The sequence below is a fragment of the Meridianimarinicoccus zhengii genome (assembly GCF_003254465.1).
Lineage (GTDB): Bacteria > Pseudomonadota > Alphaproteobacteria > Rhodobacterales > Rhodobacteraceae > Meridianimarinicoccus > Meridianimarinicoccus zhengii.
In genome coordinates, this window is record NZ_QDFI01000036.1 from 1 (window position 1) to 42,651 (window position 42,651).

General features: G+C 64.9%; 41 protein-coding genes and 1 pseudogene. 17 read left to right on the forward strand and 25 right to left on the reverse strand.

Features of this window, described 5'->3' with window-relative positions; all coding sequences use genetic code 11:
* Nucleotides 1-58: 58 nt before the first annotated feature.
* Both DDE13_RS12540 and DDE13_RS12545 read right to left on the reverse strand, forming a co-directional pair.
* Entirely contained in the window at nucleotides 59-304 is a 246-nt protein-coding gene (locus DDE13_RS12540) for a hypothetical protein (protein WP_111404635.1), read from the reverse strand.
* 9 nt (nucleotides 305-313) lie between these two features.
* On the reverse strand, nucleotides 314-1,696 hold the full coding sequence (locus DDE13_RS12545; protein WP_111404636.1) for a type II and III secretion system protein family protein: 1,383 nt from the start codon (nucleotides 1,694-1,696) through the stop codon (nucleotides 314-316).
* 274 nt (nucleotides 1,697-1,970) lie between these two features.
* Between DDE13_RS12545 and DDE13_RS12550 the strand changes: the two genes are divergently transcribed.
* From DDE13_RS12550 to DDE13_RS12570, 5 genes are all read left to right on the forward strand, one after another.
* Complete coding sequence (locus DDE13_RS12550; protein ID WP_162630988.1) at nucleotides 1,971-2,447, forward strand: tetratricopeptide repeat protein; 477 nt, start codon at nucleotides 1,971-1,973, stop codon at nucleotides 2,445-2,447.
* 281 nt (nucleotides 2,448-2,728) lie between these two features.
* Nucleotides 2,729-3,646, forward strand: a complete 918-nt coding sequence (gene cpaB, locus DDE13_RS12555) for a Flp pilus assembly protein CpaB (RefSeq protein ID WP_111404638.1) — start codon at nucleotides 2,729-2,731, stop codon at nucleotides 3,644-3,646.
* 15 nt (nucleotides 3,647-3,661) lie between these two features.
* Nucleotides 3,662-4,939 carry an AAA family ATPase gene (locus tag DDE13_RS12560; protein ID WP_111404639.1) on the forward strand — a complete coding sequence of 426 codons (1,278 nt, stop codon included), beginning with the start codon at nucleotides 3,662-3,664 and terminating at the stop codon, nucleotides 4,937-4,939.
* Nucleotides 4,936-5,379, forward strand: a complete 444-nt coding sequence (locus DDE13_RS12565) for a TadE/TadG family type IV pilus assembly protein (RefSeq protein WP_111404640.1) — start codon at nucleotides 4,936-4,938, stop codon at nucleotides 5,377-5,379. The genes DDE13_RS12560 and DDE13_RS12565 overlap by 4 nt, the downstream gene beginning before the upstream one ends.
* The gene (locus DDE13_RS12570; protein ID WP_111404641.1) at nucleotides 5,376-5,753 is read left to right on the forward strand and encodes a TadE/TadG family type IV pilus assembly protein; all 378 of its coding nucleotides are present in this window, start codon (nucleotides 5,376-5,378) and stop codon (nucleotides 5,751-5,753) included. Before DDE13_RS12565 ends, DDE13_RS12570 begins: the two co-directional genes overlap by 4 nt.
* Here DDE13_RS12570 and DDE13_RS12575 read toward each other — a convergent pair whose 3' ends face one another.
* Nucleotides 5,754-6,173, reverse strand: a complete 420-nt coding sequence (locus DDE13_RS12575; protein WP_162630989.1) for a pilus assembly protein N-terminal domain-containing protein — start codon at nucleotides 6,171-6,173, stop codon at nucleotides 5,754-5,756.
* 263 nt (nucleotides 6,174-6,436) lie between these two features.
* Between DDE13_RS12575 and DDE13_RS12580 the strand changes: the two genes are divergently transcribed.
* The 5 genes from DDE13_RS12580 to DDE13_RS12600 all read left to right on the forward strand — a co-directional run bounded on the left by DDE13_RS12580 (nucleotide 6,437) and on the right by DDE13_RS12600 (nucleotide 11,481).
* A complete protein-coding gene (locus tag DDE13_RS12580; RefSeq protein WP_111404643.1) occupies nucleotides 6,437-6,637 on the forward strand; it encodes a Flp family type IVb pilin in 201 nt (66 codons plus the stop codon).
* A 198-nt stretch (nucleotides 6,638-6,835) separates the two neighbouring features.
* Nucleotides 6,836-8,269, forward strand: coding sequence for a CpaF family protein (locus DDE13_RS12585; RefSeq protein ID WP_111404644.1), 1,434 nt, complete (start codon nucleotides 6,836-6,838; stop codon nucleotides 8,267-8,269).
* 24 nt (nucleotides 8,270-8,293) lie between these two features.
* A complete protein-coding gene (locus DDE13_RS12590) occupies nucleotides 8,294-9,295 on the forward strand; it encodes a type II secretion system F family protein (RefSeq protein ID WP_111404645.1) in 1,002 nt (333 codons plus the stop codon).
* 12 nt (nucleotides 9,296-9,307) lie between these two features.
* Nucleotides 9,308-10,264, forward strand: coding sequence for a type II secretion system F family protein (locus DDE13_RS12595; protein ID WP_111404646.1), 957 nt, complete (start codon nucleotides 9,308-9,310; stop codon nucleotides 10,262-10,264).
* Complete coding sequence (locus DDE13_RS12600) at nucleotides 10,264-11,481, forward strand: pilus assembly protein TadG-related protein (RefSeq protein WP_111404647.1); 1,218 nt, start codon at nucleotides 10,264-10,266, stop codon at nucleotides 11,479-11,481. Before DDE13_RS12595 ends, DDE13_RS12600 begins: the two co-directional genes overlap by 1 nt.
* Nucleotides 11,482-11,495: 14 nt before the next feature.
* Here the strand turns inward: DDE13_RS12600 and DDE13_RS12605 are convergent, their stop codons facing one another.
* From DDE13_RS12605 to DDE13_RS12630, 6 genes are all read right to left on the reverse strand, one after another.
* Nucleotides 11,496-12,212 (reverse strand): response regulator transcription factor, encoded by a 717-nt coding sequence (locus tag DDE13_RS12605; RefSeq protein WP_111404648.1) that lies wholly within the window; start codon nucleotides 12,210-12,212, stop codon nucleotides 11,496-11,498.
* Between the two features lie 776 nt (nucleotides 12,213-12,988).
* The gene (locus tag DDE13_RS12610) at nucleotides 12,989-13,435 is read right to left on the reverse strand and encodes an ATP-binding protein (protein WP_111404649.1); all 447 of its coding nucleotides are present in this window, start codon (nucleotides 13,433-13,435) and stop codon (nucleotides 12,989-12,991) included.
* A 3-nt stretch (nucleotides 13,436-13,438) separates the two neighbouring features.
* Complete coding sequence (locus DDE13_RS12615) at nucleotides 13,439-13,786, reverse strand: STAS domain-containing protein (RefSeq protein WP_111404650.1); 348 nt, start codon at nucleotides 13,784-13,786, stop codon at nucleotides 13,439-13,441.
* Nucleotides 13,783-15,690 (reverse strand): PP2C family protein-serine/threonine phosphatase, encoded by a 1,908-nt coding sequence (locus DDE13_RS12620; RefSeq protein ID WP_162630990.1) that lies wholly within the window; start codon nucleotides 15,688-15,690, stop codon nucleotides 13,783-13,785. Before DDE13_RS12620 ends, DDE13_RS12615 begins: the two co-directional genes overlap by 4 nt.
* Before the next feature lie 182 nt (nucleotides 15,691-15,872).
* Nucleotides 15,873-16,388 carry a GAF domain-containing protein gene (locus DDE13_RS12625; protein ID WP_162630991.1) on the reverse strand — a complete coding sequence of 172 codons (516 nt, stop codon included), beginning with the start codon at nucleotides 16,386-16,388 and terminating at the stop codon, nucleotides 15,873-15,875.
* 183 nt (nucleotides 16,389-16,571) lie between these two features.
* The gene (locus DDE13_RS12630; RefSeq protein WP_111404653.1) at nucleotides 16,572-17,069 is read right to left on the reverse strand and encodes a hypothetical protein; all 498 of its coding nucleotides are present in this window, start codon (nucleotides 17,067-17,069) and stop codon (nucleotides 16,572-16,574) included.
* Nucleotides 17,070-17,545: 476 nt separating this feature from the next.
* On the opposite strand from DDE13_RS12630, the gene DDE13_RS12635 reads away from it, so the two are divergent.
* Nucleotides 17,546-21,472: a PAS domain S-box protein gene (locus DDE13_RS12635; RefSeq protein WP_162630992.1), complete on the forward strand. Its 3,927-nt coding sequence runs from the start codon at nucleotides 17,546-17,548 to the stop codon at nucleotides 21,470-21,472.
* 44 nt (nucleotides 21,473-21,516) lie between these two features.
* Here the strand turns inward: DDE13_RS12635 and DDE13_RS12640 are convergent, their stop codons facing one another.
* A complete protein-coding gene (locus DDE13_RS12640) occupies nucleotides 21,517-22,590 on the reverse strand; it encodes a replication initiation protein (RefSeq protein WP_111404655.1) in 1,074 nt (357 codons plus the stop codon).
* A gap of 595 nt (nucleotides 22,591-23,185) precedes the next feature.
* Here DDE13_RS12640 and DDE13_RS12645 point away from each other — a divergent pair.
* A complete protein-coding gene (locus tag DDE13_RS12645) occupies nucleotides 23,186-24,388 on the forward strand; it encodes an AAA family ATPase (protein WP_111404656.1) in 1,203 nt (400 codons plus the stop codon).
* Nucleotides 24,385-25,407 (forward strand): ParB/RepB/Spo0J family partition protein, encoded by a 1,023-nt coding sequence (locus DDE13_RS12650; protein ID WP_222626093.1) that lies wholly within the window; start codon nucleotides 24,385-24,387, stop codon nucleotides 25,405-25,407. The genes DDE13_RS12645 and DDE13_RS12650 overlap by 4 nt, the downstream gene beginning before the upstream one ends.
* Before the next feature lie 206 nt (nucleotides 25,408-25,613).
* Here DDE13_RS12650 and DDE13_RS12655 read toward each other — a convergent pair whose 3' ends face one another.
* The 11 genes from DDE13_RS12655 to DDE13_RS12705 form a co-directional block, all read right to left on the reverse strand.
* On the reverse strand, nucleotides 25,614-26,495 hold the full coding sequence (locus tag DDE13_RS12655) for a recombinase family protein (RefSeq protein WP_111404658.1): 882 nt from the start codon (nucleotides 26,493-26,495) through the stop codon (nucleotides 25,614-25,616).
* Nucleotides 26,486-27,088 carry an IS66 family transposase gene (locus DDE13_RS23805; RefSeq protein WP_394340300.1) on the reverse strand — a complete coding sequence of 201 codons (603 nt, stop codon included), beginning with the start codon at nucleotides 27,086-27,088 and terminating at the stop codon, nucleotides 26,486-26,488. The genes DDE13_RS12655 and DDE13_RS23805 overlap by 10 nt, the downstream gene beginning before the upstream one ends.
* Nucleotides 27,089-27,192: 104 nt before the next feature.
* Entirely contained in the window at nucleotides 27,193-27,579 is a 387-nt protein-coding gene (locus DDE13_RS12665) for a type II toxin-antitoxin system death-on-curing family toxin (RefSeq protein ID WP_111404659.1), read from the reverse strand.
* A complete protein-coding gene (locus DDE13_RS12670; RefSeq protein ID WP_111404660.1) occupies nucleotides 27,576-27,800 on the reverse strand; it encodes an AbrB/MazE/SpoVT family DNA-binding domain-containing protein in 225 nt (74 codons plus the stop codon). The genes DDE13_RS12665 and DDE13_RS12670 overlap by 4 nt, the downstream gene beginning before the upstream one ends.
* Before the next feature lie 118 nt (nucleotides 27,801-27,918).
* Nucleotides 27,919-28,149 (reverse strand): hypothetical protein, encoded by a 231-nt coding sequence (locus DDE13_RS12675; protein ID WP_111404661.1) that lies wholly within the window; start codon nucleotides 28,147-28,149, stop codon nucleotides 27,919-27,921.
* A gap of 36 nt (nucleotides 28,150-28,185) precedes the next feature.
* Nucleotides 28,186-28,860 carry a DUF4386 domain-containing protein gene (locus DDE13_RS12680; protein ID WP_111404662.1) on the reverse strand — a complete coding sequence of 225 codons (675 nt, stop codon included), beginning with the start codon at nucleotides 28,858-28,860 and terminating at the stop codon, nucleotides 28,186-28,188.
* A 26-nt stretch (nucleotides 28,861-28,886) separates the two neighbouring features.
* A complete protein-coding gene (locus DDE13_RS12685) occupies nucleotides 28,887-29,786 on the reverse strand; it encodes an EamA family transporter (protein ID WP_111404663.1) in 900 nt (299 codons plus the stop codon).
* A 183-nt stretch (nucleotides 29,787-29,969) separates the two neighbouring features.
* Nucleotides 29,970-30,608 (reverse strand): DsbA family oxidoreductase, encoded by a 639-nt coding sequence (locus DDE13_RS12690; protein WP_111404664.1) that lies wholly within the window; start codon nucleotides 30,606-30,608, stop codon nucleotides 29,970-29,972.
* The gene (wrbA, locus tag DDE13_RS12695; protein WP_111404665.1) at nucleotides 30,608-31,231 is read right to left on the reverse strand and encodes an NAD(P)H:quinone oxidoreductase; all 624 of its coding nucleotides are present in this window, start codon (nucleotides 31,229-31,231) and stop codon (nucleotides 30,608-30,610) included. The genes DDE13_RS12690 and wrbA overlap by 1 nt, the downstream gene beginning before the upstream one ends.
* A 106-nt stretch (nucleotides 31,232-31,337) precedes the next feature.
* Nucleotides 31,338-32,225 carry a LysR family transcriptional regulator gene (locus DDE13_RS12700; RefSeq protein ID WP_111404666.1) on the reverse strand — a complete coding sequence of 296 codons (888 nt, stop codon included), beginning with the start codon at nucleotides 32,223-32,225 and terminating at the stop codon, nucleotides 31,338-31,340.
* Nucleotides 32,226-32,552: 327 nt separating this feature from the next.
* Nucleotides 32,553-33,626, reverse strand: a complete 1,074-nt coding sequence (locus DDE13_RS12705) for an NAD(P)-dependent alcohol dehydrogenase (protein WP_111404667.1) — start codon at nucleotides 33,624-33,626, stop codon at nucleotides 32,553-32,555.
* Between the two features lie 569 nt (nucleotides 33,627-34,195).
* On the opposite strand from DDE13_RS12705, the gene DDE13_RS12710 reads away from it, so the two are divergent.
* Complete coding sequence (locus DDE13_RS12710) at nucleotides 34,196-35,035, forward strand: DUF6544 family protein (RefSeq protein ID WP_111404668.1); 840 nt, start codon at nucleotides 34,196-34,198, stop codon at nucleotides 35,033-35,035.
* On the forward strand, nucleotides 35,032-35,994 hold the full coding sequence (locus DDE13_RS12715) for a M23 family metallopeptidase (protein ID WP_111404669.1): 963 nt from the start codon (nucleotides 35,032-35,034) through the stop codon (nucleotides 35,992-35,994). The genes DDE13_RS12710 and DDE13_RS12715 overlap by 4 nt, the downstream gene beginning before the upstream one ends.
* Before the next feature lie 290 nt (nucleotides 35,995-36,284).
* On the opposite strand, the gene DDE13_RS12720 is transcribed toward DDE13_RS12715, so the two are convergent.
* The 4 genes from DDE13_RS12720 to DDE13_RS12735 are packed head-to-tail and all read right to left on the reverse strand — an operon-like array spanning nucleotide 36,285 to nucleotide 40,266.
* The gene (locus DDE13_RS12720) at nucleotides 36,285-37,295 is read right to left on the reverse strand and encodes a medium chain dehydrogenase/reductase family protein (RefSeq protein ID WP_111404670.1); all 1,011 of its coding nucleotides are present in this window, start codon (nucleotides 37,293-37,295) and stop codon (nucleotides 36,285-36,287) included.
* Between the two features lie 19 nt (nucleotides 37,296-37,314).
* Nucleotides 37,315-38,277 carry an alpha/beta fold hydrolase gene (locus DDE13_RS12725; protein WP_111404671.1) on the reverse strand — a complete coding sequence of 321 codons (963 nt, stop codon included), beginning with the start codon at nucleotides 38,275-38,277 and terminating at the stop codon, nucleotides 37,315-37,317.
* Nucleotides 38,274-39,443 carry a serine hydrolase domain-containing protein gene (locus DDE13_RS12730; RefSeq protein WP_111404672.1) on the reverse strand — a complete coding sequence of 390 codons (1,170 nt, stop codon included), beginning with the start codon at nucleotides 39,441-39,443 and terminating at the stop codon, nucleotides 38,274-38,276. Before DDE13_RS12730 ends, DDE13_RS12725 begins: the two co-directional genes overlap by 4 nt.
* Nucleotides 39,444-39,447: 4 nt before the next feature.
* Nucleotides 39,448-40,266, reverse strand: coding sequence for a type II CAAX endopeptidase family protein (locus DDE13_RS12735; protein WP_111404673.1), 819 nt, complete (start codon nucleotides 40,264-40,266; stop codon nucleotides 39,448-39,450).
* A 777-nt stretch (nucleotides 40,267-41,043) separates the two neighbouring features.
* On the opposite strand from DDE13_RS12735, the gene DDE13_RS12740 reads away from it, so the two are divergent.
* Together DDE13_RS12740 and DDE13_RS23730 are read left to right on the forward strand one after the other, a co-directional pair.
* Complete coding sequence (locus tag DDE13_RS12740) at nucleotides 41,044-42,246, forward strand: VPLPA-CTERM sorting domain-containing protein (RefSeq protein WP_111404674.1); 1,203 nt, start codon at nucleotides 41,044-41,046, stop codon at nucleotides 42,244-42,246.
* A gap of 118 nt (nucleotides 42,247-42,364) precedes the next feature.
* Nucleotides 42,365-42,514, forward strand: a pseudogene (locus DDE13_RS23730) (DUF6880 family protein); the annotation flags it as partial.
* Nucleotides 42,515-42,651: the final 137 nt, after the last annotated feature.

Sequence of the window (42,651 nt, forward strand, 5' to 3'; positions counted from 1 at the left end):
TCGATGCGGCACTGAGAACGGGACAGCGTTCCAGCTCGGGAACTATTTCAGCGACCTGCTAGTCTTCTTCCACGTTCCGATATCGATCCAGCGCGCCCGCCGCGACGGTCCCATCGCTGTTCAGGGACGTGTCGTCGACAACCCGTTCCGGCAGGCGGACGGCATGGATCGTGGCATTCGCCCGCACCGCGTTGCCCAACGTGGGGGTGACCGCATCCTGCGTCTGCAACTCGCGCGCGCAACCCGAGAGTGAGAGCGCCACGAGCGCCGATTGCGCGATCCGTCTGGCGGTCTTCCGGTGCACGATCCGCTCCTAGTCCGAAATGTCCATCATGTGGCCGAACGACCCCGAAACGCCCGTGCCGTTCGTCACGCGCATGATCTTCTCGCGTTGGGACTCCTGCTCGCCCAGGAAGAAGAATTCGAGATCGTTCGTCGACCGCGTATCGTCGAGCGGCGTCGCCAGCGGTACGCCGGGGCGCGACGGGTCCACCAGCCGCGGGGTCACGATCACCACCAGATCGGTTTCCTGACGCTGGAAGGACGCCGAACGGAACAGCGCCCCGATGACCGGGATACTGCCCAGCAGCGGCACCTGGTCCTGCGTGCGCTCGTTGCTGCTTTGCAAGAGGCCCGCTACAGCGAAGCTCTGGCCGCTGCGCAGCTCCACCGTCGTCCTGACCCGGCGCGACGTGAAGGACGGCACGCTGAGGCCGTTGACCACGACACCCCCGGTATTGTCGACTTGGCTGACTTCGGGTTCCATCACGAGGTTGATCATCCCGCCATCGAGGACCGTCGGGGTGAATGTCAGCCGAACCCCGAATTCCTTGTATTCGACGCTGATCTGTCCATCGGGCTGCGCCACGGGGATGGGCACCTCCCCACCGGCGAGGAAATTCGCCTCCTGCCCCGATTTCGCCACGAGGTTCGGCTCGGCCAGCCGTCGGGCCAGACCGCGCCGTTCCAGCGCCTGAATCAGCACGTCGGCCTCGACGCCCAGACCGAGGACACTGGTCAGCAAAGACCCGAACGGGGCGCTGCCGCTTTGCAGACGGGTGTCGATCGTAGCGTCACCGACATCGACATTGCCGGTGCCCGCCGCCCCGTCCGGTTCGACGCCGGACGAGAAAACCCTGGTCGTCCCGTCGCTCGCATACCAGCGCACACCAAGTTCCTTGCCGCTGCTGCGGCTGGCTTCGATCAGGCGCACCTCGAGAAGGACCTGCTGTGGCCCGCTCACCTGGATCGCGTTGATGATCTCGTCCTCGCCCCCGTATTGCCTGGCAATCGACAACACCTTGCCCAGCGTGACCGAGTCCGGCACCGAACCGCTCAGCTGCAAGCGCCCGTTCACCGTCGCGATCTGCAGGTTGGCCGATGGCGCAGCGCGGCGCAGCGTGGTTTCCAGATCGCGCAAGTCCGGGCTGACCTCCACGCTCAACAGGCCGGCAACCGCGCCCGACGGGCCCACCAGCACGACATTCGTGCGGCCGACCGCCATCCCGGACAGGTTGAACGATGTCGACGAGATCGGAACGACATCCGCGATGGCGGGGTTGCCCACCGTCAGCGACCCTATTTCCACCTGCGTGCGGATGTTCAGCGACTGCCCAAGCGGCACGATCACGCTGTTACCGGGGTTGCTGGGTTCGACACTGATATCCAGAGGCTGCGCGGCGGCGATCACCGGCATGAAAACGACGCCGAAGATTATTGCGCATTTCGCAACAACCCGATAGGCGGCCCGAATAGCTCGCTGACACACACCGCTCACCTCTGGTTTATCGGGGCGAATGAATGACTCTAGCCATGCCCCGGTTTTTTGTGCAGCTTACGCCCATGGCGGATTTCATGCAACAACTGGCAATGGAATGCCGGAAACGGGTCTCGGTCGGGCCGGTCGATCCATCGACGGTACAACAATGACGAATGCCGACTCGTTCCGGCGGTGTCGCGGGTGTGTCTCCTTGCTGGTTCTGGCGGGATGTCTTCTTGCATCCTGCGAAGCCACGACCCTTGCGCAATTCGCGGGCGGCCGCGACCCGTTGGCCGCGTCACCGATCCCAGCCACCGTTCCGGAAGTTCCGCAGAACAGGGCGCTGGCCGAAGCCCGCCAGCAATTCGAGGACGGCGCCTATGGCAACGCCGCGCGGTACTACGAAATCGCCACGGCGTTCGACCCCGCAAGCCGCGAAGGATGGCTTGGTCTTGCGGCATCCTATGATCGTCTGAGGCGGTTCGACCTGGCGGACGACGCCTATGCCGAAGCCGAGAAGGTCGCGGGCAACCGTCCGGAATTCTTCAATAATCGCGGCTATTCGTATTTGTTGCGCGGCGATTTCAATCGCGCGGCTCAGGATCTGAACCGTGCGCTTCAACTTGCGCCGGACAGCGAAACTGTCCGGAACAACGTGGCGCTTCTGCGGCAGGCCCAGACGAGCTGACGGCAGCGTGCCGCGGCGCCGCGCGCACCGCGACCGTCCGACCGGCGGGTTGACCTGCGGCGGGTGACGGCCGCACGCAAGAGTCGATTTATCCACGCATTTGCACGCAAATCGACACGCATTGCATAAACGGCCGACATTGATGTGCGATCCAGATCGGAATTCGTCCCGGAGCCGACGGCATTGCGACTGTCGCGGATAGCGGCGCAATGCGCGGAATATCCGGATGGGCGTGACCCCCGAATTGCATTGGGCCGACCCGGCCCCTGATTGGAGTGGTGATGATCCGGATCGTGATACTGCTGACGGCGCTTGGTTTCGGCGGGCTGACCGCGTGGCTGGCGTTTGATCGTCTGCCCGCGATGATCGCGGCGCAGGACGGTCAGATCGACGGTATCGTCGAAGTGCCCATGATTGACGTGCTGGTGGCGCAACACGAAATCGCAGGTGGCGCGGCTCTTGAGCCGGGATCGATGACCTGGCAGCAGTGGCCGGAACCCGCGATCGATGCCGCCGCCATGATCACCCGCCGGGATTTCGAGAACGCCATCGCGGACCTGTCCGGAAGCCTAGCCCGCAGCCGGATCATCCGCGGCGAACCGATCCAGCGCAGCAAGCTGGCCGAGGCGGGCAGCGGTTTCCTGGCCGCCGTCCTGCCCCAGGGCAAGCGCGCGGTCAGCGTGCGCATCTCGGCAGAAAACTCTGCGGGGGGTTTCATCCTTCCGAACGATCACGTGGATGTCGTCTTCACGCGCGCGCGCACGGCACAACAGGGCAACGAACTGTTCGCGCGCAGCTACACCATCGCGCGCAACCTGCGCGTGGTCGCCATCGACCAGACGGTTTCCGACGACACGTCCGAGCTGACCGTCATCGGCGAGACGGCGACGCTGGAGGTGGACCCGGAACAGGTGGAGATCATCACCGCCGCGCAGGCCGCAGGCGCCTTGTCGCTTGCGCTTCGGCCTGCTCAGGACAGTGGCGCGCTGGCGCGAGACAAGCCGATCGTTCTGGCGGATCTTGTGGCCGACGACACCGATGACGCCACCAAACCCGCGCAGGGCGCCGATACGGATCCTGCCGAAGCCGATGCAAGCGCCGCGCCGGCCGGCCAGTCGGACACACCGGCCGCATCCGTGCGCATCATCAGCAGGAGCGGCACGACGGTCATCAACCCGCCCGTGCGCGGCGACTCCTGAAAGGGAAGGACGGCCATGCTGGAAACGAAATTCGACGTCGCATCCGCGGTCCCGGCTAGCGTGGCCCTCGACGAGGCGCGCGAAGTGCCCGCGATCTCGGTCGCCGCATTCTGCCAGACCGATGACACCGGCAACCGCCTGCGGGACCTGTTCACCCATCGGCGGTTCGTCAACATGCGCTACGAGGTGATCGACGGCACTGTCCGCACGGCGGCGGAGCGGTTCGCGGCGGAACCTTCGCCAAACCTCATCATCCTTGAAGAATGCGAAGAACACGCCGAATTCCTGGCGGGGCTGGAGCGGCTGTCCGAGGTGGCGCTGGAGTCGACCCGCGTGATCGTGGTCGGGCGCGAAAACGACGTGACGCTTTATCGCCAGTTCCTGCACGTGGGCGTCAGCGACTATCTTCTGATGCCGCTGGACCTTGCGACCCTGATCGAATCCATCGTCAGCGCCTTTCCGGACGGGCCAAGCGACCGGCGCGGGCGTGTCGTGTCGTTCATCGGCGCCCATGGTGGGGCCGGGTCTTCGACCATCGCGCACAATGCCGGTTGGACCATCGCCGAAGATCGCAACCTCAACGCGCTCCTGATCGACATGGACATGCCCTTCGGTACGGCCAGTCTGAACTTCAACCTGTCCGACCATGACAGCGGCCTGCTCGACCTGCTGCGCAATCTGCACAAGCTCGACCAGGTGCTGATCGACCGGCTCGCGGCGTCGCCCCAGCCCAAGCTCAAGGTGCTGTTCGGCCCGCCCAACCAGGAGCTCGGCGGCGAGGAATTCGCCGAACAGGTCATGCCCTTCATCGGCGCGCTGCATTCGCGGGTCGATCTGACCCTGCTCGACCTGCCGAACCTCTGGTCCGGCTGGACCCAGGAAGCCCTGCGCCTGAGCGACGATATCGTCATCACGGCGACACCCGACCTCGTATCCCTGCGCAACCTGAAACTTCTGCTCGCGAAGCTGGAAACCCTGCGGCCCCACGATCAGCCGCCGCAATACGTTCTGAACCAGATCGACATTCCGAAACGCGAACAGGTCAAACCCGAGAAGTTCGTGGAAGCCATCGGGCTGAAGCCGCTGGCGGAGATCCGGTTCGACGGCCAGCTTTTCGGAAAATCGGCCAATCTCGGCCGCATGCTGGCCGATGTCGGCGCGGGCCGGGGGCTGCTCAAGTCGCTCACGGCGATCTCGGAATTCGTCGCTATGCCGAAAACCGCCCCCGCCAAGGCCAGCGAAGCGCGGCGGACCGGACTGCTTGGTCGTCTCGTCGGACGCACCCGGACATGATTTCAGCCCGGCAGCGCCCTGTCCGGCTTGCACGGGCCGCGCGGGCAATGCCGCGCGGCGACGATGGTGTGGCCGCGGTCGAATTCGCGATCCTCGCGCCGGTCCTCGTCTCGTCGCTGCTGCTGATGACGGATATCGGGCTCGCGATTTCGCAGAAGATGTCGATGGACAGCGTTCTGCGCACGGTCGCGCAGATGACGATGAACGATCCCGGACTCGGGGCGGCACAGTCGGCGCTCGACACATTGACCAGCGGGGCGCCATTCACGGCGACGGCGCAACTTTATTGCGACTGCCCCGGCAGCGGGGCCTGCACCGAGCCCTGCACCGCAGGTTCGGACCATGTGTCCTACGTGCTCGAGGCCAGTGGCCCCTACACCAGCATGATCACGCCCTTCACGCTCGATCTCGAGTCGCGCATCGAGGTGCGAGTGAAATGAAACGGCTGGCCGACTTCATGCGCCGGACCGAAGGTGCGACGGCCATCGAATTCGCCATCGTGGCCATGCCGCTCATCCTGCTGCTCGTGGGCACGCTGGAACTGGGGCGCGTGCTGTTCATCCAGAACGAGCTGGCCCTGGCCGCGGACCGCGGCGTCCGGACATTGCTGGTCACGGCGGACACGCCGATGGCCACCATCGAAACACAGATCCGCGATACGTTCAGCCTGACCCCACCCGCTGGGCTGGCGGTGACACTTGCCACGGACGGCACCGGATTTCGGACCTTGCGGATCGACTATCCCGTGGAATTACTGATCCCGACACTTGTGACCCCGCAGATCACGCTGACGACGGAACGGCGGGTGCCGTGATCAGTTGCCCGCCGGCACTGGAGCGGTCCCCGCCGGAACGCAGCTGTCGCCGCACAGGAAGGTTTCGCGCGACTGCCCGCGAATGATCGTCGTCAGCGTTCCAGCCTGTCCCATGATGCGAACGATCCGGTTCTCGATCACCCGCCCATCCGCCGAAATCGCGATCAGGTTCGTCATGCCCTCCTGCAGCCCGTTCAGCACGAGCGTCCGCTCGTCGAGAAAGCTGACATCGACAAGCTGCTCGTTGCCGAGAATCAGTGTCTCGGGTGCGTCCGGCAGAACAAGGACGCGCGACATGTCGAGATGCAGGTCGATATCCGCGCCCGTCCGCGCATCGGCCGAAAACACCGCCTGCGCCGCTTCATGAGTCGAACAGGCGAATTGCGTGCCGGGTGGCAGGCAGTCGCAGGTGACGGCCATCAATGACAGTGCGATTGTGCATGCGCAGGACATGGTGAAACAATAGGCCTGTCCCGAAGCCCGCGCAATCGAATACGGGAGCCGCCGACCGCGATACCGAACGGGCGTTCCACGCGAATTCCACATTCTTGCAAAGTTCTTTCACAAATCCGCCACCATATTCCAAGCAACATTATTAGAATAGAATCGGTTACTGCCGTAGGAAAGGATTACGAAAGGGCAGCAATGGGACTTGTCCTGGTCAACGCGAAGGGAAACTTCAAATGACGCGTCTTTACGTCAAGCTCAACACGATGCTCGCCGGATTTCGCAAGGACGAGCGCGGTGCGACGGCTATCGAATACGGTCTGATCGCGGCTGGTATCTCTGTTCTCATCATGACCGTGGTCACGACGCTCGGTGGCGATCTGAGCGATACTTTCACAGGAATCTCCACGGCACTGAACCCGGCCGCGGAAGGCTGATCGCACCCTCTTAGGGCGCGATACGACGTCCGAGATCCGAGATTCCGACCATCGACGGGTTTTCTTGACGGGGTGTATTGCGCCAACCTGACTTTCTGGACGGCGCACCTGGTGATCTGGCCTTCGGGTCGGATCGCCAATTTGCGTCGAATTTCTCGACATGCCTGCATTTTCTGGCAAGCCTGATCGGATGGCACGATGTTCGGAAAACGAAAGCAGCCCTTCGGCGGAAATGACGGCCCCTTGAAACTGGTCGAGCCTGCGCCGCACACCACCGCGCAGACCGTCGCCATGGCCTCGAGCAACGCGCCGGAACGGACAGGACCGGAGGACGACGATTACTATGCGCTCAAGGCGCAGGTGATGTCCGCAGTCCTTGAAACCATCGACATCGTCAAGCTGAGCGACATGGATGCGGTTCAGGCCCGCGAGGAGATCCAGGCGCTCATCAGCGACATCGCCGCAGCACAGAAGCTGAAGATACCGCTGGCCGCGCAGGAAGACCTCTACCGCGACATCTGCAACGACATGCTGGGGTATGGTCCGCTGGAACCCCTGCTCGCCCGCGACGACATTTCGGACATCATGGTCAATGGCGCGCGCCGCGTGTTCATCGAGGTGGACGGCAAGGTTCAGCAAACCTCGGTGCGCTTCAAGGACAACAGCCAGCTTCTCAATATCTGCCAGCGGATCGTCAGCCAGGTCGGCCGCCGGGTGGACGAGTCGAGCCCGATCTGCGACGCGCGCCTGATGGACGGGTCGCGCGTGAACGTGATCGCCCCGCCGCTCGCCATAGACGGGCCATCCCTCACCATCCGGAAGTTCAAGCGGGAAAAGCTGACGCTCGACAAGCTGGTGAGCTTCGGATCGATCACCTTCGAAGGGGCGGAGGTGCTCAAGATCATCGGCCGCGTGCGGTGCAATGTCATCATCTCGGGGGGCACGGGGTCGGGCAAGACCACGCTCCTGAATACCCTGACACGGTTCATCGACCACGAGGAACGGATCGTCACCTGCGAGGATTCCGCCGAGCTTCAGTTGCAGCAGCCCCATGTCGTGCGGCTGGAAACGCGCCCGCCGAACCTTGAAGGCCAGGGCGAGATCACGATGTATAACCTCGTGCGGAACTGCCTGCGGATGCGGCCGGAGCGGATCATCGTGGGCGAGGTGCGCGGCCCCGAGGTCTTCGACCTGTTGCAGGCGATGAACACCGGCCATGACGGGTCGATGGGCACGATCCACTCCAACTCGCCGCGCGATTGCCTCAAGCGAATGGAATCCATGATCGCCATGAGCGGCTACAACCTGCCCGCGACGACCGTCCGCGAGATGATCGCGGGTGCGGTCGATGTCATCATCCAGGCGGCCCGCATGCGCGACGGATCGCGCAAGATCACGCACATCACCGAGGTCACGGGCATGGAGGGCGATGTCATCACCACCCAGGACCTGTTCGTCTACGACATCGAAGGCGAGGATGCATCGGGCAAGGTGATCGGGCGGCACAAGTCCACCGGGATCGGGCGGCCGAATTTCTATGACCGCGCCAGATACTATGGCGAAGAACGGCGCCTGATGCAGGCGCTGGAGGCGGCCCATGCCGGCCCTGCCGGCTTTGGCAAGCTGGGGTGATGTCGACACGAACGGGAAACGCACATGCCCACCGCCATGATTGAAACGCTTGTCGCACTTGGCGCCGGTGTCAGCGTCTGCGCGCTGCTGCTCGCGATCTTTCCGCAGGCCGTCACGGGACGCTCGCGTTTCGACACCCGGATCGCCGAGGTCGCGGGATCCCGTGGGCGCGACGATGCCCGCAGCCCGGACGCGGACGATGCCCGGCGCCGGCAGCGCGCTGTCGAGAAAGCCCTGAAGGAACTTGGGGAACGGCAAAGGCGGGCTGCCCGGAAGAAACGGAGCTTGTCCTTCGCGGCACGGATGGCGCAATCGCGCCTGAACTGGTCAACGAGCTACTATTACGCCGTCTCGCTGATGGTGTTCGGCGGGGCGCTTGCCGCTTGCATGCTGGCGGACCTGTCCCTGCTACCGACCCTGGCGATCGCGGCAAGCGCCGCTGCAATGCTTCCGCATGCCTATGTCAACTTCGAACGAAAAAGGGTTCTCAAGGCGTTCACGACAGAGTTTCCCACGGCCATCGACGTGATCGTGCGTGGGATCCGGTCCGGGCTTCCTCTGAACGACTGCATCGAAATGGTCGGGCAGGAGGCATCCGAGCCGCTCCGATCCGAATTCGCACGCATGGTCGACGACCAGCAGATCGGCATTCCCGTGTCGGACGCGGTGCAGCGCATGTCGGACCGGATGCCAACCATCGAGGCCGCGTTTTTCGCCACGGTCATCACCATGCAGACCCGGACCGGCGGCAACCTGTCCGAGGCGCTGTCGAACCTGTCGCACGTGATGCGCGAACAGACGAAGATGCACGGCAAGATCAAGTCCATGAGTTCCGAAGCCAAGACTTCGGGCGCGATCATCGGCGCGATGCCTGTGCTCGTCGCCGGGATGATGTTCCTGACCAGCCCCGACTACATCCGGTTGCTGTTCACGACGACCACGGGGCTGCTGGTTCTGACGGTATCGGGCGTGTGGATGCTGGTGGGCATCTTCGTGATGAAGAAGATGATCAACTTCGATTTCTAGGCGGACCTGACCATGCTCATCGGCAATCTGTATGTCGACCCAATGCTGCTGACCGGCATTCTTGCGGGAACCTCTGCCAGTCTCGCGGTGCTCGTGGCGCTCTGGCCGCTGCTGGCGCAGACCGCGCTGGATGCCCGCATCGAAAGCGTGGTGCGGCGTCGCGCCGGACGCCGGAATGCCGCAGCACCCAAATCCGCAAGCCTGCTACGGGCCGATCCCGGGCGATTCATTCTTGGTGTCGTCCAGAAATTCAATCTCGGTGCGCAGGCACGCGACCCTGTCCTGCTGCAGACGCTGCTGCAAGCCGGGTTCCGGGGGGAAAAACCCGCCGTGACCTTCGTCGCGGCACGGCTGCTTTGCCTGCTCGCCGCGCTGGTCCTGATCCCGGTCTACCTGTTCTGGGTCCTCGGCCTTGAGTACCCGCTGGCCCTGAAGATCCTGATCAGCATCGTCGGCGGTGCGATGGGCTATTACCTGCCGCAGGTCTACGTTCAGAACCGAACGGTGAAGCGCAATGCCTCCATCCGTCGTGCCTGGCCGAATTCACTCGATCTTCTGCTGATCTGCGTGGAATCCGGCATGAGCGTCGAGGCCGCATTCCGCAAGGTCGCCCAGGAAATAGCGGACGAGTCGCGCGAGCTGTCCTACGAATTCAGCGTCCTGACGGCCGAGCTGAGCTATCTGTCTGACCGCGCGGCGGCCTATCAGAACCTTGGCAAGCGCATCGGTCTCGACAGTGTCCACGCGACGGTCACGAGCCTCGTGCAGGCCGAACATTACGGGACACCGGTGGGCCATGCGCTGCGCGTGCTGTCGCAGGAAAACCGGGACATGCGCATGGCCGAGGCGGAACGCCGGGCCGCTGCCCTTCCGCCCAAGCTCACGGTTCCGATGATCGCGTTCTTCCTGCCGGTGCTGTTCGCCGTGATCCTGACACCTGCAATCATCGACATCATGGAGTTGCGCTGATGCGGGCGATCAGACAGTCGGCGATGGGGGCCTGCCGCAGGCTTGCTGCAAAAGCGTCAAGCCTGGGCTCGGAAACACGGGGCGCCGTCGCCCTTACGGTGGCGCTGCTGATGCCCGCCGTGGTGGGCGCCATCGGCCTGGGGGCCGAAGTGGGATACTGGTACATGCTGGAACGCAAGTTGCAGCACGTGGCCGATGTGGCCGCCTATTCCGGCGCGGTGCGACAGAATTCCGGTGCAAGTGCGTCGGATGTCGATGCGACCGTGCAACAGGTCGCCCGGTCCAGCGGCCTGCCGACCGGTGCCACGGCAACCCTCGTCGGCGGAGGCAGCGGCAACGTACAGGTCGAAGTGTCCTTTGACGTGCCGATGTATTTTTCGTCGATCTTTCGTGACAGCGGCACGCGGGTCCGGGTCGTTGCCGCCGCTGGGATCACCGCGCCGCCGCCGGTCGGCTGTGTCACGGTCCTGTCCCCTGACGCGCCCGGCGCGCTGACGGTCTGGGGCAGCGCGACCGTGAATTTGGAAGGCTGCGATGTGGTCGCCGTGTCCAATGCCGCCGATTCCGTCGATCTGGGCAGTACGTTGACCATCTCCGACGGATGCGTCTACACGCCCGGCGGTGTCGCAGGCGACCACCATCTTGTCACGGACGTGTCGGAACGATGCGTCCGCCCCTTGCCCGGTGCCCCCGCGGACCCCCTTGCCGAACTCGAGAAACCGACACTGGCCGATTGCGGGACAACGTGGAACGGGCTTCAGGTGCAATGCCATTCCGATCTGGTGCTTGACGACAGCAACATCGCCGACAACACCGTCTACATCGTCACCGGGTCTCTCGGGTCAAAATCGAACAAGTTCATCGCGGCAACGAATGTCAGCTTCGTTCTCGACGGAACGAGCGGGATAAAATTCGCAGGCAATTCCCAGTTCGATCTTTCCGCGCCCACATCAGGACCGCTGGAGGGCGTGCTTTTCACCGGCGACCAACCGGACGGCACGGTCAACGACCTGCGCGGCACGGTCGATTGGGCCTTCGGCGGAACGATCCACCTGCCGAACTCGGAAATCACGTTCTCGGGAAACTCGGCTTCGACCTGCACATCGCTGGTCGCGCAGACGATCATCTTCACCGGCAATTCCGAGATGAATTGCAGCATGCAGAACGAAGAGGACGAAAGCGCCGGAACCGGAACGGTAAGCCTGCTGCCGCTCTAGTGGCCGTTTTCCGGTCAGACCGCCAGCATGTACCCGACATTCCGGATGGTCTTGATCTTGTTCGCGCCGCTGCCATCAGGGAACAGCTTGCGACGCAACCGGCTGATGAGCCCGTCGATGCTGCGATCGTAGGATGCCCAGTTCTCGCCCTTGACCTGGTCCATGATCTGGTCACGCGACAGCACGCGGTTGGGGTTCATGGCAAGGACGCGCAGCACATCGAACTCCAGCGTCGTCAGGTCGAGCGGCGTGCCATCGGGGTCGGACACGGTGCGGGACGCAGGATCAAGCCGCCAGCCGTGAAAGGACAGGAGCCGGCTGCGCGGGTCTGCCCGATTTTCGGCCGCGGGCGGCTGGGCCGCCGCGGCACTGCTTACACGCCGGAAGACCGCGTTCACGCGCGCCCGGAATTCGCGCAGCAGGAAGGGTTTGACGACGTAATCGTCGGCGCCGAATTCCAGCCCGAGCACGCGATCCGTCTCATCGCCAAGCCCCGTGAGCAGGATGATCCCGGCGGTGGACTCCTCGCGGACCTCGCGGGCGAATTTCAGCCCGCTGCCGTCGGGCAGCATGACGTCCAGGACGAAGATGTCGAAATCCTGCCGCGCCGCCGCCTCGCGCGCGGCATTGATCGCATCGACGGCCGTCACCTCGTAGCCTTCATGCGAAAGCGCGTCGGCAACCATGTTACGGATGTCCGGATCGTCGTCCAGCAGCAAGAGTTGCGGCATTATCCCGCCACCCCGCTCATGCGGCGGGGCCGCGATGCAGCCTGACCGGATAATCCTGCGATCGGGTCCGGACCGCGCATCCCGGTCCGCAGCTGGGACTGGTGTCCATGTCCGGGCGGAAACCACGTCTTCACACTCATCATCGCGGTGCCCGGTCCGCTAGGGCGCGCGGCATGGCCGGCTCCGGCAAAGGGTTCGAACATCCAAACAAATGGTCGGCCCTGCCAATACGATCGGGTCGCATTTGCATATCCCGGCCGTGATCTTGAACACGCTTGAACACGCTTGAACACGCTTGAACACGGTCGCTGTAACCTTTCGGAATGCTTGTATTTTCGTTAAATTGTGACATTTTACCGCGACTCCGTCAAGCACGCCGGGCTCACAAACTTATAGTTACGGTTGAATCCATTGGACGGGAACCGACACCGCGACTCGGCGCCTTGGCGACAGCACAAGCCCGCCGCCAGAACGCACCGAAGGCCACGGCAGAGCACGCATGCGCGTTCCGAAATCAGGCTTGCGGAGGGAAGTCTGGCAATGCGCCAGCGCAAGGCGCAAAAGCCACCACCGGCACGGGGTCGTGGCATGTGTTCGACAGCCCTCGCAACGGCGCGGGCGTCATGATGTTGGGCGAGGTCGCCACAGTCCGGCGGCCTGCACCGCAGTGCGATACCGGCGACGCGGCCGAACGCAAACGACGCCGGCATCGTCCGCCAGCGGCTTGATGGTCTGGATTCCATGTCACCCGTGACCTGGTCAGCGCCAGAAGCACATCAGGTCTCGGGATATTTTACCATGCGCAGGATGTATTTGTCCTTCGTCGTGCTGAGCGTCACCTCGTCCATGCACAACACGATGATCGAAAGACCCCGGCCATTCTCGGCAAGCGTGTCGATATCCTCGGAGTTGATCTCCAGACGATGCGCGCCTGCCCTCTCGAGCAGCCCTTCCGGAACCACCGGCACGCTGTCGAAGACCTCCACCACCATCGCGCGGCCGTTCGCATGGCCCTTGACCACGATCTGCCCTGTCGCGCGGCCGTTCAGGCTGCCATGCTTGATCGCGTTGGTCAGGGCCTCCACCAGCGACAGTTCGACCGACGTCGCCCCGTCCATGCCCAGCATCCCGGCGGCATAGTTGCGCATCGCCTCTGCGACCGGGGCGATTGCACTCAGGTCGCGATCGAGGGCCTGGAACAGGTGATCGGGTTCTGCGACCACGGGCTACGCCTCCAGCGCAGCTGTGGCTGCATCCCGTGATGGAAAGAACTGGAAGACCTTGTCCATCCGCGTCAGATTCATCAGCCGGAGAACCGGGCCGGTCGCACCGGCCAGTGCCAGCGTTCCCTGCGGTCTCAGCCGCTTCATCGCGCCGATCAGCGACCCCAGGGCCGAACTGTCCATGAAGACCACGTTCTGAAGGTCGAGGACGATCCTTTGCTCGCCCTTCTCGATCCGGCCGATCAGCAACTCCCGCAGGCTCTGGGCGTTGCTCGCCTCAAGACGGGTGTCGATCACGGTCAGAACCAGAAGGTCCTCCGCGCGTTCTTCGGTGTATTGCATCTTGTTCATGTCCTTTCTGCAACAACAAGGCTGACATCGTCCGACAGGCTCCCGGTGCAGCACCAGGTCTCCAGCGCCGTCCGGATCGATTCGATGAGGTTCTCCGTGCTTCGGTGGGCGTTCCCGGCCAAAAGGTCGATGAATCGCTCCTCCGTGAAGATCTCTCCCTGCGCGTTGATGCTTTCATAGATCCCGTCCGAGAACACGAGCAGCCGGTCGCCCGTCCCGAACGGAAAGTCGATTTCCTCGAAATCGGCATCGGGAACGGCACCGATCGGCAACCCGCCCCCGCCCAGCCGCGAGATCGACCCGTCGCCGCGCAGCAGGACCGGATGAGGATGGCCCGCCTGCACCATCCGGCCACGGTTCGCCTGTGTATCAAGCTCGATGGTGGCCATGGTGAAATAGGTCAGGTCCGGGCTCCAGTTCGCATTGAGGGCCGTGACGGCCCGCACTAGGCTTTCGCCCGGCCCAAGTTTCCTGAGCGCCCGCCGCGCCGCGATATGAGCCGCCACAGACACCAGCCCCGCCGCGGCCCCGTGCCCGGCCACGTCGATCTGGAACAATCCGACACGGTCCCCGGACAGCGGCAGGAAATCGAACGTGTCGCCCGCCAGAACGTTCGCCGCGGCGAAATAGGTCGAAAACCGTACCGCGCCCACGTCGCCGGGCTCGGGCATCTGCGCCAACTGTACCTTGGCGGCGGCCCGAAGATCGGCCTTCAATTCGTTGTGCGCGTCGGCGATCTTGGCGTGCAGCGACAACCTTTCGCGGGTCAGCCTGTTACGGCGCACCGCGTCCACGCGGAACACGCGCAGCGCATCCGCCATGCTGCGCATATCCGCCAGCGTGAAGCGTTCCGATGGGCCCGGCGCCAGGTCCCCCGCGACAAGTTCGTGCATCCTGTCGGTGATACGCTCGATCGGGCGCAGGATCAGCCGCTCGATGGCAAGCAGCGAAAGGCTGAACAGCGCGAAGACCGCTGCGGACAGCGCTATCTTTGTGTCCATCCTGACCAGCGCCGCCGATTCCTTTCGTGCATGATGGGCCTGGGACCGCTCGAACACGAACCGCCGCAGATCGTCGACCAGCCCGTCGAACTCGGCCACGGCATCCATCCAGATCCGGCGGCTGGCTTCGACCTCGGTCCCAGTCGCCATGGATTTCAGAAGCCGCGCCTCCGCCGGCGCATATGTCCACTGGAAGAATTCGAACAGGATCGCGGCCTCCGTCGCGGCGTGGCCGTCGAACAGGTTGATGGTGCCTTGCAGAACATCCACGGACCCCCGGAACGCCGTGGTGCGCTCTTCCGCGGCACGCAGATCCTTTGTGCGAACTGGCTCGCCCGAGTCGAGAAGACGCAGCAGCAGGGCGCGATTGCGCTGGATCGCGTCGTTGGCTTCGAGCACGGAATTCCCGATCAGCTGAAGACCGACAAGATCGGGGTCCGCGAGGTTGGATTCGGACAGCAGGATGCTTCGCATGTCGCGCAACCGTTCCTCGGCCCGGTCGATGGCGTCGATGACCCCGGCGCGTTCCGCCGCGATGGCGCGCGGATAGCCACTGCGCTCCGCCGCGGACAGGGCTTCGGCCCCTATGCGCAGGGCATCGGCCGCCCCCGCGATCTCGTTTGCGAGCGCGCGCCAATCCTGATGGCCAAGCTCGCCCAGATTGCCGGATGCCCGCTCCAGCGCCCGGATCGGCACATCGAGGATCTCGCCAGAGTCACCATCCGCCCACGGTCCGGAACCCGTCGCCGCGATCCGGCCCCGATCGACCTGCAACCCGAGCAACGCAACCAAAAGGTCGTTCCGGACGACATCCACGACGATCTGTTCCGATGCCTCGACATGCGCCCGATAGGCAGGCACCGCTTGCGACCAGAGCAGCCCGACAAGCATGGCGCCGAACATGGCGAGCATCAGGGTAAGCGTGGTGCGCGTATTCACCGCGCGGGCAATGTGTCGAAGGCCTGGCCCCCCGGCCGGCGCGGCCAGTAGCGTCGCGGAGGATGCCCGCCGCCGTCCCTGCGGCGTTCCGAAGGCACGCATCGCCGCCCCCGCAGGAAACCCGGAATCCCGACCGACACGCCCGGTCACGGCCCCGTCCTCGCCAGGCGGTCGACAAGGACCTGTACCGCACGCTCCGCGAAATCGATCAACTCGGCCTGCTCGCCGTCGCTGAAATCGTCCCGCGGCTTCGTGTCGAGCAGGCAGAAGGCCCCAAGCCGCAGCTCCGCGAGATACAGCAGCGGCGCGCCCGCATAGAACCGCAGAAACGGTGCTCCGCGCGTCAGCGGGTGCTCACTGAAGCGGGGATCTTCCAGCGTATCGCGCACGACGAAAACCCGGTCGTCGAGGATCGTGTAGTTGCAGAAAGCCACATTGCGCGGCGTCTCGGTCGCGTCGATCCCGACCCGTGCCTTGAGAAGCTGAACCTCTTCGGTGAGCAGCGTGACCGCCGCCATCTTCACGCCGAAATGCGCCTTCGCCTCGGCGCAAAGTGCATCGAGCGCGGGAATGTGCTCCGACCCCGCAAAACCCGCTTCCCCGAGCTTGCGCAATCGCTGGAATTCGTGCGGCCCGATCGGATAATCCGCTTCAGCAGCCATGATGGTATCGTCCCGCAGATTGTAGAAATTCCCCGGGATTGTCCGACCCGGGGCATTGGCGCGATTACGTGGCGGAAACGTGGGTGACATCTGGTTCACGGTGGCGGCGCCGATCTTGCTTTGCTGGAAATCCGGCTGGGAAAGTTTTCGGGCCTGGAAGGCCCGTCCGCATTTCGGGATCCGTCAAGGCTTGGCCCGATGTGTCCAGTTTCCAGATTCGCCGAAAGCGTCGGCCTCGCGCGCAAATGAAAGCGACGGCTGGTTGGCGCCGCGCGACACGACCGGGCGACCGCCGGCAGCACCGCGCGGCCCGGCCGATGCCTTCGCAACACTGCCGGCTTCGAACGGCATCTTGGCCGTGTCGCAACAGGACAGTTCGACGAGCGTGCCTTCCTCACGGGACGGGGCTGCCGCAAGCCTCTCCTGCCGCTCGTACTTCCACCCGAGGTAAAGAACCCGCGCGACAATGCCGAAGATCGCACCGCACCAGCCGATGAGAAACGACAAGAGCAGACCGAACCCCGCAAGACTGGCCATCACGCCAAGCAGAACGGTGCAGCCAAGGCCGATAACGGCGACGCCCACACCGCTGCCTGTCGCCCGCGCGCCATCCGCGGCCGGAAAACTCTGGTCCGCCCGGCATTCGAGGCCACTCAGCGTCGTGCGTTCATGTCTCGACATCGGTAGTGATCCCATCCTGTGACCGGCGCATCCGCGCGGAAGGTTTGCCGTTCGAAGCGGCTTTCACACGGCCCCGATCTGCGTGGCGCGTGCTTTGGCCGTCCGATCCACCCCGTCGTGCCGGGCGCATGCGGACTCCGTGCCCGTGAGACAGTCCTACCCATGGATCTTGCTGTAGTTGTGCCGCGCGTATGCAAAAATGTGTCAAAATACGTCATGCGCCGCACGGGGCACGGTGCCCTGACAAACGGCCAGTTGGGATTCACGTTCCCGGCCAGCCGGAAAATCCATTAGGAATAAAAGCATGAACTTATCGCGACCGCATTCGCCGCCGGACAGATCCGAATTTGCTGCGGTCGGGCCGGCCGTTTTTGCCAGCCCCCTTCCGGGCCAATTACCCCGCTATATGGTTGCACAATACCTTAATCATGGCGTATCCGATTGGGCGCAGCCGTTCATGGCCGCCCGAGGACACCATGACCCCGACCCTTTCTCCATCAGACATCGACGCTTACGAGCATCTGATGATCCCGGTTTGGGTATTCTCCGTTAACAGCTTGGAGATTCTGGCCGCGAACAGGGCCGCTGCGACGTGGCTGGGATACGACGTGCAGACGCTCCGGTCGATGACCGCGGCCGACCTGCACCCCAATTCTGACCGGGCCCGGCTGGATGACCACCTGCGCCGCGTCGGCTGTGACGTGACAGACGCGGGGGTCTGGACCGTCGTGGGACAGGCGGGCAGCCATCGCGCCACCGCACTCTGCTGGCGCAAGGTCATCTTCGACGGGGAAGACGCCATCGTGGCCAGCGCCCGCGACGAGGCGCACACAGAATCACTGCGCTGCGAAATCGCAACCCTGCGACACACGCTCGGCATCTCGGCCGAAAATCTTTCGCGCCTTTTCGACGGCCTGCCCGGAAAGATGCTGGTCCTGACGCCCGGTGACTACCGGATCGTGGCCGCCACGGACGAGTACACGCAAGCCGTGATGCGCGACCGCGACGCGCTTCTGGGCCGGCGCCTGTTCGACGTGTTCCCCGACGACCCGGACGACCCCGACGCGGACGGCACACGCAACCTGCGCGCATCGCTTCAGCGGGTGGAAACGATGCGGGTGACCGACACGATGAACCTGCAGCGCTATCCCGTGCGCGACCCCGACGGCACGTTCCAGGAAAGGTTCTGGCTGCCGCGCAACAAGCCCGTGCGCGACTCCGACGGGAACGTCATCTACATCGTGCATCAGGCGGAAGATGTCACCGATGTGGTTGCCGGATACGGCCCGGCCGAGGCCGCGGTACCCGGCACCATCCCCCGCGAAGCGCGGCCGGAAACGGAATTCCGTGCAGCCCTGTTCGCCCTTCAGGAACGCGAGACGCGGCTGAAGACGGCCGAGACGCTTCTCGAACTCGGTTCATGGGAGTACGACTTCGAACGCGGCATGCTGAACTGGTCCGAGCGCGTGTTCGACATCTACGGCGTTCCACGCGACCGCGGGGTTCCCCGCGGTGAAGACTATGTCGCGCTTGTGCATCCCGACGACAAGGAAGCGATGATCGCCAATTTCGCCGCGTTCGAAGAATCCGGCGACACGGACCTGGTCTTCGAACATCGCATCATCCGTGAAGACGGGACCCCGACCCATGTGCGCGGCGTCGGTACGCGCCACCGTGTCGATGCCCGCGAGATCGTCGTCGGCGTCGTGCAGGACATCACGCCGATCAAGAAGACCGAAGAACAGCTTCTACATGAGGCCCGGCAGCGCCGGATTGCCAGTCGGCTTGCCAATCTTGGAAGCTGGCGCATCGACAAGGGCGCGGCCCATATCGTTTGGGGCGAAGAAACTGCGGCCATTCACGACGAACCCGAGGGGACAGCGCCCGCGATCGAGGATGGCATCTCCTACTACGCTACGGAAGATCAGGATCGCATTCGCGAGCGGTTCACGGCCTGTATCGGGGTCGGAGAACCCTTCGACGAGATCGCGCAGATCGTGACCGCAAAGGGACGGCGCAAATGGGTGCGCACGATCGGAGAGCCGATCCGCGGCGCGGGCGGGCAGATCGTCGCCGTCGAAGGGGCGTTCCAGGACATCACGGACCTGATCGCCGCGCGCGACGCGGCAGCGGAGCTTTCGGCACGCCTTCGCAGGACGCTGGACGCCATGAACGAGGGCTTCTACCTTCTGGACAGCGACTGGAAATTCGCGTTCCTCAATAGGAAATGCGAAGCGCTGCTTCAATGCAGCCGCGATGACCTCATGGGCCGTAACGTCTGGGACGCGTTTCCCGAAGCCGTCGGCAGCACCTTCCAGACGGAATACGAACGCGCGGTCGCCACGGGCGTGTCGGTCCGCTTCCGGGAATACTTCGCCCCGCTCGATGCATGGTTCGAGGTCGATGCCGACCCGACGCCCGCGGGTCTCGCCGTCTATTTCCGCGATGTGACCCGCGAACGCGCGCGGGACACGCAGCTTCGGCTTCTGGAAGCCGCGGTCTCGCAGCAGAACGATATCCTGCTGGTCACCGAAGCCGCCCGGATCGACAGCCCGGAAGGCCCGAAGATCATCTATGTGAACGACGCCTTCGAACGGCGCACCGGGTATTCGCGTGCAGAGGTGATCGGCCAGACCCCCCGCATTCTTCAAGGGCCGAAGACCCAGCGCGACGAACTGGACCGCATCCGCGGCGCGCTTGAACACCGCCAGCCGGTACGGGCGGAACTGATCAACTATACCAAGTCGGGCGAGGAATTCTGGCTGGAACTGGACATCGCCCCGTTGGCGGACGATTCCGGCCGGACGACCCATTGGGTCGCCATCCAGCGGGACATCACCGCGCGCAAGGAGACGGAACAGACCCTTCGCGCCAACGAAGAACGCTTCCGACTGGCCACCAAGGCGGCGGGCAGCGCGATTTGGGATCTGGACATCGCCACCAACCGCGAATGGTGGAGCGAAGGGCTGCGCGACAATTTCGGGCACGAACCACCGCCAGACGCGGCGACCCCGTCGATCTGGCGCGCACATGTCCACCCCGAGGACCTGGCCGGCGCCGATGCCGCGCTCGATCGCCTGCTGTCCGGCAAGGACACCGTGCTGCACGACCAGTATCGCTTCCGGCGCGCGGATGGAAGCTGGGCCCTAGTCGAGGACAATGCATTCGCCCTGCACGATGCCGATGGCAATGTCGTGCGCATTCTGGGTTCGATCACGGACATCACCGAACGCAAGCAACTCGAAGACCGGCTTCACCAGTCACAGAAGATGGAAGCCATCGGCCAGCTTACCGGTGGCGTGTCGCATGATTTCAACAACCTGCTGACGATCATCCTGGGCAACGCGGAAGTTCTCGAAGAAGGGCTGCGCGACGATCCGCATCTTCAGACGATTGCGACGATGGTCGTCGACGCGGCGGAACGCGGCGCGGACCTGACCACCCGGCTTCTGGCGTTCTCGCGCAAGCAGACCCTTGAAACACGCGTGCTCGATGTGGCGCGCGTGATCCAGGGGATGGATGGCATGCTGCGCCGTACCCTCCCCGAGGATATCGACATCGAGATCGTGCGCGCGGGCAACCTTTGGATGATCGAGGCGGACGCGACCCAGCTCGAGGCAGCGATCCTCAACACGGCGCTGAACGCGCGCGATGCCATGCCCCATGGCGGCTGCCTGACCATCGAGATGTCGAACACCCTGCTCGACGAAGACTACGTGGCCGCGGAACCGGATGTCGCGGCGGGGGATTACGTCGTCATTACCGTCACAGACACCGGCCACGGGATTTCGCCGGACCTGATCGACCGCGTGTTCGAGCCGTTCTTTACAACCAAGGGCGCGGGCGAAGGGTCGGGCCTTGGCCTGAGCATGGTCTTCGGCTTCGTCAAGCAGTCCGGCGGGCATATCAGGGTCTATTCGGAAATGGGCGAAGGCACCTCGTTCAAGATGTATTTCCCCCGCTCGAAGGGCGAACAGCCCCAGGCCGTCGTCAGTCATCCGGGCCGCGGCGTCTCGGGCGGCACGGAGACCATTCTCGTGGTCGAAGACGACGACGCCGTGCGCGACCACGTCACCGGGCTTCTCGGCGGGCTGGGGTATCGCGTGCTTGAAGCATCGACAGGGGCCGCGGCGATGGACGTGCTCGCCAAGGCGGGCGAGGTCGACCTGCTGTTCACGGATATCGTCATGCCCGGCGGCATGGGCGGGCGAGAGCTCGCCGAAACGGCCCGCGCGGCCCGGCCCAGCCTGAAGATCCTGTTCACGTCCGGCTATACCGAGAACGCCATCATGCATAACGGGCGGCTTGCGCATGGCGTGAAGCTTCTGAGCAAGCCGTACAGGCGCGATACGCTCGCCGGCAAGGTGCGCGAAGTTCTCGACGAACCCGATCCGCAGAACTGACGATATTCCGGCGCCGCCTGCCCGCCGGTGCCGACCCTACCAGATCAGATGGGATTGGCCTCCGCATATTTTCGGAAGAATGCCAGGAACGCCCGGTCGGGGTCGACGGGGGGTTCCTTCCCCGCGCTCCAGCCGCGCCACTCGCCTTCGACGAAATAGATGTCATAGCCGGGATGGCGCAGGCGCGCGGTTTCGTAGGTTTCGGTGCGCAGAGCGGGGCCGCAGCTGTCCAGCCAGGCCGGACGTGGCTTGGCTGCGGCGGACGCCGCGGGCCTTGGCGGCGCGGGGGGCTGACCTGTCACCTTCGCAGCGGGATCGGCCCCCTGCCCCGTCCCGTCGATCCGGGCACGGCGCCCGACCTTGGAAAAGGTCAGCTCGCGCTCGGCCTGCCCGATGCCGTCGCCGGTCTTCTTCCACCAGCGCAATTCGGCATGGGTCACGCGGCGCCCGGTCTTGATCGGCGCGATCTCGACCACGTAATCCGACAGCGCGTTGACCTCCTTCACCGCGGGCTGGATCGCGCGCAGGTTCAGGTTCGACCAACTCGTCAGCTTGCCCTTGGGCACGCCCAGCACACCGCGCAGCGCGTCGATGCCGAACTTCTCGGACGCGCGGTATTTCAGGTTCCCGCGTTTCTGCACCATCTCGTACAGCGTCAGCGCGTATTTCGAACTCAGCGCGAACATCACCTCGCGCTGGAGCCGCGCGAAGACGTTCGAATTGCGGATGATGCGGCGCAGGCGCGGCGGGATCTCGTATTCGAACAGCCCGTCATTGCGCGCGCTTTCGATGTTCCCGCCCAGAAGCTGCACGCGCTCGATGGCCGCCTGCCCGTCCCACGTTACCTGCACCTTGACGATGGCCGACATAAGGCGTTCGATACTTTCGCCCACCCGGTCGTTCGAATTGTGCGACCCGCGCAGTGCCGACTTCGAAATCACGTGGGTCACCGGCTTGTCGATGGCGTCCCACGCGTTTTCCAGAAGCTGGTTGTAGATGCGCCTGTCGTTCAGGGTCAGCGGCGTGACCTCGACAAGGTCCACCAGCTCGCCGGGCTTGATGAGACTGTCGGCATTGGGCCGCGCATCCATGGTGCGATAGGCTTGGTCGGCGGGCATGCCCGATACCTCTTGGCGCTTACTTTTGTTGTCCTTGCGACGTAAGCTATCGCGGACGACCCCCCGGAGCAAGCACCCGATTTGTAATTCTGACACCTGCGCCAAGGCCAGAGCCGAATCACAAAGGCAAGAAAACAAGGCCGGAAATCAAGCGATTCGATAGGGTTTTCCACAGACCCGAAACGTAAGAGGTGCACCGCACCCGACCCGTAAGCAATGCCATCCCGAATCGTAACGCCATCCCACCCAAGGGGTAACGCCAACGGTTCCAAGACGTAAGTTTTCGACAGAATCCCGGAACACTCACAAGGGTTTAGGGTCTCTGAACAATGAACTTGATGAATCCAGAACAGCCTGCGGCGGTTTCTTGGGATTCAGTCGATTCAGGCGTGTGGCAGGTGTTGAACTTACTTTTCGGGTGTTCGCGCCCAATGGCGGAGGAAAACCAGCGGAGTAGACAGAACCATCTCTGGATTTCCGCTCCACGGCATCCTGCCCTTTTACTTCCCGTATTTTTGCGAATCCCTTCGAAATTCCGCACTTGAGCAAGAGACCGCTTCCCGGCATGGTCATGCCATCAATAAGCGAGGATACCATGGATACCCAGGTGCTGGCACCTATCGGCCTGACCGAACTCGACCTGCTGTCGTCGCGCGCGAGCAATGTGATGGACCGTCTGCGCGACCGGGTCTATGCCCCCGGCACGACCAAGACCCTGGACCTTCGGTTCAATGTCCGGTCGGCGGCCGAGATGGTGGGGCGGTCCGAAAAGCTGATCCGGGATGCCGAGGCCGATGGCCGGCTGCCCGAGGCAGAGAAAGACCCAGAAAGCAATCGCCGGACGGGTTACAGCCTGGCCGAGATCAACCGCATGCGCGAAGTGTTCGGCACCCTGCCCCATCGCGCGCCCGACGATCCGCCCGCCGTGATCGCCGTGCAGAATTTCAAAGGCGGCGTCGGTAAAAGCACGCTGGTCGCGCACATGGCGCAGTTTCTCGCGCTCCGCGGCTATCGGGTCTGCGTGATCGATTGCGACAGCCAAGCGTCCACGACGGCGGTATTCGGGCTCAACCCCGACGTGGACGTGCAGGAAGACGACGACACGCTCTACCCCTTCTTCCGCCACGGCGGGCCGCCGACGTTGCACTATGCGCTTCGGGCGACCTATTGGCCCGGCATCGCGCTGATCCCAGCCAATCTCGGGCTCTATGACGCCGAGTACGAATTCGCCGCCCGCATGGCCCGCGACCGCAGCTTCGTGCTCGATCGGCTGCGCGACGGGGTGGACAGCATCGCCGACCAGTTCGACGTGGTGCTGCTGGACCCGCCGCCCGCGCTGGGAATGATCTCGCTGTCGGTGCTGCGCGCGGCGAATGCGCTCGTGGTCCCTGCCCCGCCGAACAACATCGATTTCGCGTCCACCGCGCATTTTCTGAAGATGATGAGCGCGACACTGGCGGATATCGCCGAGGTCGGCGGTGCCCGCGGCTATGCCTTCGTGAAGATCCTCGCCACCAAGATGAACGACGGCAAAAGCGCCCATGTGGCGATCAAGCGGATGATGGACGCGGTCTTCGCGGGCGACATGTTTCAGGCCGTGCTGAAAGACTCCGCCGAAATCGACAACGCAACGGCCAACCTGCGTACGGTATACGAACTGACGGGCCCCGCCACGCGGACGGATACGCACAAGCGCTGCCGGGCCTATCTCGATGCCGTGGGGCGCGAGATGGAGACACTGGTGCGCAAGACATGGCCAAGCCACCACGCCGCACTGCGCAAGGAGGGCATCCTGTGAGCAAGAAACATGACGCGGTCTTCGACGACATCCTGAGCGGTCTGGCCGAGGAGCAGGCGCGGACACCGGCTGCCGCAGGCGCTCGGTTCCTGAAACGGTCCACCACCATCGGCGACCGGCTGTCGGGCGAGCTGGAGGAAAAGACGCTTCACTGGGTGGACCCGGCAGAGTGCCGCATGTGGGCGGGCCACAACCGCGCCTATGACCTGCTGAACGAGGACACCTGCCGCGACCTGATCGACGGAATCCGTGCGCAGGGACGGCAGGAGTTTCCCGCCATCGTGCGGCGCGCACCCGGTCCGGACGGCACGATATACGAGGTGATCTGCGGCGCGCGCCGCCACTTCGCCGTGTCGTGGCTGCGGGCCAACAGCTATCCGCAGTTCAAGTACCTGATCGAGGTGCGCGACCTGACCGACGAGGAAGCGTTCCGGCTGGCGGATATCGAGAACCGGGACCGCGAGGATATCAGCGATTACGAACGCGCCCGCGATTATGCCCACGCGGTGGAGGCGTACTACGGCGGGCGCCAGAAAACGATGGCCGCGCGGCTGGAAGTGAGCGAAGCGTGGCTGTCCCGCTATCTCCAGATGGCGCGGCTGCCGGACGCGGTGATCGCGGCCTATGCCTCAATCCGCGACATTCGCGAACTGCATGCGCGGCAGCTCAAGCCGCTTCTGGCTGACGATGCGGCGCGGGAACGGGTGATCGACGCGGCGGGCACGATCGCGGCGCGGCAGGCGGCGGTACGGGACGGGCAGGGGGCGCCGATGGATGGCGCGCAGGTGACGGCGGCGTTGAAGGCTGCGGGAGCAGGGGCGAAGCCTGCGACATCCGCGCCTGAAACACTGTTCCGCCGCAGCGCCGGCGAAAGCGGCATTCGCGCCCGGCGCAAGGGCAAGTCCATCGTGATGGAGTTCCCCGAGGGGCTGTCGGTCGGGAGCCTTGAGGCCGCCTTCGGCCATTTTCTCGCGGCCTACGGCGAAGCGGGACAGAAATTGCCAACTGGCAAGAAGTGACGGCAAGCGGAAATTGCCAATTGGCAATTTCCATATTTCGACGCTGGAAAGGCACCGGCCTGACTTCGCATTCCCAGGGCGTCAGCCCCTTTTCCCATCGACCGGCAAGAGGGGCTGGCGCAGGGTCGAGGGGTGATCCTTGTCGCCGTACCGGTGCGGCGGGACGGTGCCATCCCGCCGGTTTCTATACGCGCTGCACAGGCATGTCACAGCAGGTCCAGCCGTTTCGCCCGCTCCAGCAGCATCCGCACCGACGACGGTTGCCATCGCGTTCGTCCCCGCGGCGTGCGTTCGCGCATCGCCTCCAGTCGATCACAGATCGCCTGAAGCGTGATGTCCGGGTCCGCGCCCTTTATGGCAGCCACCAGCGCGGGCAGACGATCGTCGGCCATGCGCGGTGCGGCGCGGCCGAGCACGCTCTCTGATAGGAACCCGTCACGTACATAGGCGCGCACCGCCCGCATCAGCCGCCCATGGGTCCAGCGCCGGGCCGGGGGCAGGGGGGCGTTGACGATGCGTAGCACGTCTTCCCACGGCGTGTCCGGCCGCAGGCGGCGCACATGGGGCATCCAGTCGGCCGCATGCTCGGCCAGCCGGTCGACATAACCAGCCTGCCGTGCCAGGCGGACCTTGCGGACGGCTGCGGGATCGCGCGCGCGCAGACCCGGATTGCCGCCCACGCGTCCCGCCGCGCGGGCCGATGCCAGCCCCGCCTTCGTGCGCTCGCGGATGAGCGCGCGTTCGAACTCTGCCGCCGCCCCCAGTACCTGCAGCGTGAACTTGCCCTGAGGGGAGGCGGTGTCGATGGGATCCCGGAGCGATCGGAAAAATGCACCGCGCGCCTCCAGCCGGTCGATGACTTCCAGCAAATGCGACAGCGACCGCGCCAACCGGTCGATACGCACCACCACGAGCGTGTCGCCCCGCCCGATCCGGTCGAGCACCTGCGCGAGAACCGGCCGCGACCGATCTCCGCCCGATGCGTGCTCCGCGTGGATCACGGTGCACCCTGCCTCCTTCAGCGCACGGGACTGGGGTAGGGGGGTCTGGTCCATGGTGGACACGCGGGCATAGCCGATCAGGGGCATGGTAGATCCGGATTGCAAATTTGTTTGTCGCCATCAAACGACCGTTTGTGAACGGATGCAAGCGCGCCCTCTGTCGTGCCGTTCATCGGAGAGCCCTTGGTTTCTATAGGCCGAGCTCGATCAGAGCGTTCTCGCAGACCGTCGCGCGCGCGTGCTATACAAGGTGTGCGGGCGCATCCCGATAAAAACATTCGGTAGCGCGCATAAACTCTGCAATTTGCACATGTGAAGCAACGAGTATTTGCCCAGCCAAATAATTTTGATGATCCTCTTGATGGGGTCGAAGAGGTCGAGGAGGCATCGGAGGAGCATCTGAGGTTACTTCCCGATTCTATTGAAGAAGACCCCGACGATTTGCCCCGGGCCTCGGGCGGAGCGACGCGCAACAGAGGCTGTTGATGACTGGCGGAGTGCGGAAGCGGGCCACGCTGCGCAAGTTGGTGCGTGTCGCGGATCGGATTGCCGCCCTTGTCGGTGGCACGTGTAAGGCGATCGTAGCTGGCATAGCCTTCGAATTGGAGGATCCCGTCGAAGCCGCGCAGGAACTCTTCGGCGTTCTGCCCACCCCGGTCGGGGGCATAGAAGAAGACCACCCCGGGTGGCCAGCCCCTTATGCTGAATGCTGATAGCCCAACTTATCCTCCAGGAGAGGTTTCATTTTGCTTGGCATCTTGCTCTCGAAGAAATTTTCAGACCGTCAGATAGCCCTCATGCTGATCGACAGCCATTTGGCGAATTGCGCTTCGCTGACTGCGCCAGTCGCCAGGTTCTCCATCATCCTGACGCCCTCGATCGTTTGGGGACGGAATGAGTATCCGTTCAGTCGCAGGAAGGTGAGCGCCGTCACGAAGGCCGTGCGCTTGTTGCCATCCACGAAGGCATGAGCCTTGGAGATTCCGAACGCATAGGCTGCGGCGATCTCTGCACGCACGGAGTCGGTATAGGCAGCGAGGTTCATCGCACGGGCGCAGCCCATCTCCAGGAGCGCACGGTCGCGCATGCCGGGCGCGCCGCCATGTCGGGTGATCTGTCGATCATGGATGGCAAGGACGGCAGCGAACGGAACCCAGACCGGCTCGCTCAAGCGAGTGCCTGAAGCAGGTCGCGGTTTTCGTCCATCACGATCTCCGCGGCGGCCAGCGCGGCCGCAACCCCGGGATCGTGCGGCGCAATCTTCAGACTGCCGTCATCTCCACGCACGATGAAGAGCGTGTCACCCTCCTTCGCGTCCAGGATGGTGAGCATTTCGGTGGTCAAAGTCATGACGGCAGAGTTGCCGACTTTCCGTATCTTTGCTTCAAACATGATGTGCCTTGATGGATATATGAAAGTATATACAGCCATTTCCGTGCCAGGCAAACCTTCAACATTCAGCGTCAGGGGCTGGCCCCCGGGCGGGTCGACCCTACCCCAGCCGCGATCGTCACGGGCCAGTGCCCATGGCCAGCGCCACGCGCGTGGCCTCGACAAGATCGTGGCGACTGTCCGAGTAAAGCCCGGAGAGGGTCTCTCCCAAGCCTGGCATCCGGTCGAACCCCAGAAGAAGCGCGGCCAGGACATTGTCGAAGGGCAGCGATCTCGCCCCAAGGTCGATCATCAGGGTCGAGGGGTCGCGCAGCGTGGTGCATGTTCTGGATCGGACGCCCTCGCTCATGAAAAGTTGACGTCCGGCTTCACGTGATTTCCCTGATCAGGGTCCCCGCTGCGTTAACAGCCGCAGGCAGAACGCAGTCTCTGCGAGGATCGTCAGCGCGTATGCCGGGGCAAAGACCGGCGACCATTCGGGTGCGAGGAGACGCAGACCGCTGCCTGTCAGATAGACCAGTCCGGCCAGCGCCAACCCCGCACCGAACACCTTCGCGAAGATGCCAGAGTGCCAGACAAGCAGGCCCATCATCAGGCTGTTGACCCCGAAAAAGACAAGGCCGAGATCGTAGCCGTGGGCGTGCAGGTCGAGGAACACCAGCGCCAGCGTCGGGGCGTCGGCCAGACCCTCGGCGCGGGTCAGCACCAGCCAGGCGGTGAGCAATGCCATGAGACTGGCGGCGATGAGCACCGCCTGGACCAGGCGGAAGACCATCGCCGAGAGGGCAAGCCCCGGCGCCATGGTGCGGAAGATCAGGTAGAGCAGGATCGCAAGTCCCGCGTCGCTGAGTGCCATCACGAGATCGGCTGCGATCGCCAGGCGGAACCGGCCGGGTGCCGCAAGGATTGCGGCGGCGGTGGCGTCGGCATCACTGAGGTCGATCAGCGGCCCCCGGAGGCCCAACTCGGCGCCGAGACCGGTCACGATGATGACGAGGTAGAGCAACCCGGAGAGCCGCGCCCTGCGCGCAATGTCGTTGGTGAGTGTCAGAGCGGTCATTCGGAAGGTCCTTTCTAGAATGGCGGTCAGGCGGGCCTTGCCGGACTTGGGGCCGGGTGAATGGTGGCAATCCTGGCGGAGGGACGGTTGGCCCGCTGCCCCGCCCAGACCGAACCGAGGACGATGGCGGCACCGAGCCCCTGCAGCGGTGTCAGGGACTGACCGAGCACCACCCAACCGAGCAGCACAGCCGTCACGGGACTCATCATGCCGAGCATAGAGACGGCGCCGGGCTCGATCCGGGCGATACCCCGGAACCAAATTACGTAGCTGGCCGCGGCGCCGATGAGGCCGAGCCAGAGCAGCCCGGCGAGGTTGGTCGCCGTCAGGGGCGGGAGCGGCGGCTCGACGATCAGCGCCATCGGCAACAGGATCAAACCCCCGGCTGTCAGCTGCCATGCGGTGAAGCTGAGGGCGGAAACGGGCGGCTGCCATTTCCGGCTGAGGACCGTGCCGGCGGCCATGGACGCGGCGCCACCGAAGCCGGCGGCGATGCCGATGGGGTCGAGGGCGGCGTCCGGCGAGATCAGCAGAAGCGCCACGCCCAGAACGCCGGTGGCCGCCGCGGCGACCGCGCCCGCCCGGATCGGCGTGCCGAGCCACCCGCGCGCCATGAGGATCACCATCATGGCCTGCAGCGATCCCAGCGTGGCCGCGACCCCGCCAGGAAGCCTATAGGCGGCCACGAACAGCAGCACCCAGAACAACGCGAAGTTCAGGCTGCCGAGCAGGAAGGTCCGCCCGAGCCAGGCGCGGGGCGGCAGGCAGCGCGTGAGCGCGAGCAGCAGCAGCCCGGCTGGCAAGGCCCTAAGCGCGGCAAGGGTCACGGGATAGCCCGCGGGCAGCGCCTCGGTCGTGACGAGATAGGTGCTGCCCCAGACCGCGGGGGCCAGCGCCGTGAGAAGGATGTCGGAAGCGCGGGACATGGCTCATGTCTCCTGGCGGGGGCTCACCAGAGCGTGTGGAAGGGCAAGTGCGTTTGGTCAAGCAAGGGATCGAGGCCGATGTCGCGCATCAGGTATGCGGCAGATCGCGCGGAAAGCCGCGCGGGATGCGGTGGCGGTGCCGGGCTGCAGTGCGGCGGACCGAGAGTGTCATGGCATGTCCTTTCAGGCAACGCGGCGAAGGGCGGCGCGCAATTGGGCGGCCAGATCCTCGCGCGGTCCGTTGACGAGCCGGGCGCCGGTCTCGCGGACGATGAGGGTCGGGATGGACCGGACCTGAAGGGCACTGGCGTGTTGCCGATCGGTCTCGACTGCGCGGAGGGTTTCCGCGTCCTCAAAAGTATTGGCGAAGGCGGCGCTCTCGAAGCCGAGATCCCGGGCGGCCTGCAGCACCGTTGCCGGGTCGGCCACGTTCCGCGCCTCGGTCAGATGCGCGCGCTGCAGGCGGTCGAACATGTCCCAGTGGGCCGCCTGTCCGCCAAGCCGCTCCGCCGCCTTGCATCCCAGGGCGGCGGTCAGCCCGTGGGGATAGTCGAAGGGCGCGGCCCGCATGGCGTCGATATCGACGAGGTCCGGCCGGTCGCAGACCTGGCGGCACACCGCCCAGTGCCCGAGGATGGTCTCGCGGGCGTCCTCGGGCGTGCCCCAGCGAGTAGCCATCTCGGCGCGGCTGGCCTGCAGGACAAAGGTGCGGTGCCGGATGTCGAGGTCGAACTCGGCGGCAAGCGCCCGCATTCGCGACGAGATGTTGAAGCACCAGCAGCAGACGACGTCGTGGAAGAAGTCGACGGTCAGGGAAGCCATCACGCCGCCTCCTCTGACAGGTTGCCCCCAGCCAGCCGCGCGGCGATCCGTGCCACATGCGTGCCCTGGAACCGCGCCCCGGCGAGGTCGGTCTCGGTGGGCGCGCGTGAGCCATCGGCCCCGGCGATGGTGCCCGCGCCATAGGGCGCACCGCCGACGATGCCCTCGGCCGTCGTCTGACCGGCGAAGGTGTAGGGCATGCCGGCAATCAGCATTCCGAAATGCTGCAGCGGGATTTGGGTCGACAGCAGCGTCGCCTCGTGCCCGCCATGCTGCGAACCGGTGGAGGCGAAGACGGCGGCGACCTTGCCGACCAGCGCGTTGCGCGCCCAGAGGCCACCGGCCTGGTCGAGGAAGGATTTCATCTGCCCGGCCATCATGCCGAAGAGCGTCGGCGTGCCGAAGATGATCGCGTCGTAGGCCTCCAGATCGGCCGGCGCGGCCAGGGGCGTGTCATCCGCTACGAAGCCAGCCTTCTGCCGGATTTCCTCGGGAACAGTTTCAGGCACGCGACGCAGGTCGACATGGGTGCCGGCGACGCTGCGGGCGCCGTCGGCCTCGGCCTGCGCAAGGGCACGGACATGGCCGTAGCTGGAGTAGTAGAGAACGAGAACGCGGGTCATGGGATCCTCTCGGGGGCGGGGTTTCGTTGCCTGAGAGGATGGGGGATGCGGCGCAGCGGAATAACCGACCGGATGTCACTTCATTCTTTACGCAGGTTGAAGAATGTCAGCACCGGAGCGCCGCGCGCAGGTGGTCGAGGAAGGCCGTGACCTTCGCATCCATCCCCAGCCGCGAGGCCGTCACGGCGAAGATCTCCGGCGCGGGAAGCTCCCAGTCGGGCAGAACGCGCACCAGCGCGCCCCGCGCCTCGGCCTCGTTCGAGACGAAGTCCGGCAAGGTGCCGATGCCCTGGCCCGCGATCAAAAGGTCGCGCAGGACGAGGCTGTTGCCGACCCGAACCGGCGGATCGAGGTCGATCGTGACCGTGCCGGAAGGGCCCGTCAGCGCCCATGAGGTCAGGTGGTCCGCAAGCAGGAAGCCGATCACCCGGTGCTGCGCGATGTCCTGCGGCGCCGGCGGCACGCCCGCCCTTTCCAGATAGGCAGGTGCCGCGAAGATCCGCTGCCGCATCGTTCCGACCCTGCGCGTCACCAACGCCGAGTCCGGCATGGCGGGCCGGATGCGGATCGAGACATCGAAACCGCCCTCGACCATGTCCACGACGCGATCGTCCATCGACAGCGTGAGGCGGAGATCGGGATAGGCGTCGAGAAACGCAGGCAGGACCGGCGCGATCACCGTCTGCCCGAAGGAGCTGGAGGCGTTGACCTTCAGATGCCCCCGCACGGCCCCGGCGCCATCGCGGATGCGCGTCTCGACCCCGGCAACGGCATCCAGAATGCCTGTCGCCTCGTCGTAGTAGAGCCGCCCGGCATCGGTGAGCGACATGGAGCGGGTCGTGCGGGTGAGCAGCGTCGTGCCAAGACTCTCTTCGAGCAGCTTGATCTCGCGGCTCAGGAGCGCAGGCGAGACGCCCAGATCCTCAGCTGCGCGCGAGAAACTGCGACGCTCCACGATGCGTCGAAAGGCCTGCATGACCGACAGCTTGTCCATGGTCTCCGAATTCCGAAGCTCAAAACCATACCGAGGGCGTATCCGAGCCGCTGATCCAGAGTTACACGATCGGCAAGTGCTGCCGAAGCACGACCTGCTCCCCCCTTTTCTGAACCTCCACATGCTCAGCGCGAGCGGCCTACATCAGTCCTTCGCTCACCACCAAAATGCTGCCGCGCAGCGTCAACGGACAGACCACGCGCTGCAGGCAGACGATCCGAGACTGGTGAGCGGCGGACTTCGGAAGGTCTGCCCGTTCGCCGCGAACGGTCAGTTGCCGCTGGGCCTGCGGGAACCCGTGAATACGACCCGCTACTTCGACACCGCTCAGGGCGTGATCGCAACCTTCAGGACGCCGTCGCGCTGGTTGGCGAAAAGGTCATAGGCCGCCTCGATGTCGTCCAGCGCAAACCGGTGCGTGACCATCGAACCCAGATCAACCTGGCCGGATTCGATCACCGCCATCAGCCGGCGCATCCGCTCCTTGCCGCCGGGACAGAGCGTGGTGATGATGGTGTGGTCCCCCAGCCCCGCGACCAGCGCGTCGAGCGGGATTTTCAGGTCGCCGGAATAGACTCCAAGGCTCGACAGCGTGCCGCCCGGCCGCAGCACCCGAAGTGCCGCCTCGAAGGTGGCCTGCAACCCCAGCGCCTCGATGGCGACATCGACGCCGCGGCCGTCGGTGATCCGCAGGATTTCGTCGACTGGATCGACCTTCGAGAAATCCACGACCTCGTGCGCACCCATCCTGCGCGCCATCTCCAGCCGCTCGGGCACCTGGTCCACCGCGATGATCTTCGCGGCGCCCATCAGCCGCGCGCCCGCCGTCGCGCAAAGCCCGATGGGCCCCTGTGCGAACACCGCAACCATGTCGCCGATGCGGATCTTGCCGCTCTCGGCACCGCCGAAGCCGGTGGACATGATGTCTGGGCACATCAGCACCTGTTCGTCGCTCAGGGTCTCTGGCACAGGCGCAAGATTGGCCATCGCGTCCTGAACCAGGATATACTCGGCTTGGGCACCGTCGATGGTATTGCCGAACTTCCAGCCTCCCAGCGGCTTCCAGCCGTGCTTTGTGCCCGCCCCGTCCTGTGAGCAGCGCCCGCACTGACAGGCGTTCGACCACATGGACGGCGTGATTGCGCCGGCGATGACCCGCTGTCCTTCGGTAAAGCCCTGCACGGCCGAGCCTAGCTTCTCGATCACGCCCACCGGTTCGTGCCCGATGGTCAGACCTTTCTCCACCGGATACTCGCCCTTCAGGATGTGAACATCTGTCCCGCAGATCGTGGTCGTCGTGATGCGCACAAGAGCATCGAGCGGCCCAACATCCGGGATCGGCTTGTCACCGAGCACGATCCGTCCGGGTTCCACGAACACCGCCGCCTTCATCATCCCCATCGTCCGTCTCCCCTATCGGTCCACTGCGGGGAGAGTCGCAGCAAAGGATCGGGCTGTCGTTGCGGAAGATCAATCCGGGGGTCCCTGAACATGCGCAGGTACATCGCGTCAGGAAGGGAAGCGGCATCCGCCCTGATGACCCCGATCACGCCTCAGGTAGTGGCACGGGTGTGTAGAGGTGACCGCCCGAGGCGGTTCAGGGCTTGCCGTTCCACGGCACTGCGGCGCCGCTCGGCGAACTCACCCATCATCTGGCCTTTGGTCAGGATCAGCAGGGGTGACAAAAGGATCGGGCCGCACGGTTTCAACCGGGCGGCCCAGTCAGCCGCTCCGAGGGGTAAGCGCGGAAAAGCGCTCGACGTTGCCGTGCGGCGGCGGAGCGTTGCGATACTGGGTGCCTGCTCCGTGTCTTCGGACCGAACCGAGCTTTGCTGATCACGGTGTTACCCCGACGACCTTGTTCCGTGACGACAGTGGCGTTGGCATGACCTGGGCATTGATCTGGGTCATCGCGGCGTAGGCCCCGCGGCTGTAGCGGAAGGCGACGAAACCCCGAGCGAGCGGCTGGAATGAAAATTCTCCTCGCGATCCTGATTGTCCTCGCCATCGTCCTTCTGGGGCTGGCAGCGCTGGCGTTCCTCGACCGTCGGGCCGACCGCGCGGAGTGGCGACGGCTGGCAGCGCTTCAGCCGGACGAACCCGGCGTGTTTGCCGGGGAAATGGTGGCAGGCCTGCCGGAACCCGCCCGCCGGTATTTCGGCTACACGATCCGTCCCGGTGCGCAACTCTTGCCGGTGGCCGAGATCGACATGCGCGGGCGGTTCAGCCTCGGCACCAAGGACGCCCCGAACTACCAGCCGATGGAGGCGCGCCAGATCCTCGCGGTGCCCGAGGGGTTCGTCTGGTCGATGCGCACGCGCGGCGGCACGCCCATCTCGGGCTCGGATTCCGGCAGCTGGACGCGATTTCGCATCTTCGGGCTGATCCCTGTCGGGCGTCTTGGCGGTGATCCGGATCACACGCGCTCGGCCTTCGGGCGATATGTTGCAGAGGCGACAATCTGGGCGCCTGCGGCGCTGTTCCCGGGACCGGGCGTCAGGTGGTCGGCGGTGGGCGTGGACACCGCCCGCGTGACCATCACCCACGGGGCGCTCGAACAGGCGGTCGATGTCACAGTCGATGCCGACGGGCGGCCGGTCGAGGTCTCCTTCCAGCGCTGGAGCGATGCGAATCCCGACAAGGTCCACCGGCTGCAACCCTTCGGCGCCGTCATGTCGGACTTCCGTGATGTGGGCGGCTATCGCCTGCCGTTCCGGGTCGAGGCGGGCAACATGTTCGGGACCGAAGACTATTTCCCCTTCTTCATCGCGGAAGTCACCGACATCAGGTTTCCGGATCCGCAACGATGATGGCAATGATCGTCGCAGTACAGGTCGCGTTGCCTCTGGTGTTGATCGCATGGCTGGCTTTCCTGCCCGCCGGCAGCCTGTCCGGCTTCGTGCTTCAGGCGGTCGGCACGGGTGCGGTTCTCGTCGCACTGGCGCAGGTCGCGCAATGGGCGGTGCCGGGCTGGTGGCTGCCCTGGGTCTTTGGCGGGCTGTGGCTGGTGGCGACTCTCGCGTGGGTTCTGCGCAAAGTGTTCACGGAGGTGGCGCTTTTTCCCGACGCGCCGCCGGGATGGACTGGGCTGATCTTGTCGGCTGTTCTGATCAGCCTCGGCGGGTGGTATGGCGCGCTGGCGCTTGCGGGGCGTGCGCTGCCGCCTGTCGAGGTCGTGGACATCTCCAATCCCTTCGGGCCGGGGCGCTATCTCGTGGCGAACGGCGGCTCGACCCCGCTCGTCAACGCGCACATGCGTACGCTCGATACCACCGTCGAACGCTACCTTCCCTGGCGCGGGCAATCCTACGCGGTGGATTTCTTCGGTCTCGGGCCATGGGGGTTGCGCGCGAAGGGCTGGCGCCCCGCCGATCCCGCCGCCTATGCGATCTTCGGTGCCGAGCTTCGGGCGCCCTGCGACGGAAACGTGGTTGCGGTCGAGGGCGGCATGCCGGATTTCAAGGTGCCGCAGCAGGATCCGGTCAACCGGCTCGGCAACCATGTGATCCTGCGCTGTGGCGACGCCGAGATCGTGTTCGCCCACATGCGGCAGGATAGTCTCGGCATCGCGCCGGGCGACGTGGTGTCAGTGGGCGATGTGCTTGGCGAGGTCGGCAATTCCGGCGCTTCGAGCGAGCCGCATCTGCATATCCATGCGCAGCGTCCCGCGCCCGATGGGGCATCACCGATCGCGGGCGAACCCTTGGCGCTGCGCATCGAAGGACGGTTTCTCGTGCGCGGGGACCGGCTGGCCGGAGCGGGTGGGTGAGGCAGGCTGTGGCCATCGTCGCCCTGACCTTTGCACTATTGCAAGCCCAGGCGCGGCAAGCCTGACGCGCAGCACCGGGCACGCCAAAGAGACACGACAATAAATCATGCCACGCCTCGTATCACTCGGTGCTGGCAGGTGACTGGGGCCTGACGGCGAATATCCCGGTGCGTACGTTCCTCCCCTGCCGCGCGCGGCCGGTCGGCAATGTCCACACCACGGGGCGATGACGAAGTGGTCGCCACGGTGATCGATCCGTGGCACCCGAACCTGCGCCTTGTCGGACGTGGTCATGGTGCGGACACCCGCAGCACCAGTTTGCCGGCGACGTTACCCGCTTCGACCCGTTCGTGGGCTTGTCGAACCTCGGCCATCGGCAACACCTCGGCGACGACGGACTTGATCCGGCCTTCGACCAACATGTCAAAAAGGGTCGCGAGATCCTCATGGAACCAGTCGGGATGTTTCCGCCGCATCGCTCCGATCGAATAGAAGGCCGCCGCGTGGCCGTTCGGCAGCCAGTCCCAAAGCGTGAGTTTGACGAAATCCATCGGAATCGATCCACCGCGGCTCAGCACCTCGTTCTGGAAGCCGAAGGCTACCAGCATCCCGCCCGGCTTCAGCGCATGCAGCGACCGTGGCAGGCTGTCGCCCCCAAGCGGGTCGAAAACCACGTCGACGCCGCCGCCCGTGGCCTCGAGCAGGGCCGCCTCGGGCGCGTTGGCGTCGATGGGCGTGGCGCCAAGGCTACGGATCAGCTCGTGTTTGCTCGCGACATCCGTGCCGAAGGCGGCAATCCCGGCATCGCGTGCCAGTTGCAACATGGCCGTTCCCACCGCACCGCCCGCGCCGTGGATCAGCAGGCTCTGGCCCGCCTGCATCTTCGCCACGCGGGTCAGCATCTGATAGGGCGTCACCGCCGACAGGATCATGCCGAGCGCATCGACCTCGGACACGTCCTCGGGCACGGGCGTCAGGTGATGCTCAGGCACGCAGATATATTCCGCATAGGCGCCGATGGTCGTCAGGTCGGCAACCCGGTCGCCCGGTGTGAAGCGCGTCGCGCCGCGGCCCGTCGCGTCGACGATCCCCACCATGTCGTAGCCCGGGGTGAAAGGCGGTTTGTCTTTCACATCCGGATACATCCCTTTGCGGATCATCACGTCGGTGAAGGCCGCGCTGCTGACCAGCACGCGGACGCGCACCTCGCCCGCGCCCGGCTCGGGCAGGTCGGCGACTGTTTCCAGTTGGAGGTTTTCCGGGCCGCCAAAGGCCTTCAGCATGACACGGTTCCAGGGCATCGGGCTTCTCCTCAATGGGTCAGGGACGGGATGTCCCGGTGATGAATTCGCGAATGTCCTGCGTCAGATTGGCATCGTGGCCGAGCCAGATGTGACCCCCGTCGGGATAGATGACCAGCCGCGCGCCGGGGATGCGGGCGGCCAGCAGCCGGGCCGTGTCGGCCGTGCCGAACAGATCGTCCGCGCAGGACAGGATCAGCGTCGGTGTCGTGATGTCCTCGAAGGCGGTCTGCGTGGGCGCCCCCGCCCAGTAACCGTCGTTTCGCAAGCCATCGGTCCTGCGGCTGATCGGCATCAACCCTTCCCGGATCAGGTCGGCCCGGCGGCGCTCATCCGGCGAAACCCGGTCGAGCAGGGCCGGATCCGTTGCCAGCAGCGTGTTCAGAAGCGTCTCCGGGGCAAGTGTCGCGAAGGCCCTGAACCAGGCATCCGAGTTCAGGACACGCTCCACCGCCATGCGCTGCAAAGCGGAGAATTCGACCGGGTCGCGGCCGGTCAGGTTCGCCGCCGGAACGATCAGGATCAGTTGCGCACAGCGGTCCGGGTGGCGCAGGGCAAATTCTGCCGCGATGAGTGCGCCCGCCGACCCCCCAGCCACGGCGACGCGCTCAAGGCCGAGATGGTCGAGCAACTCCGACAGCACATCCGCCTGGTGTGCTGGCGAGGCATCGTCGGGGAAGCTGCTTCGGAGGTAACCGAAGCGCGAGGGCGCGACGATCCGGAAGCCCGCCTCGACAAGGCCGTGGGCAAACAGAAGGCCCTGATCGAAACCACCGCCGGTGCCGTGGATCATCAGCAAGGGTGGCCCGCTGCCCGCAACCGCGTATTCGAGCGGCCCGGCAGATGTGTCGATCACGCTGCTGCGCCGGGCGATGCGGGCCTCTGCCGCTGCCATCGTGGCGCGGTAGGCGCCCGTGCCCCATGCGCCGACCGCGAGCGCAATGCTGCCAATGCCGGTCAGCAGTCCGCGCCGCGCCGTCACCGGACAGCCTCGATCGCAAGCTTGGCCAGCGCGGCTTCCAGCATCGGCACGAGATCGCTTGTGTCGGCCATGATGCCGGTGTCGGTGTTGATCTGGAAGGCGACGGTGACGCCGTGATCGGCGTAGTGCCGCAGGCTCGACACATAGCCGGGTATCCAGCCGCCGTGGCCGTAGACCGGACCGTTGGGGGTCTCCGCGTGGATCGCGACGCCCGCGCCGTAGAGGATGCCGGGCGCGTCCGGATCGACTGGCACGCCGTTGAGCAACCTGTCGAGATAGGGCGCGTCCATCGCCGCGCCGCTGAACAGAAGATGCCCCCAGCGCGCCAGATCGGCTGACGTGGAGGCAAAGCCTCCGCCCGCGGATTCCACCGCCGGATTCCACAGCAGTCGCCCCTCGGCATCGGCGGTGCGCTCGGGCAAGCCGAAGGGATTGTCCAACGCGACATAGCCGATGGCGAGCCCGGGCAGGTCGGGGCGGCCCGATGGGAAGGTGCCCGTCAGGCCCAGCGGTTCGAGAAAGCGCGTGACGACCGCCTCTTGCCAGGGCCGACCCGTCACGTCTTCGATCGCCAGACCGAGCAGGAAATAGCCTGTATCGCTGTAGGCCCAGCCAGTACCGGCGTCGAACAGCGGGAGCTCGCCGGTCACGAACGCCACGAGGCGCTCGGGATCGAAGTCGCCTTCGCCTGACATGATCCCGGCCCAAGCCTGCTGGAACGCCGGCAGGTGCACATGGTCTGGCAAACCGGACGTGTGGTGCAGAAGGTGGCCAATGGTGATGCTGTTCGCGTTGGGCAGCGCGCCGAACCACCGTCGATCCCCGAGATGCGCGGACAGCAGGTCAGCGCGGGACAGCGACCCTTCGCTTTCCAGCGCAAGGACGGTCGCCGCCACGAAGCTCTTGCCGATGCTTGCCGCCAGCATCGGTGTTTCGGGCGTCATGGCCCGGGCATACTCGACATCGGCAAGGCCCGTTGCGGCGGTCACGACCGTTCCATCGGGCAGCACAAACGCGGCGGTCGCGCCCGGAAAGGCATGGCGTTCAAGGAAATCTTCCAGCGTTGCTTGCAACTGCGTCGACAAGACCGGCGCGGCTTGTGCCATCAGGGGCGTCGCGGCAGCGACCAGCGCCAGAAGCACGATTGCGGTGAGGACTGTACGCATGCGTTCATTCCGCGGCTTTTGGGGCCGAGGCCGGCTTGGCCGGGATGACCTCGGTCACCGCCCCGTCACAGGTGAACATCGTGTCTCGGTTCCACCACACGACGATCGCGGCCACGATGACGAGGATGATCGTGTCCCACGGCTGCGCATCGGGCCAGAACGGGTTGATGAGCTGCCAGTGGAACAGCATCGGCCACATGAGGCTGCCCTGCGCGCTGTTGAAGATCGGCGTGACCAGCACCGCAAGCGTCACATTGCCGATGAAGAAGGGCAGGAAGTTCCAGTCGGCATAGACGGTGCTCGACAGGAAGAACGCCGGCAGATGCCAGAACCCCCATGTCGCGCCGACGATCAGACCCGCCCAGATCGGCGCCATGTGCCGTTGCAACAGGGGCTGCATGACGCCGCGCCAGCCGAATTCCTCGATCGGGCCCAGCAATAGCACCATGAACAGCAGCGCTACGACCGGGTCCAACCCCTCGGGCGGCACGGGCGCCAGAAACGGGCCGCCCTTGATCAGCGAGCCCGCGACGAACACCAGCGGCAGGAAGAGCAGGATGAACGCTACCCAGCCCCATGCGCACCGCCAGAGCAGCAACCGGGACAGGAAGGCCCGGATGCCAGGTATGCCGCCATGCAGGTAGACGACAACGAAGGCCGCGATTGCAGGCGACCATGTCGCAATGAAGAAGAACGGATGCGCGCCGCTGATCGCACCGCACGTTGCCGCGGCCAGTTCGGGGGCGAGGATGTAGACCCCGATCAGCCCCCAAGTGATCAGGAAGGTCATGGCAAGGTAAAGCGGCAGGGGACGCGGCGGCATCTGACCTCGATCCTCTTCATGTAGGAGATTGGGATTGCATGTGCTGCAAATCAAATGGTGCGATCCACTACCTACGCGATTCCAGAAAGCCCGCCGTGATTTGCATCAATCAGAGCTTCGCAAGCTGAAATCTCGAAACCGTCACGGTTCTTTCAGGCTCAAGCTGCTTCGCGGCAGTGCGGCGCGGTTCGTGTCTTGTCGCCCGCTCGAATGTCCGCTGTTTGTGTCGCGGCCCGATGGGCGCGCATATGCGCCGAATTCACACTTCCCGCCCTTCGTGTCGATGGCTCGCCGTGATGCTGCGCCGCGCACGATTGTCGTGGAAGGGCTGCCTGCGGTCATCACATGGCCGGTGGGAGGATTTGCCAGGCCGAGAGCTGCGTGACGCGCTACCGCATGGCGGCTCTGAGCCGATCCTGGCAAAAACGGCGCATCAGATTTTTAGCAATCCCACTATGGCTAGTTCGCAAGCGGCGGCCAACGGCACCGGATTTCAGCTTGACAGGTGGTCACAGTCGGACTCTTCCATCGTCAGTCCGAGGATCCCGCTGATATCTTTGCCCAGCATCGTAGTGCCGGGCTTCGGGGCAATCACGTCGCGGCTGAAGCCCTCCAGGATGGTGCTTGGGTAGTACCAGCCCCACAATGGCGACGACCTTCAGGAAGGCGAAGTCGGTCTCCTGCACCACTGGTCGGGCACTACCTTGGCGAATGGACCCAGCGTGTGGTAAGCCTTAGAAGAATCAAGCAAATATCTTTGTTGGAGGTATTCAAAGTATGATCCGCATGTCATCGCACGCCCCCTTTATCGTGGGTGCATTCGCGCTCGCAGCCGGTTTGGCCACCTCTACCGCGCAGGCCGCCAGCATCTCCGGCGCGACCTGTTCGGCCGAGAACCTCGACGGGTCGCTGGCCTGCCGCGGCATTCTGGACGGCGGGATCGACGCTGCGACTACCTCGGGACTCTTCGGCGTCTCGTCATGGGACCCACTCGCCTCGGTCGCGACGCCGTGGGATGCAACGCGAGAGACACAGGGCTTCACTTCCGGCGGGCTGAGCGTGGGGAGCGATAACGACCCCGAAGCGGCTACCGCGGCGCAAGTCGCAGCCGAGCGAGAGGCCGAGGCGCAGGCTGTGATGAGCACGGTCGAGCAGACCGAGGCGGACATCGTCGAAGCCCAGCAAGCCGTCGAGTCGATCGGGCAAGACATCGACAGAACAAGGTCGAACAAACTGGCGAGAATGCAAGAACGATTGGACGAGCAGCGTTTAAGACTGTCGCGAAAGGAGGACGAGGTGCAGCGCGCCGCCGACTTCTTGGAAAATGTCGATTCCAGGCGGCAGGATTATCAAGACATGCTCGACGCGGCAGAGCCCGGATCAAGAGATGAGGAGAGGGCTCAATTCCTACTTGATCGATTGCCAGTTCGAATTCTGGAGTCAGAGGCTACCGTCGACAATGCCGACGCAATTATCTCGGCTTTGGAGGGGGCTGTCTCTCGCGCGGAGGAGAGTGTGGCGCAAACGGAGGCGGAGATACAGGCACTGGAAGACGCGAAGGATCAGGCGGAATTCGACGTTGCCATCCAACAAGCCAATCTCGCCACGGCGCGTTCGATCTACGACGATGCGCAGAAGCGCGCCGAGGAGGCGGCGCTTGCGGCGGAGACGACGCCTTCGATCCTCGGCGAGGATGGGTCGTGGTCGTTCTCCGGCGACGTCTCGGCCTTCGATGACTTGATGGTCGCGCTGGAGGGAACCGACGGGACGGTGTTTCACCTGCTGACCGAGGGCGAACTGGCCGGCGGTTGGATACCTGGATCGGACGGCATGGACGATCCGGCCAAGCTGACGCGCTTCGCGGTCTACGGAGCATCTTCCGCCGACAGTGTGGGGGCCGTGCCGCTGCCTGCGGGCGCATGGCTGATTGCCTCGGCATTCGGCGCAATGGCCGTGGCGCGCCGGATAGCGCTACAATAGGCCCTGCCGCTCGGCACGCGCGCGGTCCGCCAGCCAGACAGGGGCCCCCTGTGGCGGTCATGCTGGCGCTGCGCGCGATGATCAACGTCACACTTGAAACGGCGCGGTCAGCCGCTCCCGCAACGCCGCCCGCCACCTCGCAGAGTGCGCCAGCCTCAATGGACCGATCGCGGATGGCGGCGCGGTGCAGCCGCACGCGGCAGATCTGTCCCGCCTTTGCCACGACCATGGCCGCAAGTTGTCAATCGGCACGCAATCTTGGGTCTGAAACAAACTTGGTGCAGCTCCTGCCTCATGGTACCGCGACGAGACGGGCCCTCAGCAGCTCAATGTTGGCGCGGCCAGGCCGGACGGCGAGGCCTGGACCGTCGCGGTCGAGGCGCCGGACGCCGAGCGCCGGACGCT

What these genes read in the sequence shown, in the direction of transcription:
- DDE13_RS12545 (WP_111404636.1), bottom strand. Translation starts at nt 1,696, where the DNA reads ATGCCGGTGATCGCCGCCGCGCAGCCTCTGGATATCAGTGTCGAACCC.
- cpaB (WP_111404638.1), top strand. Translation starts at nt 2,729, where the DNA reads ATGATCCGGATCGTGATACTGCTGACGGCGCTTGGTTTCGGCGGGCTG.
- DDE13_RS12560 (WP_111404639.1), top strand. Translation starts at nt 3,662, where the DNA reads ATGCTGGAAACGAAATTCGACGTCGCATCCGCGGTCCCGGCTAGCGTG.
- DDE13_RS12565 (WP_111404640.1), top strand. Translation starts at nt 4,936, where the DNA reads ATGATTTCAGCCCGGCAGCGCCCTGTCCGGCTTGCACGGGCCGCGCGG.
- DDE13_RS12570 (WP_111404641.1), top strand. Translation starts at nt 5,376, where the DNA reads ATGAAACGGCTGGCCGACTTCATGCGCCGGACCGAAGGTGCGACGGCC.
- DDE13_RS12575 (WP_162630989.1), bottom strand. Translation starts at nt 6,173, where the DNA reads ATGGCCGTCACCTGCGACTGCCTGCCACCCGGCACGCAATTCGCCTGT.
- DDE13_RS12580 (WP_111404643.1), top strand. Translation starts at nt 6,437, where the DNA reads ATGACGCGTCTTTACGTCAAGCTCAACACGATGCTCGCCGGATTTCGC.
- DDE13_RS12585 (WP_111404644.1), top strand. Translation starts at nt 6,836, where the DNA reads ATGTTCGGAAAACGAAAGCAGCCCTTCGGCGGAAATGACGGCCCCTTG.
- DDE13_RS12590 (WP_111404645.1), top strand. Translation starts at nt 8,294, where the DNA reads ATGCCCACCGCCATGATTGAAACGCTTGTCGCACTTGGCGCCGGTGTC.
- DDE13_RS12595 (WP_111404646.1), top strand. Translation starts at nt 9,308, where the DNA reads ATGCTCATCGGCAATCTGTATGTCGACCCAATGCTGCTGACCGGCATT.
- DDE13_RS12600 (WP_111404647.1), top strand. Translation starts at nt 10,264, where the DNA reads ATGCGGGCGATCAGACAGTCGGCGATGGGGGCCTGCCGCAGGCTTGCT.
- DDE13_RS12605 (WP_111404648.1), bottom strand. Translation starts at nt 12,212, where the DNA reads ATGCCGCAACTCTTGCTGCTGGACGACGATCCGGACATCCGTAACATG.
- DDE13_RS12615 (WP_111404650.1), bottom strand. Translation starts at nt 13,786, where the DNA reads ATGAACAAGATGCAATACACCGAAGAACGCGCGGAGGACCTTCTGGTT.
- DDE13_RS12620 (WP_162630990.1), bottom strand. Translation starts at nt 15,690, where the DNA reads ATGTTCGGCGCCATGCTTGTCGGGCTGCTCTGGTCGCAAGCGGTGCCT.
- DDE13_RS12625 (WP_162630991.1), bottom strand. Translation starts at nt 16,388, where the DNA reads ATGGCTGCTGAAGCGGATTATCCGATCGGGCCGCACGAATTCCAGCGA.
- DDE13_RS12630 (WP_111404653.1), bottom strand. Translation starts at nt 17,069, where the DNA reads ATGTCGAGACATGAACGCACGACGCTGAGTGGCCTCGAATGCCGGGCG.
- DDE13_RS12635 (WP_162630992.1), top strand. Translation starts at nt 17,546, where the DNA reads ATGACCCCGACCCTTTCTCCATCAGACATCGACGCTTACGAGCATCTG.
- DDE13_RS12640 (WP_111404655.1), bottom strand. Translation starts at nt 22,590, where the DNA reads ATGCCCGCCGACCAAGCCTATCGCACCATGGATGCGCGGCCCAATGCC.
- DDE13_RS12645 (WP_111404656.1), top strand. Translation starts at nt 23,186, where the DNA reads ATGGATACCCAGGTGCTGGCACCTATCGGCCTGACCGAACTCGACCTG.
- DDE13_RS12655 (WP_111404658.1), bottom strand. Translation starts at nt 26,495, where the DNA reads ATGCCCCTGATCGGCTATGCCCGCGTGTCCACCATGGACCAGACCCCC.
- DDE13_RS12670 (WP_111404660.1), bottom strand. Translation starts at nt 27,800, where the DNA reads ATGTTTGAAGCAAAGATACGGAAAGTCGGCAACTCTGCCGTCATGACT.
- DDE13_RS12675 (WP_111404661.1), bottom strand. Translation starts at nt 28,149, where the DNA reads ATGAGCGAGGGCGTCCGATCCAGAACATGCACCACGCTGCGCGACCCC.
- DDE13_RS12680 (WP_111404662.1), bottom strand. Translation starts at nt 28,860, where the DNA reads ATGACCGCTCTGACACTCACCAACGACATTGCGCGCAGGGCGCGGCTC.
- DDE13_RS12685 (WP_111404663.1), bottom strand. Translation starts at nt 29,786, where the DNA reads ATGTCCCGCGCTTCCGACATCCTTCTCACGGCGCTGGCCCCCGCGGTC.
- DDE13_RS12690 (WP_111404664.1), bottom strand. Translation starts at nt 30,608, where the DNA reads ATGGCTTCCCTGACCGTCGACTTCTTCCACGACGTCGTCTGCTGCTGG.
- wrbA (WP_111404665.1), bottom strand. Translation starts at nt 31,231, where the DNA reads ATGACCCGCGTTCTCGTTCTCTACTACTCCAGCTACGGCCATGTCCGT.
- DDE13_RS12700 (WP_111404666.1), bottom strand. Translation starts at nt 32,225, where the DNA reads ATGGACAAGCTGTCGGTCATGCAGGCCTTTCGACGCATCGTGGAGCGT.
- DDE13_RS12705 (WP_111404667.1), bottom strand. Translation starts at nt 33,626, where the DNA reads ATGGGGATGATGAAGGCGGCGGTGTTCGTGGAACCCGGACGGATCGTG.
- DDE13_RS12710 (WP_111404668.1), top strand. Translation starts at nt 34,196, where the DNA reads ATGAAAATTCTCCTCGCGATCCTGATTGTCCTCGCCATCGTCCTTCTG.
- DDE13_RS12715 (WP_111404669.1), top strand. Translation starts at nt 35,032, where the DNA reads ATGATGGCAATGATCGTCGCAGTACAGGTCGCGTTGCCTCTGGTGTTG.
- DDE13_RS12720 (WP_111404670.1), bottom strand. Translation starts at nt 37,295, where the DNA reads ATGCCCTGGAACCGTGTCATGCTGAAGGCCTTTGGCGGCCCGGAAAAC.
- DDE13_RS12730 (WP_111404672.1), bottom strand. Translation starts at nt 39,443, where the DNA reads ATGCGTACAGTCCTCACCGCAATCGTGCTTCTGGCGCTGGTCGCTGCC.
- DDE13_RS12735 (WP_111404673.1), bottom strand. Translation starts at nt 40,266, where the DNA reads ATGCCGCCGCGTCCCCTGCCGCTTTACCTTGCCATGACCTTCCTGATC.
- DDE13_RS12740 (WP_111404674.1), top strand. Translation starts at nt 41,044, where the DNA reads ATGATCCGCATGTCATCGCACGCCCCCTTTATCGTGGGTGCATTCGCG.